Annotated in this window: 52 protein-coding genes and 3 tRNA genes (2 of these 55 cut by a window edge); 34 read left to right on the forward strand and 21 right to left on the reverse strand. The window is 45.3% G+C overall.

The window, feature by feature from the left end; all coding sequences use genetic code 11:
• The 8 genes from ACFO4O_RS01675 to ACFO4O_RS01710 form a co-directional block, all read left to right on the forward strand.
• Positions 1 to 340, forward strand: partial view of a DUF2170 family protein gene (locus tag ACFO4O_RS01675; RefSeq protein ID WP_382405553.1) — the 3' portion only. 56 nt of this gene lie to the left of the window's left edge; only the last 340 of its 396 coding nucleotides appear in the window; the start codon falls outside the window, past its left edge; the stop codon is at positions 338 to 340.
• Positions 341 to 367: 27 nt separating this feature from the next.
• Positions 368 to 1,051, forward strand: a complete 684-nt coding sequence (locus ACFO4O_RS01680) for a PspA/IM30 family protein (RefSeq protein ID WP_382405554.1) — start codon at positions 368 to 370, stop codon at positions 1,049 to 1,051.
• Between the two features lie 105 nt (positions 1,052 to 1,156).
• Positions 1,157 to 1,813: a YjfK family protein gene (locus ACFO4O_RS01685; protein WP_382405555.1), complete on the forward strand. Its 657-nt coding sequence runs from the start codon at positions 1,157 to 1,159 to the stop codon at positions 1,811 to 1,813.
• Positions 1,814 to 1,821: 8 nt separating this feature from the next.
• Positions 1,822 to 2,238, forward strand: coding sequence for a DUF350 domain-containing protein (locus ACFO4O_RS01690; protein WP_382405556.1), 417 nt, complete (start codon positions 1,822 to 1,824; stop codon positions 2,236 to 2,238).
• Between the two features lie 78 nt (positions 2,239 to 2,316).
• Positions 2,317 to 2,937, forward strand: a complete 621-nt coding sequence (locus ACFO4O_RS01695; RefSeq protein ID WP_382408181.1) for a DUF1190 family protein — start codon at positions 2,317 to 2,319, stop codon at positions 2,935 to 2,937.
• Complete coding sequence (locus ACFO4O_RS01700; protein WP_382405557.1) at positions 2,938 to 4,158, forward strand: glutathionylspermidine synthase family protein; 1,221 nt, start codon at positions 2,938 to 2,940, stop codon at positions 4,156 to 4,158.
• 53 nt (positions 4,159 to 4,211) lie between these two features.
• Positions 4,212 to 4,781, forward strand: coding sequence for a rhomboid family intramembrane serine protease (locus tag ACFO4O_RS01705; protein WP_382405559.1), 570 nt, complete (start codon positions 4,212 to 4,214; stop codon positions 4,779 to 4,781).
• A gap of 206 nt (positions 4,782 to 4,987) precedes the next feature.
• The gene (locus ACFO4O_RS01710) at positions 4,988 to 6,346 is read left to right on the forward strand and encodes a M20/M25/M40 family metallo-hydrolase (protein ID WP_382408182.1); all 1,359 of its coding nucleotides are present in this window, start codon (positions 4,988 to 4,990) and stop codon (positions 6,344 to 6,346) included.
• Here ACFO4O_RS01710 and ACFO4O_RS01715 read toward each other — a convergent pair whose 3' ends face one another.
• Positions 6,347 to 7,303 carry a chemotaxis protein CheV gene (locus tag ACFO4O_RS01715; RefSeq protein ID WP_382405561.1) on the reverse strand — a complete coding sequence of 319 codons (957 nt, stop codon included), beginning with the start codon at positions 7,301 to 7,303 and terminating at the stop codon, positions 6,347 to 6,349.
• 327 nt (positions 7,304 to 7,630) lie between these two features.
• Here ACFO4O_RS01715 and ACFO4O_RS01720 point away from each other — a divergent pair, with 327 nt between their 5' ends.
• From ACFO4O_RS01720 to ACFO4O_RS01735, 4 genes are all read left to right on the forward strand, one after another.
• On the forward strand, positions 7,631 to 9,169 hold the full coding sequence (locus ACFO4O_RS01720; protein WP_382405562.1) for an AbgT family transporter: 1,539 nt from the start codon (positions 7,631 to 7,633) through the stop codon (positions 9,167 to 9,169).
• A 273-nt stretch (positions 9,170 to 9,442) separates the two neighbouring features.
• Positions 9,443 to 10,528, forward strand: a complete 1,086-nt coding sequence (locus ACFO4O_RS01725) for a 3-deoxy-7-phosphoheptulonate synthase (protein ID WP_382408184.1) — start codon at positions 9,443 to 9,445, stop codon at positions 10,526 to 10,528.
• 63 nt (positions 10,529 to 10,591) lie between these two features.
• On the forward strand, positions 10,592 to 11,770 hold the full coding sequence (gene tyrA, locus ACFO4O_RS01730) for a bifunctional chorismate mutase/prephenate dehydrogenase (protein WP_382405563.1): 1,179 nt from the start codon (positions 10,592 to 10,594) through the stop codon (positions 11,768 to 11,770).
• 75 nt (positions 11,771 to 11,845) lie between these two features.
• Complete coding sequence (locus ACFO4O_RS01735; RefSeq protein ID WP_382405564.1) at positions 11,846 to 14,167, forward strand: methyl-accepting chemotaxis protein; 2,322 nt, start codon at positions 11,846 to 11,848, stop codon at positions 14,165 to 14,167.
• Between the two features lie 43 nt (positions 14,168 to 14,210).
• Here ACFO4O_RS01735 and pheA read toward each other — a convergent pair whose 3' ends face one another.
• The 3 genes from pheA to yciH all read right to left on the reverse strand — a co-directional run bounded on the left by pheA (position 14,211) and on the right by yciH (position 16,805).
• Complete coding sequence (gene pheA / locus ACFO4O_RS01740) at positions 14,211 to 15,398, reverse strand: prephenate dehydratase (RefSeq protein WP_382405565.1); 1,188 nt, start codon at positions 15,396 to 15,398, stop codon at positions 14,211 to 14,213.
• Positions 15,399 to 15,553: 155 nt separating this feature from the next.
• On the reverse strand, positions 15,554 to 16,354 hold the full coding sequence (locus tag ACFO4O_RS01745; protein ID WP_382405566.1) for a response regulator: 801 nt from the start codon (positions 16,352 to 16,354) through the stop codon (positions 15,554 to 15,556).
• 127 nt (positions 16,355 to 16,481) lie between these two features.
• Positions 16,482 to 16,805, reverse strand: coding sequence for a stress response translation initiation inhibitor YciH (yciH, locus tag ACFO4O_RS01750; RefSeq protein WP_382405567.1), 324 nt, complete (start codon positions 16,803 to 16,805; stop codon positions 16,482 to 16,484).
• A 522-nt stretch (positions 16,806 to 17,327) separates the two neighbouring features.
• Between yciH and ACFO4O_RS01755 the strand changes: the two genes are divergently transcribed.
• The 20 genes from ACFO4O_RS01755 (at position 17,328) to ACFO4O_RS01850 (ending at position 33,914) form a co-directional block, all read left to right on the forward strand.
• Complete coding sequence (locus ACFO4O_RS01755; protein WP_382405568.1) at positions 17,328 to 18,395, forward strand: extracellular solute-binding protein; 1,068 nt, start codon at positions 17,328 to 17,330, stop codon at positions 18,393 to 18,395.
• A gap of 3 nt (positions 18,396 to 18,398) precedes the next feature.
• Complete coding sequence (locus tag ACFO4O_RS01760; RefSeq protein ID WP_382405569.1) at positions 18,399 to 20,021, forward strand: ABC transporter permease; 1,623 nt, start codon at positions 18,399 to 18,401, stop codon at positions 20,019 to 20,021.
• A gap of 1 nt (position 20,022) precedes the next feature.
• Positions 20,023 to 21,096: an ABC transporter ATP-binding protein gene (locus ACFO4O_RS01765; protein WP_382405570.1), complete on the forward strand. Its 1,074-nt coding sequence runs from the start codon at positions 20,023 to 20,025 to the stop codon at positions 21,094 to 21,096.
• 120 nt (positions 21,097 to 21,216) lie between these two features.
• On the forward strand, positions 21,217 to 23,001 hold the full coding sequence (gene aspS, locus ACFO4O_RS01770) for an aspartate--tRNA ligase (RefSeq protein ID WP_382405571.1): 1,785 nt from the start codon (positions 21,217 to 21,219) through the stop codon (positions 22,999 to 23,001).
• Positions 23,002 to 23,466, forward strand: coding sequence for a dihydroneopterin triphosphate diphosphatase (gene nudB, locus ACFO4O_RS01775; RefSeq protein WP_382405572.1), 465 nt, complete (start codon positions 23,002 to 23,004; stop codon positions 23,464 to 23,466).
• Complete coding sequence (ruvC, locus tag ACFO4O_RS01780; RefSeq protein WP_382405573.1) at positions 23,463 to 23,987, forward strand: crossover junction endodeoxyribonuclease RuvC; 525 nt, start codon at positions 23,463 to 23,465, stop codon at positions 23,985 to 23,987. Before nudB ends, ruvC begins: the two co-directional genes overlap by 4 nt.
• An 88-nt stretch (positions 23,988 to 24,075) precedes the next feature.
• Positions 24,076 to 24,699 (forward strand): Holliday junction branch migration protein RuvA, encoded by a 624-nt coding sequence (gene ruvA / locus ACFO4O_RS01785; protein ID WP_382405575.1) that lies wholly within the window; start codon positions 24,076 to 24,078, stop codon positions 24,697 to 24,699.
• A gap of 19 nt (positions 24,700 to 24,718) precedes the next feature.
• On the forward strand, positions 24,719 to 25,729 hold the full coding sequence (gene ruvB / locus ACFO4O_RS01790; protein ID WP_382405576.1) for a Holliday junction branch migration DNA helicase RuvB: 1,011 nt from the start codon (positions 24,719 to 24,721) through the stop codon (positions 25,727 to 25,729).
• Between the two features lie 302 nt (positions 25,730 to 26,031).
• Positions 26,032 to 26,436, forward strand: coding sequence for a tol-pal system-associated acyl-CoA thioesterase (gene ybgC / locus ACFO4O_RS01795; protein WP_382405578.1), 405 nt, complete (start codon positions 26,032 to 26,034; stop codon positions 26,434 to 26,436).
• Positions 26,426 to 27,106 (forward strand): protein TolQ, encoded by a 681-nt coding sequence (gene tolQ, locus ACFO4O_RS01800; protein ID WP_382405580.1) that lies wholly within the window; start codon positions 26,426 to 26,428, stop codon positions 27,104 to 27,106. Before ybgC ends, tolQ begins: the two co-directional genes overlap by 11 nt.
• 4 nt (positions 27,107 to 27,110) lie before the next feature.
• The gene (gene tolR / locus ACFO4O_RS01805) at positions 27,111 to 27,530 is read left to right on the forward strand and encodes a protein TolR (protein WP_382405581.1); all 420 of its coding nucleotides are present in this window, start codon (positions 27,111 to 27,113) and stop codon (positions 27,528 to 27,530) included.
• A 113-nt stretch (positions 27,531 to 27,643) separates the two neighbouring features.
• Positions 27,644 to 28,414: a cell envelope integrity protein TolA gene (tolA, locus tag ACFO4O_RS01810; protein ID WP_382405582.1), complete on the forward strand. Its 771-nt coding sequence runs from the start codon at positions 27,644 to 27,646 to the stop codon at positions 28,412 to 28,414.
• Between the two features lie 8 nt (positions 28,415 to 28,422).
• Positions 28,423 to 29,781: a Tol-Pal system beta propeller repeat protein TolB gene (gene tolB / locus ACFO4O_RS01815; RefSeq protein ID WP_382408186.1), complete on the forward strand. Its 1,359-nt coding sequence runs from the start codon at positions 28,423 to 28,425 to the stop codon at positions 29,779 to 29,781.
• Positions 29,782 to 29,810: 29 nt separating this feature from the next.
• Positions 29,811 to 30,377, forward strand: a complete 567-nt coding sequence (gene pal / locus ACFO4O_RS01820) for a peptidoglycan-associated lipoprotein Pal (RefSeq protein ID WP_382405583.1) — start codon at positions 29,811 to 29,813, stop codon at positions 30,375 to 30,377.
• Between the two features lie 3 nt (positions 30,378 to 30,380).
• A complete protein-coding gene (gene ybgF, locus ACFO4O_RS01825) occupies positions 30,381 to 31,172 on the forward strand; it encodes a tol-pal system protein YbgF (protein WP_382405584.1) in 792 nt (263 codons plus the stop codon).
• 140 nt (positions 31,173 to 31,312) lie between these two features.
• Positions 31,313 to 31,388, forward strand: a tRNA-Lys gene (locus ACFO4O_RS01830).
• 44 nt (positions 31,389 to 31,432) lie between these two features.
• Positions 31,433 to 31,508: transfer RNA gene (locus ACFO4O_RS01835), tRNA-Lys, on the forward strand.
• 107 nt (positions 31,509 to 31,615) lie between these two features.
• Positions 31,616 to 32,653: a quinolinate synthase NadA gene (nadA, locus tag ACFO4O_RS01840; protein ID WP_382405585.1), complete on the forward strand. Its 1,038-nt coding sequence runs from the start codon at positions 31,616 to 31,618 to the stop codon at positions 32,651 to 32,653.
• 85 nt (positions 32,654 to 32,738) lie between these two features.
• Positions 32,739 to 33,758, forward strand: coding sequence for a GGDEF domain-containing protein (locus ACFO4O_RS01845; protein WP_382405586.1), 1,020 nt, complete (start codon positions 32,739 to 32,741; stop codon positions 33,756 to 33,758).
• A 66-nt stretch (positions 33,759 to 33,824) separates the two neighbouring features.
• A tRNA-Ser gene (locus ACFO4O_RS01850) sits at positions 33,825 to 33,914 on the forward strand.
• Between the two features lie 300 nt (positions 33,915 to 34,214).
• Here ACFO4O_RS01850 and ACFO4O_RS01855 read toward each other — a convergent pair.
• From ACFO4O_RS01855 to ACFO4O_RS01920, 14 genes are all read right to left on the reverse strand, one after another.
• Positions 34,215 to 36,047 carry a putative bifunctional diguanylate cyclase/phosphodiesterase gene (locus tag ACFO4O_RS01855; protein ID WP_382405588.1) on the reverse strand — a complete coding sequence of 611 codons (1,833 nt, stop codon included), beginning with the start codon at positions 36,045 to 36,047 and terminating at the stop codon, positions 34,215 to 34,217.
• Between the two features lie 117 nt (positions 36,048 to 36,164).
• Entirely contained in the window at positions 36,165 to 36,914 is a 750-nt protein-coding gene (locus ACFO4O_RS01860) for a response regulator transcription factor (protein WP_382405589.1), read from the reverse strand.
• A gap of 107 nt (positions 36,915 to 37,021) precedes the next feature.
• Entirely contained in the window at positions 37,022 to 39,061 is a 2,040-nt protein-coding gene (locus ACFO4O_RS01865; protein WP_382405590.1) for a histidine kinase dimerization/phosphoacceptor domain -containing protein, read from the reverse strand.
• A gap of 496 nt (positions 39,062 to 39,557) precedes the next feature.
• Positions 39,558 to 40,004: a hypothetical protein gene (locus ACFO4O_RS01870; RefSeq protein WP_382405591.1), complete on the reverse strand. Its 447-nt coding sequence runs from the start codon at positions 40,002 to 40,004 to the stop codon at positions 39,558 to 39,560.
• A gap of 238 nt (positions 40,005 to 40,242) precedes the next feature.
• Complete coding sequence (locus tag ACFO4O_RS01875; protein WP_382405592.1) at positions 40,243 to 42,684, reverse strand: ABC transporter permease; 2,442 nt, start codon at positions 42,682 to 42,684, stop codon at positions 40,243 to 40,245.
• 82 nt (positions 42,685 to 42,766) lie between these two features.
• The gene (locus ACFO4O_RS01880; RefSeq protein WP_382405594.1) at positions 42,767 to 43,471 is read right to left on the reverse strand and encodes an ABC transporter ATP-binding protein; all 705 of its coding nucleotides are present in this window, start codon (positions 43,469 to 43,471) and stop codon (positions 42,767 to 42,769) included.
• 53 nt (positions 43,472 to 43,524) lie between these two features.
• Positions 43,525 to 44,616, reverse strand: a complete 1,092-nt coding sequence (locus ACFO4O_RS01885; protein ID WP_382405595.1) for a hypothetical protein — start codon at positions 44,614 to 44,616, stop codon at positions 43,525 to 43,527.
• A 14-nt stretch (positions 44,617 to 44,630) separates the two neighbouring features.
• Positions 44,631 to 45,128 carry a hypothetical protein gene (locus ACFO4O_RS01890; protein ID WP_382405596.1) on the reverse strand — a complete coding sequence of 166 codons (498 nt, stop codon included), beginning with the start codon at positions 45,126 to 45,128 and terminating at the stop codon, positions 44,631 to 44,633.
• Positions 45,129 to 45,306: 178 nt separating this feature from the next.
• Positions 45,307 to 45,705 carry a Na+/H+ antiporter subunit G gene (locus ACFO4O_RS01895; protein WP_382405597.1) on the reverse strand — a complete coding sequence of 133 codons (399 nt, stop codon included), beginning with the start codon at positions 45,703 to 45,705 and terminating at the stop codon, positions 45,307 to 45,309.
• Positions 45,706 to 45,714: 9 nt separating this feature from the next.
• Entirely contained in the window at positions 45,715 to 45,984 is a 270-nt protein-coding gene (locus tag ACFO4O_RS01900; protein ID WP_382405598.1) for a K+/H+ antiporter subunit F, read from the reverse strand.
• Entirely contained in the window at positions 45,978 to 46,478 is a 501-nt protein-coding gene (locus tag ACFO4O_RS01905) for a Na+/H+ antiporter subunit E (protein ID WP_382405599.1), read from the reverse strand. The genes ACFO4O_RS01900 and ACFO4O_RS01905 overlap by 7 nt, the downstream gene beginning before the upstream one ends.
• The gene (locus ACFO4O_RS01910) at positions 46,475 to 48,001 is read right to left on the reverse strand and encodes a monovalent cation/H+ antiporter subunit D (protein ID WP_382405600.1); all 1,527 of its coding nucleotides are present in this window, start codon (positions 47,999 to 48,001) and stop codon (positions 46,475 to 46,477) included. Before ACFO4O_RS01910 ends, ACFO4O_RS01905 begins: the two co-directional genes overlap by 4 nt.
• A complete protein-coding gene (locus ACFO4O_RS01915) occupies positions 47,998 to 48,363 on the reverse strand; it encodes a Na+/H+ antiporter subunit C (protein WP_382405602.1) in 366 nt (121 codons plus the stop codon). Before ACFO4O_RS01915 ends, ACFO4O_RS01910 begins: the two co-directional genes overlap by 4 nt.
• Positions 48,363 to 51,152 carry a monovalent cation/H+ antiporter subunit A gene (locus ACFO4O_RS01920; protein ID WP_382405604.1) on the reverse strand — a complete coding sequence of 930 codons (2,790 nt, stop codon included), beginning with the start codon at positions 51,150 to 51,152 and terminating at the stop codon, positions 48,363 to 48,365. The genes ACFO4O_RS01915 and ACFO4O_RS01920 overlap by 1 nt, the downstream gene beginning before the upstream one ends.
• A 794-nt stretch (positions 51,153 to 51,946) precedes the next feature.
• Between ACFO4O_RS01920 and ACFO4O_RS01925 the strand changes: the two genes are divergently transcribed.
• On the forward strand, positions 51,947 to 52,102 hold the full coding sequence (locus tag ACFO4O_RS01925) for a hypothetical protein (protein ID WP_382405606.1): 156 nt from the start codon (positions 51,947 to 51,949) through the stop codon (positions 52,100 to 52,102).
• A gap of 604 nt (positions 52,103 to 52,706) precedes the next feature.
• Positions 52,707 to 53,666: a GGDEF domain-containing protein gene (locus tag ACFO4O_RS01930; protein WP_382405607.1), complete on the forward strand. Its 960-nt coding sequence runs from the start codon at positions 52,707 to 52,709 to the stop codon at positions 53,664 to 53,666.
• A 54-nt stretch (positions 53,667 to 53,720) separates the two neighbouring features.
• Here ACFO4O_RS01930 and ACFO4O_RS01935 read toward each other — a convergent pair whose 3' ends face one another.
• The 3 genes from ACFO4O_RS01935 to ACFO4O_RS01945 all read right to left on the reverse strand — a co-directional run.
• A complete protein-coding gene (locus ACFO4O_RS01935; protein WP_382405608.1) occupies positions 53,721 to 54,947 on the reverse strand; it encodes a threonine/serine exporter family protein in 1,227 nt (408 codons plus the stop codon).
• 79 nt (positions 54,948 to 55,026) lie between these two features.
• Positions 55,027 to 56,160, reverse strand: coding sequence for a chemotaxis-specific protein-glutamate methyltransferase CheB (gene cheB / locus ACFO4O_RS01940; RefSeq protein WP_382405610.1), 1,134 nt, complete (start codon positions 56,158 to 56,160; stop codon positions 55,027 to 55,029).
• A gap of 287 nt (positions 56,161 to 56,447) precedes the next feature.
• Positions 56,448 to 57,671: the final stretch of an efflux RND transporter permease subunit gene (locus ACFO4O_RS01945; protein ID WP_382405611.1), read on the reverse strand. The gene runs 1,944 nt beyond the window's last position; the window shows 1,224 of its 3,168 coding nt (coding positions 1,945-3,168); its start codon lies off the right edge, out of view; the stop codon is at positions 56,448 to 56,450.

Raw genomic sequence — 57,671 nt, forward strand, 5'->3', positions numbered from 1 at the left:
GGTAACACACGAAGAAGATTGTTTGCTAATAGCAAATGAAGACGGCATTGATGCTTGGCTTGCTATTAGCGGTGAACAAATACTTGTTGAGTCGCTGCTTTTTTCTATAGATGAGGTGGCTGATGCTGCTGCAATGAATAACGAAATTTTGCGCACGCATATGCTGTTTCCGCTTACTACAATTGGGATTTCAAATGTGGCTGGGGGTGAATATTACACGGCATTTGGCTCGTTGAGCGCACAATCGAAAAAAGAAAGCGTATTAATTGAAATTCAAACGCTATTTCAAAATGTAGAAGCCTTCATTGACGCTTATCAGGGTTTCTTAAAAAGTCACTAATTACATTTGCAAACATCGGAGATTGCCATGTCAGTTTGGAGAAAGTTATTTACCGCCGTAAAGGGCACCGCTACTGAAACCGCACAAGCGGTTGTTGATAGCCAAGCGATTAAAATACTAGAGCAAGAGATTAGAGAGGCAAAAGACGAGTTGAGAAAATCTGACCATGCACGCACGCAAATCTTAGCAAAGTGCAAACTTTCTCAGCAAAAGGTCGACGGTTTAAATAAGTCGATTGCGGAATATGAGGAGCATGCGCGCAAAGCCATCGATACAGACCGTCAGTTAGCCCTAGATTGCGCCGCTCGAGTATCAGAGCTGCGAGGGCAATTGGAGACGGAGCAAACTTATTTGGACCAGTTTACTGCGTCTGAAAAGCAACTTGCGAACAATATTGGTCAGGCAAAAAACAACCTGCGCCGTCTTGAGCAACAAGTGGACATGGTAAAGGCCACCGAATCTGTGCAGCGTGCACAGGTATCGGTATCGTCGAGCCATCTTGGCGCGAACAGTAAAATGAAAACGGCCACTGAGTCTCTCTCACGCATTCAAGAAAAACAGCAGTTGCGAAGTGCCGAGCTTGAGGCGGCTGAAGAGTTAGCGCAGAGCGAATCCACAGACGATCTTGAGAAACGTTTGGCGGGTGCAGGGATTAAGGGTGGTCAAGCAAGCGCTGATGACGAGCTTAGCCGCATCCTTGCAGGCAAGTAACTTTAATGAAACATGCAAACAGCCCGCAAATGTCCTTTGCGGGCGTTTTTATTTTTACAGTTATATCAGCACTTGAATTAAAAGCGATGGCTGTAGGAGCGTACAATGTTTAGTAAGCTATTTGGCAAAAAAGACAAGAAAGCCCATGAAAGCAGGCCGTCGTCTCCTGAAATCATGGGATTATATTTGGGCGGTTCATTTGAACTCGACTCGCTTAAACTGCGCCTTATCGAACCAAAGTTAAAAATTTCTGGCGCTGCCAGCAAACATCTCATCCAAGCGGTGGGTAAAATCGCGCTAGATACTGGTGGCAGTATGTTTCGCTTCTATACCGACGACGACGCTTTTTTGCAAGTTGTTACCGATGGCGGTGAAACAGAAAATCATATTACCGACGTTAAACTTTGGTATTTTTATGACACCACCACAGTGGGCACACAAAGCCAATGGAGTGACCTAATTTCACATGGCATCTCCAAGCCTAGGTTTGAACTCGACGGTGATAGCTATGAGCGTGTATGGAATGCAATAGGTGAAGAATCTCCGCCGGTTGCGATGACAGAAACCACATATGAACAAGACGGTGACGTAAGCACTACCGACCAGTTTATAATGCTGTATGAAAAAGCAATCGGTGATGATAGTGTGGAGGCTTTACTGGTTGCCGGTGAAGAAAAGATTGTGGACAATAATCATGATCGTTGCTTAGTCATCAGCACCGGTTTCGATTTATCACCTGCAGATATAACAATTAACGGTTAAGGAAGCGTATGGACGCCATCATTACATCAATCTCAGGCTTGGCTAACTTTGCCTTGTATTTTCTGATTTCAATTGCTTTATTTTTTGTATTTAAGCTTGTTTACTCTTTTGTGACGCCGCACGACGAATGGAAGTTAGTAAAAGAACATAGAAATACGGCGGCAGCCATCGGGTTTGCTGGCGCAATGATTGGATTTAGTATCGCACTTGCGGGAGCCGTGAGTAATTCAGAGTTTTTACTCGATTATTTAATTTGGGGTGTAGTTGCTTTAATCGCCCAACTTTTTGCATTCGCTCTGCTTCGTTTTACCTTCATGCCAAAAATTGCTGAACGCATTACTAACGACGAGGTATCTGCGGGTATCATGCTCGGTGCAATGTCGGTGGCAGTTGGCCTTTTAAACGCGGCATGCATGACCTACTAAGGAGCATATCTAATGAATGAGCTTAAGGTCGTCAACCAAGTGACTAATGCAGATGCCTTCAAAAACGACAGCATGCAGATGGATACTGCTAGTAATAGCCGAAAACGCACGCGCTTTATTGATTTAAGCGCTATGCGAAAATCGTTTTCGCTTAAACCCTTAACCTTAGGTGTGGCCGGAGTGTTACTCAGCGCATGCTCTTCAGATCGTCAAGAAGCGGTGGTTTATACAGATTTAGAAGACTGTACGCGAGCAAATCCTGATGCCGTTTCGCAATGTGAGGTGGCTTATAAAAGTGCTTTGGAAGAAGCAGCGCGCACTGCGCCAAAATATAGAAGTGCTAGCGACTGTGAATATGAATTTGGACCCAATCAGTGTCAGCAGGTAAGCAGCAGCAACGGTTCGTTTTTTATGCCGTTTATGGCCGGCTACATGGTATCAAGTTTGCTGTCACCGCGTCCGTATTATCAGCCAATGTTCACCTCTTATTCGCGCAATTCGTCTTATCGTTACCGCTGGATTGGCGCCGATGGCTTTGACTACGGTGGTTACAATAAAAAACGTTTTAACGTAAGCAAGCGCGCATTTGAGAAAAAGCCAGCCGTTACCCGTACGATTTCCAGAGGGGGCTTTGGCTCCACGGTGCGTGCAAAATCAAGTTGGGGTAGCAAGAGCAGTTCAAAAGGCTGGGGCGGTTAAATGCTTCGAATGGGCATAACGCCCAGAAAAGATTGGAAAAAAATGGCGCATGAGTATGGATTTCATTTTCATACCATGCACGGCCAACCATACTGGGACGAAAGCGCCTACTATCAGTTTACCTTGAAACAAATTGAACAACATTTAGAGTCGCCCACCGAAGAGCTTCATCAAATGTGTCTGCACATTGTCGACAAGGTAAGTAAAGACGATGAACTGCTCACAAAATTTGCCATTCCACAGGCTTTTTGGCAGCCAATTGCTGATTCATGGAATGCCAGAGAGCCATCATTATATTCGCGTCTTGATTTTGTGTATGACGGCACGCGGCCTGCCAAGCTCTTAGAAAATAACGCCGATACACCCACTAGCCTTTACGAGTCGGGTTTTTGGCAATGGCTTTGGTTAGAGAACAATGTTGATGGCGGTAAGCTGTCGGGTGCATGTGACCAATTTAATTCCCTGCAAGAAAAGCTAGTCAATCAATTTAAAGTCATTGCGCATTATTATGAGCTAAGCTATATGCACTTTGCCTGCTGCAAAGACACCGACGAAGACCGCGGCACCGTGCAATATTTGCAAGACTGTGCAAAAGCCGCCGGCATAGACGATTATTTTGTTTATATGGAAGATATTGGTTTAGGTGAAAACGGCGATTTAAGCGACTTGCAAGACCAAATAATTTCACACTGTTTTAAACTGTATCCTTGGGAGTTTATGCAGCGTGAGGAGTTTGGATTGGCCTCAATAGAGGCAGCGACCGCATGGGTCGAGCCGGTTTGGAAAAGCATCTTATCAAACAAGGCTCTACTACCATCTTTGTGGCAAGCATTTAAAGGACACCCTAATTTGTTGCCTGCCTATTTTGAGGCTGATTTTGCTCGTCACAGCGGCTCAGCTCAAGGCGAGCAAAAGTGGGTCAGAAAGCCCTTGTTTTCGCGAGAAGGCGCGAATATCGATATTGTTGAATTTAAAAACGCCGCGTTGCCAAAACAAAACAAAAAAGACAAACAAGCCAAAAATATACTCTCCACAGACGGTCCATATGGTGAAGAGGGCTATATTTATCAAGCCTATTCACCTCTGCCGAAGTTTGGCCAGTCGCATACTTTAATTGGTTCGTGGTTGGTGGGTGATGAAGCAGCGGGCATTTCAATCAGGGAAGACGAATCTATGATCACGCAAGATTTATCTCGCTATTTGCCACACGTCATTTTGTAAATTCAAATGTTCTGGCATTTTACAATTCGCGCACCTAAAGAGCTCTCTGTACCATGACTAAATACACACTTACTAAGCGTCCTAAATGGCATTATCTTGCGGTTGTGCTGGCGCTACTGATCTGCATCGAACTTGTAAATTTTTTCAGCGGTCGTTGGTTAAACCACTTTGCCATTGTACCTCGCCACCTCGATACTCTTGTTTATATCTTCACTGCCCCGTGGCTTCACGGCTCACTAAGTCATTTCTTTTCAAATATTGTCACGCTTGCTGTCTTGTCGTATTTGCTCATGCAGTTTAGTGTAAAGCGATATTTTTTAGTCAGTATCTTGTTAATTGTGATGACCGGTTTACTGGTGTGGTTATTTGGCCGCGAGGCACGTCACTTAGGTGCAAGCGGTGTTATTTACGGCTACTTTGCTTATTTATTACTCGCCGGCTTTTTGAGTCGTCGGTTTTTTCTCGCTATTATCTCAATTGCCGTTTTGTTTTTTTATGGTGGTATGATTTGGGGCGTGCTACCTAGTCAGCCGTTTATATCGTGGGAATCACACTTATTTGGGTTTATCAGTGGCCTCGTATTGGCTTGGGTGCTTCGTCCGACTGCTCATATCCGCAAGTAAAGTATTCCACCTTTTACTCAAAATGAATCTTATTCTAACAACAATAAAAAAGTGAGTTGCCTGTGTTTACATCATCAAAGAAAGTATTTTCAAGCTTAGCCCTTTGTGCATTTGTGGCAGCATGCTCATCGCACGACGTAAATCAAGGCCAAAGCCTTGCTTCGGAGGCTAAAGTTTCTTTAACCAAGGAAGCGAGCGGTCAGGTAATTGCGCCAGCGAATACCTATGAACTATCGCCGTATGAAGCGTCTCTCGCGCAAATGGACGCCGTTAAAAAGGCGAGTCAAAATAGTGATTTATCTTATGAGGTGGTTAAATCGCTCACAGTTGAGGTAGGTCCTCGTATTCCTGGTTCTGCGGGGGATAAACGCGCAGTTGCATGGGCCGAGGCTAAGCTAAATGAGCTTGGTTTTGACAAAGTCTATAAACAAGCCGTGCGTGTGCGTAACTGGGAGCGTGGTTTTGCAGACGCTCGGGTAGTATCACCCTTTCCGCAAGAATTAGTGATTACCGCGCTAGGAGGTTCCATTGCAACGCCAGAAAAGGGCATTGAAGCACCTGTTGTGATGTTTGCAGATTTAGAATCTCTTACCCAAGCGAGTTCCGCCGAGGTTGCAGGAAAAATTGTCTTTTTAAATACTCGTATGCAGCGCGACCGTGCGGGCAAGTTTTATGGGAGAGTAGTTCCAAACCGCGTAAACGGAGCTGTGCAAGCGGCAAAGTTAGGCGCACAAGCGGTCATTATTCGGTCAGTAGGTACTGATAACTCACGTTTTGCCCACACCGGGGTTATGCGCTACGACGACGATGTTGCTAAAATTCCTGCTGGCGCAATTTCTACCGCAGATGCTGATAATTTAGAGGCGATGTTTGAAACACAGTCCGACATCGTTTTGAGCCTTAATATGCAGGCCAAAGAAGCTGGTTGGCAAACATCTTACAATGTCATTGGCGAATTTACCGGCACTGAAAAGCCAGACGAAATTGTGCTGATTTCAGCGCATTTAGATTCATGGGATGAGGGCACTGGCGCCCTTGATGATGGCGCGGGAGTCGGTATTGTGACCGCTGCGGCTAAACTTGTAAAAGAGACACTGGGTCAACCAAAACGCACGGTACGAGTTGTGTTGTATGCGGCTGAAGAAATAGGCTTGGTGGGCGCATATCAATATGTACGCGACAACAAAGACACGCTAGAGAATATTATTATGGCGGCTGAGTCTGATTTTGGTGCAGGCCAGATTTATCAGCTTGACACACGCTTTGACCCGGCTGCAAGAATGCAGGCTGGCGCGCTCTATCAAGCCTTGGAAGATATGGGCATTACACTTGGGAATAACACCACTAACGGTGGCCCTGATGTGTCTATGTTGCCGGCTCAAGGGGTACCGGTTATTGCATTAAGGCAGGACGGAACCTATTACTTTGATTATCATCATACGGCCAATGATACCCTCGATAAAATCAAACCGGAGGATATTCAGCAGAATCAATCAGTTTGGGCAATGGTGACGGCATTTATGGCTAACACCGATTTTGACCCTAGACCAGCCCCTCAGCTTTAGTCAGTTAGATTGTTTCGAGAGCGCTTCTTGCATGCGCTCTTGAATAACTTCAACGAGAAGATCAGGCTGGAACTTTGAAATTAATCGGTCGCAGCCTACTTTTTTCACCATCGCCTCGTTAAAACTGCCGCTCAGTGAGGTATTAAGTGCGATGTATAAACTGCTCATTCGTTCGTCTTCTCTCACCTCAGCGGTGAGTCGATAACCGTCCATCTCAGGCATTTCGGCATCGGTAAACATCATGAGGATCTCATCGTTGACGTTTTTGCCCTCATCGGCCCATGCTTTTAGACGTTTTAATGCATTCAATCCATTTTTCTCTTCAATCACTTCAATGCCTAAGGGAGTTACCGTCTCACGAATTTGCCAACGCGCTGTTGCTGAATCGTCGACCACCAATATTTTCTTGCCCACGAGATGTTCACTAATGCTTTCATCTAGCACGTCCTCTGAAATAGTGGTGTCATAATGGATGATTTCAGCGAGCACCTTTTCCACATCTATAATTTCAACTAATTCGTGCTCATCGCCGTTTTTAACGTGCGTGATAGCGGTCAAATAATGATTTTTCCCAGCAGTGCTGGGGGGAGGTTGAATATCGCTCCAAGAAGTGTTGACGATATTCATAATTTGGCCAATTAAGAAACCCTGCACAGAGCGATTGTATTCAGTAATAATGACGTTGTTGGCTTCATAGTTATCAGCGTTGCCTCTGAGCTGTATCGCTCGACGTAAATCGATGATGGGAATGGATTTACCGCGGTAGTTAATAACGCCTGTAAGGTGAGAATGCGAGCCTGGCATCTTATTGAGCGTTGGCATTGTCAGCACTTCTCTTACTTTAAACACGTTCAAAGCAAAGGTATGTCTTGAGCCAAGTTTGAACATCAAAATTTCTAAGCGGTTTTCACCCACTAACTTTGTGCGTTGGTCAATTGATGACATCAACTTTGACATGTTCTGCTACCTTTTAAGAATATTAATGACGAAGAGCGGGATTATTCGAACACCTTCTCTTCTTAGCTCTGTTATCGGCGGCGGTTTTCATTTCTTCACTGATTTAATACCGCGAATAAAAGATGGCCCTACGCAAATACCTTCAAATTCTGGTGATGCTTACATGCCGCTTACATGCCTAAAATAGACATTCGCAAAAAGTTATTGATAAAAAGTCGATGCGCGTGGTTGCAATCTGACTGTCTTCTCGCATAATCAAACTCTTGTGTTATGCACATCTACGCTTTTAGAAACTTATACAATAATAAAAACGACGGAGCATTTGCCATGGAGCAAGCTAAATCTACATGGGTCACCCGAGCCCTTGATAAAGTTGAAGTAGTCGGAAATAAACTGCCCGACCCAGCGATGATATTTTTCATTTGTTTAGTATTTATTTGGGCATGTTCTGCCATCTTCTCACAGTTTAGTTTTTCAGCACTCGACCCTCGCACCGGTGAGGCCATTGTGATCAACAACTTACTGACGGGCGAATCTCTCGCTGACTTTCTAAGTAGGATGGTGACAATTTTTACCGGTTTTGCCCCGCTTGGCGTTGTTTTAGTGGCAATGCTCGGGGTTGGTGTGGCTGAGCACTCCGGCTTTATCAGTGCAGGCTTAAAGCGCATGCTCGATTCGACGCCCCGCTTTTTACTAACGCCTATGGTCGTGTTGGTCGCGATTGTAAGCCATACCGCTACCGATGCAGGATATGTGTTAGTGATTCCCTTAGCTGGCGTGATTTTTTACGCTATGGGGCGACACCCTCTCGCCGGCATAGCAGCTGCTTTTGCCGGCGTGAGCGGCGGATTTTCGGCAAACTTTGTGCCCTCAGCCATCGACCCTCTCTTGCAAAGCTTTACCCAGGAAGCGGCGCGCATCATTGACCCTGCGATTATGGTCAATCCGCTGAATAACTGGTTTTTTAATTCTGCGTCTTCGTTATTGGTGATTGGTATTGCATGGTATTTAACCGACAAGGTAATAGAGCCACGCCTTAAAAACGTTAAAGTAGACGGCGACCCCGCTGACATCCCTAAATTTGAGGAGCTCGATCCTAAGCAAACCCGCGCACTGCGTTGGGCAACGGCGACCTTGGTATTGGGAATTGTCGCCTTGGTGCTTGTTTTGTTACCAGAAACCTCACCCATGCGAGACGCTAATGGTGAATTAACATCGTTTGCCGCACCTGTCATGCAGTCGATTGTGCCCATTATATTCTTGTTATTTTTGTTTCCGGGCGTTGTATACGGGTACTTGTCGGGCACTTATCAGTCAACTAAAGACATGATCAACAGCATGACTAAAGCAATGCAGGGAATGAGTTACTACATTGTTATGGCGTTTTTCTGCGCTTTATTTATTGATGCTTTTGGTAAATCAAACTTAGGCGCGCTGCTGGCAATTGAAGGAGCTGAGTTTTTAAAAGCGCTGTCGCTTCCGGCGATGATAACCATTGTTGGCATTATTTTATTGACCGCTTTTGTTAACTTGTTTGTTGGTTCAAGCTCTGCAAAATGGGCGCTGTTAGGTCCTATTTTTGTTCCGATGTTAATGCAGCTTGGAATCTCTCCAGATTTAGCGCAAATCGCCTACAGAGTGGGTGATTCATCGAGTAACATTATTACCCCGCTGTTGCCTTACTTCCCGCTTGTTGTGGTGTATTGCCAGCGCTACGTAAAGTCTACCGGCATTGGCACTTTACTCTCCTTAATGCTGCCGTTCAGTATTACCTTGTTGATTTGCTGGACCGCATTTTTGCTTATTTACTGGTCTATCGGCATTCCTTTGGGTATTCAGGCCAGTTATGTATATCCTGCAATGTAAGGCTTAAAGTAACTGCTAAAAAATGGTCAAATGGCGCTTTATTACCTTTAAAGCGCCATTTTCTTATTTTTAGACCATAAAAGCATTGCTGTTAGTGGCAAGGTTTGTTAAAACGCTAGTAACGGTGACCAACAACAAAAATCCACCGATTCGAAGTAAGGGATGCAAACACATCGACAGAACGCGAATTACCGCGCTATAAAAATTTCTTTACTAACCACCAAAGCGCATCTGTTCGTAATAACAGTGCATTGATTGTGTAAATTAAAAACCATGCAAAAAGACAGTGTTAACAACCTCCATGTTGCCTCCGAGCAAGTATTGATCACCCCTGAACAACTGGCCAAAGAGCAGCCGGTGAGCGACAAGGCTATCGCCTATGTGCAAAATGCCCGCAGCATTATTTCAGATATTATTCATGGCAAAGACCATCGCCTCTTAGTGGTATGCGGACCTTGTTCAATTCATGATGTGAAAGCCGCAAAAGAATATGCTGTAAAGCTCAAAGAGCTGCATGAGTCGTGTAAAGATACGCTATACATCGTAATGCGTATGTATTTTGAAAAGCCCCGCACTACAACGGGCTGGAAAGGCTTAATTAACGACCCACATATTGACGATTCTTTTGACATCGACACCGGCATTCGCCGTGCACGTGACCTTCTAAACTATTTAGCAGAGCTTGAAATCCCGGTTGCGACCGAAGCGCTTGACCCCATTAGTCCGCAGTATTTATCAGAATTTTTCAGTTGGGCGGCCATTGGTGCGCGTACCTCAGAATCGCAAACCCACAGAGAGATGGCAAGCGGTCTGTCAATGCCTGTTGGCTTTAAAAACGGCACCGACGGAAGTTTAGATATTGCAATAAATGCACTTAAATCGGCCGCGTCTGGTCATAGTTTCATGGGCATCAATAAACAAGGCCAAGTCAGTATTATCAAAACCGAAGGTAATCCCGACGGTCATGTGATTTTGCGCGGTGGAAAGCAACCTAATTATGATTCAGTATGTGTAGCCCAGTGCGAAGATGAGCTCAAAGCCGCCAATGTAAAAGCGTCGCTTGTGGTTGATTGTAGTCATGCTAATTCTGCCAAAGACTACCGCCGTCAGCCCTTAGTTGCTGAAAATGTGGTTAATCAAATATTAGAGGGCAATCAATCCATTATTGGTATTATGTTAGAAAGCCACTTAGTTGAGGGCAACCAAGGAACCAAAGGTAAGACAGCAAGCGAGCTAACCTATGGATTATCAATCACCGACGGCTGTATTAGTTGGGAACAGACTCATAAGACTATTTTGGCAGCGCGTGAAAAACTCATTACAGTACTGCCCATGCGCCTGCAAAAGCGCCAAGCTTAAGCTTTAGTACTATATGGGTGTAATGCATCAGCACCGCCACCTGAACGGCCAAAGCGAGATAGTGTGAATAACGACGAATCAGATAATCAAGGCAAGCACAGTGCCAAGGTACCCGATGCACTATCTCGGCTTCGTGCACAAATAGATGAGGTTGACAGTGAGTTAGTCAAGCTCTTGCAAAAGCGCAGCAGTATTACTACGCGCATCGGTCAATACAAAAGCGAGCAGGGCCAGCCCATTTATGTGCCTGAGCGCGAGCGAGCGCTTATTGATGCGCGCCGGTCAGAAGCCTCAGCCCTTGGGGTGTCACCAGACTTGATTGAAGATATTTTGCGTCGGTTAATGCGAGATTCCTATCATTCCCAGCATGCTAAGTATGCCTGCATTAATCCCGACATTAAAAAAGTGGTGGTTGTAGGCGGCGAGGGAGCCTTAGGCAAAGTATTTGTGGCGCTCTTCAAACAAAGTGCATACCAAGTTGAGGTGCTTGAAAAGACAAACTGGCATGAGCGTGAAGCAACTCTAGTTGATGCAGATATGGTGCTAATGGCGGTGCCAATCAACTCGACTTGCGACATTATTGCTCAGCTACCTAAGCTCAAAGACTCCTGCGTACTGGCGGATGTAACCAGTATTAAAGAAGCGCCTCTGCGCGCTATGCTAGCGGCCCACAGCGGTCCTGTTGTGGGTCTGCACCCTATGTTCGGGCCAGATGCACCGGGCATGATTAAACAAGTGGTTGTGGTGTGCGAGGGCCGTTTACCCGAGCAATACGAATGGTTACTTGCGCAAATGCGGCTGTGGGGAGGGGCACTGTATGAGTCAAGCGCAGCGGAACACGATCAAGCCATGGCTTACATTCAGGTAATGCGCCACTTTAGTACCTTCGTTTATGGGCAACATCTACAGCAAGAAAACCCAAAGCTAAGCGAGTTGATTGCGTTTAGCTCTCCTATCTATCGGCTTGAGCTTGCAATGGTGGGGCGTCTGTTTGCTCAAGCTCCCGAACTTTATGCCGATATCATCTTCAGTAATCAAGACAGTGTCGCGCTTCTTAAACGCTTCAGTGCCCGATTTGAGAGCGCTATAGAACTCTTACAAGCCGGCGATAAAACGCGTTTTATAGAGCAATTTAGAGACGCGTCACGTTGGTTCGGTGACTACGCACAGATGTGCCTAGTCGATAGCAAAAAAATGCTATTGAAAGCCGATGATAGTCATTTACTAAGAAAAATCGAATAAAGGTGCCGCCGCTACTTAATGAGCACCTTGTATTCATTGTTTGTGTTCGTTAAAGCTAGCTAGAGACACCTTATTATGACGTTAAAACTTAGACTCATGTTGTCGATGATAGTCATCGCGCTTACTTGCATTCTTTTGCTGTCGGCATCTTCATTAACCGTACTGGTAAATGTATCGACTCATGCGCTTACTGAGTCTGCAAGAGACAACTTAACGTCTAAGTTAGTCAATACCACCCAAGCGGTTGAAACCTACATCGACACGCTAGAATCGCAACTTCGAGTAAAATCGCAGGAGCCAGCTTGGGTAGAGGCCATGCAGGCATTTGTGCCAGCGTTTAATAAATATTCGGCGCAACGTACGTCGCTGACTCAATCGGAAGTCGCTAGCCTGGAGCAATATTATACTCGCGATTTTTCAGCACTTTACGAATCGCGCAACGACAAGAAGTTGTCACAAACTGACCGTTTATACAAAAATTTAAGCGCTAATTCTTTAGCTTTGCAGCACGACTTTATTGCTTCTTCATCTTTTGATATTGGCAGTAAAGACGGCTTGGTTCGGCTTCCTAATGCCACCGACTATGCAAATTTGCACGCGCAATTTCACCCATCGGCTAGGCGTTTCCTGAAAGAGTTTGGCTACTACGATATTTTTCTTGTAGACGCGCCTACCGGACACGTTGTTTACAGCGTATTCAAAGAGCTAGACTACGCCACCAGCATTAAGACTGGCCCCTATGCGAATACCGGTATTGCTGAGGCCTACAAGCTTGCGCTTGAGGCGACATCTAGCGATGAGGTGTTTTTTAGTAATCTCAATACCTATTTGCCGTCTTATGACGCTATGGCTGGCTTTTTGTCATCGGCGATTTTTGATGGTGACCGAGTGATTGGTGTGCTTATTTTCCAAATTCCACTAGACCGACTCAATACTGTTCTTACTCGCAACAGCGACTGGATTGATCAAGGCTATGGTCTGAGTGGCGAGACTTACATGGTGGGTAATAACAAAAAAATTATCACTGAAAGTCGGTTTTTCTTGGAAAATCCGACAGCCTACTATGAAGCCTTGTCGCAAAAATCGCCCCAAGTGGCAAAAAACGTGAAATCAGCTGGCACCACGGTAGGTATTCAACCGGTTAACACGGAAACGGTTCAGGCGGCCCTTAACGGTCAAGCGGGCTTTACGGAAATTACCGACTACCGAGGCGTTCCAGTGTTTTCAGCCTACGCGCCCATTTCAATTGGCAATTATGACTACGCGGTCATTGCGGAAATGGACGTGGAGGAAGCGCTTGCTTTAGCCTCAGACATTCAGTCTTCGTTTATATACACCGTGCTTATTGTTGGGCTTGTCGTCTTACTAATCGCTGGATGTATCTCAGTATACCTAATTGTGCGAATCACGAAGCCGCTGCATTTTGTTGGAAAAATGTGCCACGACTTAAGTGCCGGTACGGGCGATTTAACCATTCGCTTACGCGAGTGCGGTATTCCTGAAATAGATCGTTTATTGGTATCATTTAACACTTTTATTATTCAAGTACACGACATCGTATCTACGATAAGAGAAAATTCTCACGCACTAGCATCGGCGTCTGAGGAGCTCTCTGCCATTACGGTTGAGAGCCAGCGCAATGCAAGTGAGCAACGCACACAAACTGACTCGGTATCCGAAGCTGTTGAAGAACTCTCGCAGTCAATCAGCTCTATTTCCGATACAGTACAGAACAACCTAGCTCAAAGCGAAGCGGCTAAAGAAACCTTAGCAAACAACATGGACAAAACAGACATTGCAGCTAACAACATTCGCAATCTTGTTATGCTGATTAAAGAGTCGAGCAATGTCATTGCCTCACTGCGCGGGGAAGTAAGTCAAGTAACAGAATTTTTGGAGGTCATTACCAGTATTGCTGACCAAACCAATTTGCTGGCGCTGAATGCAGCGATAGAGGCAGCGAGGGCAGGAGATGCAGGGCGGGGATTCTCAGTCGTTGCAGATGAGGTAAGAACTCTTGCTACGCGCTCGCAGGAAAACACTGAAAAAATATCATTAATTGTAGATAAGATGACTAAATCGTCAGACGACAGTGTAACTGCAATGGATAAGGCGGTTAGCGCGGCTGATAAGGGGATAGACTTGGTTGAGACGGTGACCAATGCGCTTAATACGCTAGCGCGGACGCTTGAAGAAAATCAGGCGCTTGCCAATACGGTCGCCCACGCCACAGCACAGCAACAGCAGTCGTCTGGCCAAGTCGCACACAGTGTATCGCGCATCAGCGATGCAGCCCATGATGCTGAAACAGGAGCCTCGCAGACCAATCAGGCAGCGCAAGAGCTGGCGTCGATTGCGGCTAAAACCATGGATATGGTGAGTCGATTTAAGGTTTAGGGCTTATCTTAAGCCTGTGCCTGAGCCTTAACCCTATTAGCCCTTAGCTGCCTTTTGTGAGGGCATTTACCGCAGCTACTTTGGTTGGAGAGACTTCTTCTACCGGATAGCAACCCAATACTTTGAAATAGCGGGTCATGCCACGAAGCGTATCAATCGCTTTTTGCAGAGGCCCGTCTTCTATATTGCCCTGCATATCTAAGTAGAACATTTCTTCCCACGGATTGCCGTTAATCGGTCGCGACTCGAGCTTGGTCATATTGATGTTATTTTCTTTGAGTACCAACAGTGCATCAACTAATGCACCCGGTGTTTGCACGGTTGACATAATCACCGTTGTTTTAGCGGGAACCTGTAAAGGAACTTTTATCGGTTGACTTGCTACCACAATAAAACGGCTGTGATTCTCTTTTTGATTGGCTAAATTAGACTTGATTGCGCGCAGATTATACAGTTTGCCACCGGCTTGCGAGCCGATTGCCGCAACGGTGTCGCTCTGTAATTCGTTTACAATCAACATCGCTGCCGACGTGCTGTCGCACGGTTTTACTTCAACGTTGCCCAAATCTGCTAAAAAATGACTGCACTGTGCAAATACCTGAGGATGTGCGTAGAGCGTCTGAATTTTACCCGGCTCAATATCGTTGTGTACCAGCAGAGCGTGATTAATAGGGTGAGTTAGCTCACCGACAATATTTAAACGGGTGTGTTGAAGCTGGTCATACACTTCATTAATACTTCCCGACGAGGTGTTTTCAATGGGCAGCACCGCAAAATCCGCTTCGTTACTTTCAACTTTTTGAATTATTTCCGCAAAGCTCTGACAACCGATCTCCATTAGTTCGCCGCTTCTGCGCGCAAAATATTTTTGCGTTGCAAGGTAGCTGTAGGAGCCTTTTTCACCCAAAAATGCGACGCGATTAAGCGGCAGTTGAGCGCCGGGGTTTGCCCATTGGGCAAGCATTGATTGCTGGTTGAGTACCGAGTCTTCAATAATGACGTGAAATAGTTTGGTGACAAAATGAGGATCGAGGCCCACCGCTTGCCCTTGTTTTATCAGGCGAACTAAAAGTTGCTCTTCTCGCACTTGGTCGCGCACCGGGATATGATGTTTTACTTTTGTTTGTGCAACTTGCATAGTGAGCTTTTGTCGCCCAGCGATAATGTTGAGGAGCTGATTGTCGGTGTCGGTAATTGCTTTACGCAGTTCTTCTAATTCGTTAGTGGCCAAATGCTTTCCCTGTGTCGCCTCAAAGCGGCGCTGAATCTGTTTCGCTTAGTGGGAATGTATGCAAGGCGGCAAGCTATGTCAATGCTGATAATGTGGGAATTGCGACAATTGTTGCCGTAGTGGGTATAAATGCGCTGAATAACTCTTTTGCTTAGTTATCGGTCAAGCAGTCTAGCAAGCAATCCACGCACTTCATCTGATTCAAAGGGTTTATCGCAAAGTGCATTCACACCCGTTTGCTGAATGTTGGTCATATGCGTGCTGCTAGTCGACTCCGAAGTCACCATGATGATAGGAATGTGGGTTGTTTCGGGATTAAAGCGAATAAACTCTGATAATTCACGCCCGTCCATTTCAGGCATGTTGTAGTCGGTCACCACAAGATCAAACTCCTGATCTTTAAGAAAAGTAAGTGCGTGCGCTCCGTTCTCTGCCTCGGTGATTAGCTCAATCCCCATATTCATCAGGACACGCTTGATATGATTACGGGCCAAGCGGCTGTCGTCGACCAACAAAACGCGGACGCTTTTAATGTCAAACAATGATAGGTCGAGCTCTTCTGTGTTAAGCAGTTGCAAGCTTGCGTTTAATCCGCGCTGCAAATGAATAGGTTGAAACGGCTTAGGTAAAATGGCTGCTACACCTGACTGCTTAAATTTATCAAGCTTTGCAAAACTAGTTTCGCTTGAAACCAACATAAAAGGAATGTTGCTGGTCGCTTCTTCATTTTTTAGAAACTGCAAAATATCCAGACCACTGCCGTCAGCTAAATACATCGCGCTTACCACAACATCGACATTATGTTTTTGAATTTCATGCTTTGCTTGCGTCACATTTTTGACGATATCTACCCCGTGCACGTCAGCAGAGGTCAACAAACCTTTGATAATTTTAGCCTGCGTGTCAGAGGGTTCAATCAGTAATATATGTAAATCAGAAATCGACAAATTTTGCATTAAAGTTTCTCGTTAATGAATTCAAAATAGCTGAATTCGTGGTTAACTATTATTCGGTTTACAGTATGAGAGAGCCTATATCTCTGGGCTAACGGTTTTTGTCATATTGATTTACAAGCGCGTGTCTTTAGCCACCCGCTAGCTTGACCTTCATACCTTTACTTTCCAATATCTCTTTGAGCTTTTCTCTTACATCGCCCTGTATTTCTATGGTGTAGTCTTTTACAGCACCGCCACATCCGCATTGTTTTTTCAGCGTAGAACAAAGTGTTTTTAGCTCGTCTTTGTTCATGCCAAGGCCTTCAATACTGCTAACCCCTTTACCTTTTTTACCCTTCGTAATGCGCTTAATACGCACAATACCGTCACCGCTAGGAAGGATTTCTTTCGCATCTTCTTTTGTACTGATGCGCCCACTGTCGGTGGAGTATACAAGCCGTGAGTTGTTCATTTTCTTATCCCTGTTCACAGTTTAATCATTCAATAATAATGCCAAGTATTATCACAAACGCTTTTAATTTATCTTCAGTTGCACTTTATTCAGACGCGTTGTAAACGCCGAATCAAGCTTATCAAGCTCTTATTTTGAATAATAGCGGTGCAAACGTCGAGCGCTGCGATAAATATTAGTGAGAATCAGAAGCGAATAATGTCACCGAGGCATTAAGCTAGAGTGCTTACACAGAAAAAGTGATCGACCGCGCTATAAAAGTTGTAATTGAGAAGTATTATCATTTAAACTCTTGGGGTATTATCGCTATGCAGCGCAACGAAACGCTTCTCCGTGCCGAGCATTGCTTCGTAATACTGTTTTATACCGTTGTTCCGTAATGGTGTTTCGCAACATTATTTCGTAAGGCTATGGCGCATTAGTTTTAATGCTAGCTTTGCGCAATGCATAAAAATGAAGAAAGGCCTTGTGCGGTAAAAGACAAATTAATTCACAACCACTTACTTTTAATGTTAGGAGCTTATGATTAATAATCTAACGAGTAACAAATCAACGATTTATGCAAACACGCCAAGCCGTTTTATTTTGGCCGCTGCGCTTATATTTATGGCTTGCTTTAACGCATCCTCAGCCATGGCTGAGCAGGTAAATGTGTACTCAGGTCGTCAGGAGGCGCTAATCAAGCCTCTATTGGATGACTTTACAGAGCGAACTGGTATTAAAGTGAATTTAGTGACCGGCAGCGGTGATGCGCTTATCAGCCGCATGCAGGCTGAGGGTGAGTTATCACCTGCCGATGTTATTATTATGGCCGACGCTGGACGCTTGGTCAGAGCAAACCAACTTGGATTGCTACAAGCCATTACAAGCGATGTGATTGCCCAACGTGTACCTGAGCAGTTACGGGCCGACAACCAAGCTTGGATTGCTTTAACCACGCGTGCGCGACCCATCATGTATGTAGAAGGTGAGTTTGAGCCAAGCAGCATTCAGTCTATGGCCGACTTGGGGCTGGAGCGCTTTGAAGAACAAATTTGTATTCGCTCTTCTAGCAATATTTACAATCAGTCGATGGTGGCCTCGTTAATGATATTGCAAGGTGAGGAGCAAACTCTTGAGTGGGCAAAACGCGTTGTAAGCAACTTCGCACGTGCCCCTAAAGGTGGCGACCGCGACCAAATCAAAGCCCTTGTAGCTGGCGAATGCTCTCTTGCGGTGGCAAATACCTATTATTTGGGCGGTATGCTTGCGTCTGACGACCCACAAACCAGAGACATTGCGAATAAAGTGGGCGTAATCTGGCCCGACCAAGATACGAGCGGCACCCATGTAAATGTGTCAGGTGCAGGGATTGCAAAGCATGCGCAGCACAAAAAACAAGCCGAGGCTTTATTGAGCTTTATGCTGGAGCGCGATTCCCAGCAGTGGTACGCACAAGTAAATCATGAGTATCCAATTATCGACGGCGTTAAATGGAGCGATGAACTCATTGGATTAGGTACGTTCAAGGCACAAAACGTTGACCTAGAAAAGATGGGTGAACTCAACGATGAAGCGCTTCGCTTGATGGATAAAGCAGGCTGGCGTTAAACTTTGAAAAATGCGCGATGGTTAGTAGGGAGTTGTTTAGGGATATCGGCATTTGTTGTACTCCCTCTATGCATCGTTGCGTTTAGTGTTTTTTCATTTGATGTGGCTTTATGGCGGCATTTAGCCACGACCGTGTTGTCAGAATATGTTTTAAATAGCCTCATCCTTGCTGTTGGCGTTGGCATAGGCACTATTGTAGTTGGCAGCACCTTGGCTTACCTAATGGTAAACTTCGACTTTATGGGCAAATCGGTGCTGTCTTGGATGGTACTGCTGCCGCTTGCCATGCCCGCCTATATTATCGCGTACACCTACACCGGCATTTTGGACTTTGCAGGACCGCTTCAAACTTACCTTCGCAGCAGCTTTGACTGGCAGCGGGGTGACTATTGGTTTTGGGATGTTCGTTCTTTAAGCGGTGCCATTGTAATGATGATTCTGGTGCTCTACCCATATGTATACATTTTGGCGCGCACCGCCTTTGTTGAGCAGTCTTATAGTTTTGTGAAGGTTAGCAAATTAGCAGGTTACAGCCGCTGGCATCACTTTAAGCGAGTGTCATTGCCCTTAGCTAGGCCCGCTATTCTTACCGGTGCTTCTCTTGCGATGATGGAAGCACTGGCCGACTACGGAACGGTTGCGTACTTTGGCGTCAGTACGTTTACCACCGGCATATTCAGAACTTGGTTCGGGATGGGTAATATACAAGGGGCAGCGCAGCTTTCAACCTTATTATGCATGTTTGTGTTAGTGCTCCTCGTGCTTGAAAAACATTCACGAAAAGACGCATCAAAATATCAATCGCGTCATCTTTCTCAATTTTCAGTAAACAAACTGCACGGTATTCATTCGCTGGTCGTTATGCTGGTGTGCTTATTGCCTGCGTTGTTAGGCTTTGTAGTGCCGTTTACTCAGCTTCTTACTTGGAGTGCTCAGTTTGCTGAAGTTGGCGACCTATCGTCCTTTTTGGCTTTAGTAAAAAACTCACTGGTACTGGCCAGCGTTGGCGCTTTGGTAATTGTTGGCTTAGCTGTGTTGGTGTCTTACAGTAAACGTCTGGCCAACAAAAGAGTGGTAAATACTGCAGAGCAAGCGCTTAGTTTAGGCTATGCGGTGCCGGGGATAGTGATTGCGGTGGGTGTGCTTATTATGGCGGGTTTTATCGACCGACACTTAAATCAGTTGACGATTGCTTGGTTCGATTATCGTCCCGGATTGGTGTTTTCAGGCACCATTGCAGTATTGGTGTTTGCATACACCGTTCGTTTTTTGAGCGTTGCCCTACAAAATACAGAAACCGGTTTGCAGCGCTTACCCAAACGACTCGATAATGCAGCGCTTAGTTTGAATGGAAGTGTATTTAGGATGCTTCGTAAAATACATGTACCGCTGTTATCTGGCAGCGTGATCAGCGCGCTACTGTTAGTGTTTGTCGATATACTAAAAGAGCTACCGGCAACGCTGGTGCTAAGACCGTTTAACTTTAATACACTGGCGGTGCGTGCATACGAACTGGCGTCTGACGAACGTCTATTAGATGCGGCATTACCGGCCATATCAATTGTATTAGCAGGCCTTCTACCCGTGGTGTTGCTAACGCGCCAACTAAATAAAACGAGCGTATAAAATGTTGAGTATCGATAACTTAAACTTAGCCTATGGCGATACACAAGTGCTCAACGACGTTTGCATAGCGCTGGGCTCAGGTGAAATTGGCTGTATTTTAGGGCCCTCTGGCTGTGGTAAAACTACTTTGCTGCAGGCTATCGCTGGATTTCACCAGGTTCAGGCCGGCAAAATATTCATCAAAGATGCTTGCGTTGCCAGTGAAAACCTCCACCTATCGCCCGACAAACGAGGTATTGGTCTTGTGTTCCAAGATTTTGCCTTATTCCCTCATATGAGCGTGTTAGACAACGTAAGCTACGGTTTGCATCATTTGCCAAAGTCCGAGCGAAAGCTCGTTGCGCTCGAGAATATAGAAAGGGTAGGGCTGGGCGAGTATGCAGATAAGTTTCCAGGCTCGCTTTCGGGCGGTCAGCAGCAACGCGTCGCAATTGCTCGTGCGATTGCGCCTAACCCTCAGCTCATGCTACTAGACGAGCCGTTTTCAAGCCTTGACCCTGAGCTTAGGGAGAAAGTTGCAGTAGAGGTGCGGGAACTTATCAAGCGTTTGGGTATCACCGCTTTATTGGTTACGCACGACCAGCAAGAGGCCTTCGCTTTTGCTGATAAAATAGCGATTTTAGCTGAGCATAAATGTCAGCAGTGGGACACGCCTTATCAGCTTTATCATGAACCTAGCTCTCGTTTTGTAGCAAATTTCATTGGTGAGAGCACCTTTATTTCCGGTGAGGTGATGCCGCAAGAAGCAGGCTCTGCATCGGTTTATGTGAACACTCAATTGGGACGCTTTGCACTGTCAGGCCCTCAGGCCGATAAAAACGAAGGGGATAAACTTGATGTGCTGGTGCGCCCTGACGATATTGTGCATGAAGATAGCAGCCCGCTAAAAGCCACGGTTGTCGACCGCCGTTTTCGCGGTGCTCACATTATGTATCGACTACAGTTGCCTAACTTCTCTGAGCATGTGCTTTGCCTTGCGCCAAGTCATCATGACCATAGCATCGGCGAATCATTTGGTATTCGTATGAGCATAGACCATGTAATTTGTTTTCCCGCAACGATTTCTCGAAACTAAATAACGCCCTAATAAATTCCTCTTCTCTCGTTTTGCATTGAGGCTGTTTGGTTTATACTACGGCGCTTGAATAACTTGGCTTGATGCCAGTCCCGCAAAGATACAAATAAAGGCAATTAAATGCGCACTGATTACTGTGGAAGAATCGATAAAAAATACATTGGACAAACCGTTACCCTCAAAGGTTGGGTAAACAAGCGTCGCGATTTAGGCGGCGTAATTTTTATTGATTTGCGTGATCGTGAGGGCATTCTTCAGGTGGTTATCGACCCTGACACAGAGGCGGCCTTTGCAACAGCGTCGGAGCTGCGTAATGAATTTTGTGTTGATATTGTTGGTATTGTGCGTGCGCGTCCAGACAGCCAAGTGAATAAAGACATGAGCACAGGCGAGGTTGAGCTTTTAGGTAAAGAGGTGAGCATCATCAATCGTGCGCCTGCATTACCGCTTGACTGGAATCAAGAGAACAGCGAAGAGCAACGTCTGAAATACCGATATCTCGACTTACGCAGACCGCTGATGACTGAGCGTTTGGTATTTAGAAGCAAAGTGACCGGCGCGGTGCGTCGTTATTTAGAAGACAATGAGTTTTTAGATATCGAAACGCCTATTCTTACCGCAGCCACCCCAGAGGGTGCTCGCGATTATCTTGTGCCGAGCCGTACGCACAAAGGCGAGTTTTTTGCCTTGCCGCAGTCACCACAGCTTTTTAAACAATTGCTCATGATGAGCGGAATGGATAAATATTATCAAATCGTAAAGTGTTTTCGTGACGAAGACTTACGTGCAGATCGCCAGCCAGAATTTACCCAAATTGATATCGAAACATCATTTTTAGACGCAGATGGCGTTATGTCGATTACCGAAGGCCTCATTCGTGATTTGTTTCAAAAAATGCTCAACGTTGATTTAGGTGACTTCCCTCGCATGACTTACGCTGAGGCCATGCAGCGCTACGGCAGCGATAAACCAGATTTGCGCAATCCGCTAGAGATTGTAGATGTGGCGGAAATTGTAAAAGATATCGAGTTCAAAGTATTTAGCGCGCCGGCTAATGATGCAAAAGGCAGAGTTGCCGCCATTTGCGTGCCCGGCGGAGCCAGTCTGTCGCGTAAACAGCTTGACCAATACGCCGAGTTTGCTGGCATTTACGGGGCAAAAGGCCTTGCATGGATGAAGGTGAACGAAGCGAGTAAAGGAATTGAGGGCATTCAATCGCCAGTATTAAAATTCTTTACTGAGCAGAGTATCACGGCGCTTCTTGCAAAAACGAAGGCAAAGGACGGCGACATTCTTTTATTCGGTGCTGATAGTTATCAGGTAGTAACAGAGGCGCTTGGTGCCTTGCGCCTGAAGTTAGGCAAAGATTTTGACCTGCTACAGGGTGAGTGGAAGCCATTGTGGGTAGTCGATTTCCCTATGTTCGAAGAGGTGGATGGGCAGCTTCATGCACTTCATCACCCGTTCACCGCGCCTAGAAATAGCGACTTGGACGCGTTAAAAGCAGCGCCTGCCACCGCCTTGTCTAATGCGTATGATATGGTGTTGAATGGCGTTGAGCTTGGTGGTGGTTCGGTGCGTATTCACAGTATGGATATGCAGGCCTTGGTCTTTGAACTATTAGGTATTGGTGAGCAAGAAGCGCAGGAGAAATTTGGCTTCCTGCTTGAAGCCTTGAAGTATGGCACGCCGCCCCATGCAGGTTTAGCGTTTGGCTTAGACCGCTTGGTTATGCTGATGTTAGGGGCTGAGTCGATTCGAGATGTTATGGCCTTTCCGAAAACAACAACCGCCGCTTGTCCGCTTACGGGTGCGCCAGGTAAAGCTAACCCGCAGCAGCTTGAAGAGTTAGCCATTATGTCTATTGCAAAACCTGCATCTAGCGACTCGACACCTAAGCAATAGATGTCTTTAAAACGCCCGGAGTCAGTGCTGGTAGTGCTTTACTCAGAGCAGTCGAATGTACTGCTTTTGCAGCGCGATGACGACGCTGACTTTTGGCAGTCTGTAACAGGTACAATAGAGGTAGGTGAGAGCCCAATCCAAACCGCATATCGAGAGGTTGAAGAGGAAACCGGGCTGAAACTCTCGTTTGATTCACACGATATTGTAGACTGCCGTCATGTTAATCAGTACCGTATTCGACAGGCCTGGCTGCACCGATATCCAAAGGGAACTCAGTATAACAATGAGCATGTGTTTTGCGCGCAAATCGCGCAAACCCATGAGATTACCCTGACCGAGCATCTGAGTTTTAAATGGCTAAGCAAGGCGCAAGCAATCGAAAAAGCATGGTCTGAATCAAATCGTATTGCCATCAAAAAATTTGTGCCAGAAAGTTTAATTGCCGTGCATAAAGGGTCTCCATGAAGATAATTCTCGGCATCGACCCAGGTTCTCGCATTACCGGTTACGGCATTATTCGTGTTAGCGGAAATAAAACCGAATACGTAGGCAGTGGATGCATTCGGGTGCAAGATGAAAATTTAGCGTCACGCCTGCACAATGTTTATACCGGCGTAAAGGAAATTATTCGGCAGTTTCAACCCACTGAGTTTGCAATTGAGCAGGTATTTATGGCAAAGAATGCAGATTCGGCGCTGAAGTTAGGACAAGCGCGAGGTGCCGCCATTGTTGCCGCTACCGGTAATGCCCTTCCCGTTTTTGAGTACTCTGCACGCCAAATTAAACAGTCGGTAGTGGGTACCGGTGGCGCCGACAAAACGCAAGTGCAGCATATGGTAACGCACTTGCTCAAATTAGGTAAAACGCCACAGGCCGACGCCGCAGACGCCCTTGCAGTTGCATTGTGTCACTTGCATACTGAGCAGAGCATGATTCGGATGTCGGGGCAGGCGAGTAAAACAGTGCGCGGCAGATTGCGCAAATGAAGTTTCATCGCTCTCAATCAAGCTTAACGACTATATAGTAAGCGAAACATCTCACATAATGACCTAGGGTAAATGGAGCACAGTACATATGATAGGAAGGCTACAAGGTACTATTGTTGAAAAACTCCCGCCAGATATCGTGCTGGACGTTGGCGGTGTGGGCTATGAAATTCAGCTACCGATGACAAGTTTCTATCAACTGCCAGAGGTGCAAGGTAGCGTACTTTTGTATACGCATTTTGTAGTGCGAGAAGATGCTCAGCTTTTATTCGGATTTATTGACCGTCAAGAGCGAAGCCTGTTTCGTATATTAATAAAAGCAAATGGCGTAGGGCCAAAACTGGCCTGTACTATTTTGTCGGGGATGTCTGCCAAGCAGTTTATGCAGGCGGTCATGCATGAAGATATTACCGCGCTGGTTAAAATGCCGGGTGTAGGGAAAAAGACAGCAGAACGCCTTGTTGTAGAATTAAAAGATAAGCTGAAAGACATAGAGGCTCCGCTGCATAGTTACGTGCCAGAGGGTAATATTGAGCCGGTAGACGTGGCACCGATTTTAGCGCCGGTGGCGTCCTCGAAAGATGAAGCAATCAGCGCGCTCGTTGCACTCGGTTACAAGCGAGCACAGGCAGAAAACGCTATTAATAAGGTGTTGACCGACGATGCAAGCAGTGAACAGTTAATTCGCGACGCGCTTAAGTCGATGGTGTGAATCTTAATGGGAAAACAAAATGATTGAAGCTGACCGTATTATTCAGCCCCATGCGCAAGGTGAAGACGAAGCGGTAGACCGCGCCATTCGCCCTAAAATGCTTAGTGATTATGCCGGGCAAGATCATGTTTGCGAGCAAATGGAGATTTTTATTCAGGCGGCACGCAAACGAGAAGATGCACTGGATCATTTGTTAATATTTGGACCGCCCGGATTAGGCAAAACGACCTTGGCAAACATCGTCGCCAATGAAATGGGAGTTAATATCAAAACGACCTCAGGGCCAGTGCTTGAAAAAGCCGGTGACTTAGCCGCGCTGCTTACCAATCTTGAAGAAAATGACGTTTTGTTTATAGACGAAATACATCGATTGAGCCCCGTAGTAGAAGAAGTGCTTTACCCTGCAATGGAGGACTATCAGCTAGACATCATGATAGGTGAGGGGCCGGCTGCTCGTTCGATAAAGCTAGAATTGCCGCCATTTACGCTCATTGGCGCAACTACTCGTGCAGGTTCACTTACCTCTCCACTTAGAGACCGTTTTGGTATTGTGCAACGCTTAGAATTTTACAATGTGCCAGACCTAACAAACATCGTGGCTCGCAGTGCGGCTTACTTAAATTTAAATATGCATGAGCAAGGCGCCGTTGAGATTGCAAAGCGCAGCCGAGGCACGCCTCGCATTGCGAACCGCCTGTTGCGAAGGGTCAGGGACTATGCAGAGATAAAGGCTAATGGTGAAATAAGCGCTGATGTTGCTGCCAGTGCTCTCAACATGCTCGATGTAGACAAGCAAGGCTTTGACTTTATGGACAGAAAGCTGCTGTTGGCGATTATTGAGAAGTTTTCTGGCGGTCCGGTAGGGCTTGATAATGTGGCTGCCGCCATCGGTGAAGAAAAAGAAACGATAGAGGATGTTATTGAGCCGTTTCTGATTCAGCAAGGGTTTTTACAACGCACGCCACGTGGGCGTATTGCCACAGACCATGCATATCTGCATTTAGGCTTTAAAATCAAAAAAAGCGAATAGAGGTGAGTCAGACTGTTGTGCTAAGTGGTGCATAAAAAAAAGCCCGCACAGAGTGCGGGCAAAAAATGATCAACGGAAGGGATTTCCATGAAAACACGAACAAACAAAAACCTGCTCACTTCGTACTTGCTGCGTATATTAAGGATTTTTTGATGGCAAACAACTGAATTAATTTCGACTCTCGGATTAAAAAATCTAATCAGTTTGCACAAGTGCAAAATACATTCTTCAGTAGTAGCGCAATAAATATGCGCTTTTTAGCAAATAATTAACAATTTACTTATATTTATTAGCATTCAACCATGAAAAATTTTGATATCACCGTAAGGGTTTACTTCGAAGACACCGATGCTGGTGGCATTGTCTATCACGCCAATTATTTGCGCTACTTTGAACGGGCTCGAACCGACTGGCTTAGAGCTTTAGGTGGCGAACAAAAAAAATTGTTGGAACAATCCATTGCTTTTGTCGTCAAAGATATCAATATTAATTATCGTAAAAGCGCTGTGTTGGATGATGTCTTAACAGTAAGCTGTGAGCCAGTTACAATAAAGCGTGTTAGTCTGTTGTTTAAACAGGCTGTATATAATAATAAAAATGAATGTTTGGTTGAAGCATTGGTGAAAGTCGGCTGCATAAATGCGGACTTAAAAACGCCATGCAAGATTCCAGATGCTATTTTAAGGGAAATGCGCAGTGACCAGTGATATGTCTATCGCCAGTTTAGTACTGGAAGCAAGTTTTGTTGTGCAGCTTATTATGCTGCTTTTATTAGGTATGTCGATTACCAGCTGGGCGTTTATTTTCCAGCGCAACACGGCGTTAAAATCGGCACAGGCTGAATTACGCGAGTTTGAAGATACCTTTTGGTCGGGCGCTGACCTCAATACCCTTTACACCGAACTTTCTCAACGCGACAACGTGTTCGGAAGCTCACTCATTTTTTGTTCAGGCTTTAAAGAATACGTACGCCTTCGCAAGACTAGCGGAATTGCACCTGAAGCAATCACCGACGGCGCATATCGTGCCATGCGTGTGGCGATGTCTCGAGAAGTCGATGAGCTTGAAACACGCCTTCCTTTTTTAGCCACCGTTGGTTCTATTTCTCCCTACATTGGTTTGCTCGGAACGGTATACGGCATTATGACAGCGTTTATTGCACTCGGCCAAGTTAAGCAGGCCACTTTGCAAATGGTTGCGCCGGGCATTGCCGAAGCACTTATTGCAACAGCAATAGGCCTGTTTGCCGCAATCCCAGCATACGTTGCTTACAACCGTTTCTCGACCAAGGTCGAAAAGCTTGAAAATGCGTATGGAAACTTCATGGAAGAGTTCTCGGCAATACTGAATCGCCAAAGTCTAGCAAGCAGAGGGTAAGTTTATGTATCAACGACGCAGGCGGCGGCCGGTTTCTGAAATGAACGTCGTGCCCTACATCGACGTGATGTTAGTTTTGCTGATCATATTTATGGCGACCGCGTCGGTGATTGCACAAGGCGTGAAGGTAGACCTGCCAAAAGCGCAGGCGCAAACCCTTGAGACCGACGAAGAAACAATCATGATAGTGTCGATAGACGAGCAGGGCTTGTATTATTTAAACGTGGGCGATAATCCTGAATCGCCGATGCAGGCTGCCGATATTGCCGCGATAGTAAAAACACGCTTAGGTGTCGACCCAAGTATACCGGTCGTGGTAAATGGTGACAGAACCATTAGCTACGAAAAAGTAATTGATATGATGGTGCTCTTACAGAGCTCTGGTGCGCCTTCTGTGGGGCTAATGACTGACCCTAACTCCTAAGGCAAGGCGCTTGTTGGTGGCAAAGAAGAACAAGATGTTTAAAAAATTGATGCGCAAGATATTCAAATGGCAAATCACTGTTGGGATAAGTTATTAAAAGTAAACGTGCAGCGATGAAACAGAAAAAGGCCTTAATTGTATCGTTTGGACTGCATGCTATTGTTGTAGTGCTTTTGCTTGTGTCGGTTAATTTTAATCCAAAACCCACAGTTAGCTTTGCCGCGCAGTCTCAGCCCATACAAGCGGTGTTTATCGACGCCCAAGCAATCGCCGAGCAAAAGCGGCAGCGCGATCAGGCCGAGGCTCAGGCTAAACAGCGAGAGTTAGAAAAGCGTCAAGCGCAAGAGCGCCGAGCTCAGGCCGAGCGCGAGAAGAAGCGTAAGGCAGAAGCGGATGCCAAGAAAAAACGCGAAGCTGAACAAGCCCGCCAGCAGAAGCAAAAAGAACAAGAGCGTCAGCGCACGCTTGAAGAGCAAAGAAAGCGAGAGCAAGAAATGCAGCGCAAGCTCGAAGAGCAGAACAAGCGCAAGGCGCAGTTGGAAAAAGAGTTAGCTGAACAGCTAGCACAAGAACAACAGGCTTTGTCGGCGGCGAACTCGCGCCGAGTAATGAGCGAGGTTGAAAAGTATCAGGCCTTGATCCAACAAACGATTGTGCAAAACCTTTTTGATATAGAGTCGTTTGTGGGGCGAAGCTGCCGATTGAAAGTTCGTTTAGCGCCAAGCGGTTTAGTGATTGAGGTAAAGATATTGGAAGGCGATGCCGCATTATGCCGAGCGTCACAAAATGCGGTGTTAAGGCCAAGCACTCTGCCGGTGTCTGAAGACCCAGCGGTATTTGCCGAACTCAAAAATATAAATATTACAGTCAGCCCGGAGATATAATGAAGCGAATGCGCACGTTTAGATGTTGGATTACCCTTGTTTTTGTTAGCTGCGCTTCTTTTGTAACGCATGCCCAGCTAGAGATAATGATCACTGAGGGAGTGAATAACGCGCGGCCCATAGGTGTGGTGCCGTTTCGGTGGAATGGCGATACCGTGCTACCAGAAAATATTTCAGACGTGATCACCAATAACCTGCTTAGAAGCGGCAAGTTTAACCCTATTCCTATGTCGCAAATGCCACAGTTTCCAACACGAGATGATGAAGTTGACTATGACGCGTGGGCGTCGAAGGGCATCGATACAGTATTGGTGGGCAACATTGAAGAGCGCGGAAATGGACAATATCAGGTGTCTTTTGAGCTGATAGACGTGTTACGTGCACAAATTACTGGCGGTGAGGCTAAGTCGTTGCAGGGTGGACAATTGGTTTTGAGCAAAGACCATATTGTTGAGGCGCGAGAAAAGTTAATAAACACCAATGACTTTCGCCAGTACGCGCACATCATTAGCGACATTGTGTATGAGGCCCTTACCGGTGAGAGAGGGGCGTTTTTAACCCGCATAGCCTATGTCATTGTGCGCGACCGAAGCACTGAGCCCTTGCCGTATCAATTAGTTATTGCAGATTACGATGGCGCGAATGAAACACGCTTGCTGTCGTCGCCAGAGCCTTTAATGTCGCCCTCGTGGTCACCCGATGGCAATAAGTTGGCGTATGTGTCATTTGAAAATAAAAAGTCACAGATATTTATTCAGGATATTTACACCACGCAGCGCACGCTAGTAACAGATTTTCCCGGCATTAATGGGTCGCCGGTGTTTTCACCAGACGGCAAAAAGCTCGCCATGGTGCTGTCTAAAGACGGCAACCCAGAAATTTATGTGATGGAGCTTGCCAGCCGCAGGCTCGACCGAATTACCCGAAATCGTGCCATTGATACGGAGCCAAGTTGGGCACCAGATGGCAAAAGCTTGATATTTAGTTCTGAACGGGGTGGAAAACCTCAGATTTATCAAGTAAATTTAGATACTAAGCGACCAAAAAGGCTTACATTCGAAGGGGAAATGAATCTTGGTGCCTCTATTACGCCAGATAACACAAATTTAGTTGTCGTAAATAGGACCCAAGGCGATTATCATATTGCGCGGCAGAATCTGCAAAATGGTAATATGTTGGTGTTAACAAAGACCTTTTTAGATGAGTCTCCAAGTATTGCGCCAAATGGTAGTATGATTATCTACAGCACAATGCATGAAGGCGAACAAGTGTTGTCACTTGTATCACTAGATGGTCGTTTTAAAGCGCTATTGCCAGCTGCAAACGGGCAGGTAAAATCGCCAAGTTGGTCACCATTTTTATTATAAAAAAATAGATTAAACAATAAGGACTTAGCATGCTTACTAACAAAAAATTAAGAACGCTTCTAATTGCGCTTCCTGCTATCACTTTGATGGCGTGTTCATCAGGCCCTAGCGATGAAGAATTAGAAGCTGAACGCAACCGTGTTGCTGCAGAACAGCAAGCGCAAGCAGATCGTCAAGCTGCTGAGGCTAAAGCACAAGCAGAGGCTGCTGCAGCAGAGCAAATGCAGCGTGCTAAAGAAATGCTGGCGCAAGAAAAAGCCGCGTTAGAATCACAGCAAACCGTGTATTTTGATTTTGACCGCTCTACTATCAAATCTGAGTTCTTCCCAGTGCTTAGAAAACACGCAGAGTTTTTGGTTAAAAACCAAGACCAAACGGTTGTGATTGAAGGTCATACAGATAGCCGTGGTACGCCAGAGTACAACATTGCATTGGGCGAGCGTCGTGCTAAAGCAGTTGAAACCTTCTTACAAAACGAAGGTGTTCGTGGGTCACAAATCTCAGTTGTGTCTTACGGCGAAGAGAAGCCAGCGGTAATGGGTAGCTCTGAGTATGCCTTTGCACAAAACCGTCGTGCCGTTGTGGTGTATCAATAAACGATGAAGGTACACTTAATCAGTGCACTTGGATTAACCTTAGTAGCTGGTGCTTGCCTTGCGCAAGCGCCAGTTGTTGACGTTAATCAAAGCAGTACCCAAACATCAACAGGCACAGTGCTAAGTTCAAGCGACTTAGAAACGCGTCTAGCAGTAATCGAACGGATTGTTGAATCTCGCTCAGAGAATCAGCAGAGAATGCAGCAGCAGCTCGACATGCTGCAGGCTGATGTTGACAACATTACCGGTTCGATAGAGTTACATAACCATCAGCTTGAAAAAATTCTTGAGCGCCAAAGAGAGCTTTTTTTAGAGCTTGATAAACGTTTTGAGAATTTACAGCAGCAAAGCGCAAGCCTTGCAAGCAATATCAACACCGTTGGTGCGGTGACACCTCCTGTCAATGCGCCTGTGGCAAACCAAAGCGAACAAGATGCGTATCAGGATGCAGTAAACCTGATTTTAAAAGAACGTGACTATGAGCGCGCAGTGCCGGCGTTTCAGGCTTTCTTAGCGCAGTATCCGGGTTCTGATTTAACTGACAATGCACACTATTGGCTAGGTCAGCTCTTGTACAATAATCAAGATTGGGATGGGGCAAAAGAGCAATTTGTGCAGGTGGTTGATAAGTTTACCAGTTCGCCAAAACGCGCTGACTCACTGCTCAAGCTTGGCATGATTGCAAAAAATGCAGGTAACACGAGTTTAGCCAATCAATATTTTGAACAGGTGCTTGCAGAGTACCCAAACAGCACCTCAGCTCGTTTGTCTTCGGAGCAGTTGGCCAAAGGGTAAGCGAACATCTAGGTGCTTTGTTTACTTTGTGTGCACTTGGGTAATTAAATCGGAAAAATCTCATTAAAAGGTTGCACGAGGTTTCGATTTAAGTATTATATGCCGCCGTTGCCGCAGATACTGTCAACGGTAAGCATAGAGGGTCGTTAGCTCAGTTGGTAGAGCAGTTGACTTTTAATCAATTGGTCGCTGGTTCGAATCCAGCACGACCCACCATCTATGTATAATCTCGACAAGGTACAATCGCCAAAAAAAATTGTGGGTCGTTAGCTCAGTTGGTAGAGCAGTTGACTTTTAATCAATTGGTCGCTGGTTCGAATCCAGCACGACCCACCACTTTTCAAATACATCCCAGAACTAGCGTCCAAGATTTTCAACAATTGCATGAACTTTTTACTTGCCATGCGTATAATACCCAAACGTTTTTAAAAGACTCCATTACTATGACACTAGCCGAACGCGTCGCGCCTATCGCTTTTCCGTTTCCAGAAAAACCTAAAAAATTAAGTGCTGATCGCACCGAACAATTGCAAGCACAAATTAAAGCCCTGCTTGTTGAGCAAGATGCCGCTCTTGTTGCTCATTATTACACCGACCCGGTGATCCAAGCCTTGGCTGAAGAAACAGGTGGATGCGTGTCTGATTCTTTAGAGATGGCGCGTTTTGGGCGCGATCACAGCGCACAAAAACTCGTAGTTGCTGGCGTTAAATTTATGGGCGAAACCGCTAAAATTTTAAGCCCAGAAAAAACCGTTATTATGCCCACCTTGGAGGCGACTTGTTCGCTAGATTTAGGGTGTCCTGAAGAAGAGTTTACCAAGTTTTGTGACGCCCATCCTGACAGAGTGGTTGTGGTGTATGCAAATACCTCAGCGGCGGTAAAGGCGCGCGCAGATTGGGTGGTTACCTCGTCGATTGCGCTAGAAATTGTTGAGCATCTCGACAGTGAAGGTAAAAAGATAATTTGGGGCCCAGACCGTCATTTAGGGGCATATATTCAAAAGCAAACTGGCGCCGATATGCTGATGTGGAACGGCGAGTGTATTGTACACGACGAATTCTCAGCTCAGGCTCTTATTAAGGCCAAGCAACTGTATCCAAACGCCGCAGTGCTAGTGCATCCGGAGTCACCGGCAAGCGTAGTAGATATGGCAGACGCTGTTGGCAGCACGTCGCAGCTTATTAAAGCCGCTCAGAGCATGCCTAACGATACTTTTATTGTAGCCACAGACAAGGGCATCTTTTACAAGATGCAGCAGCTAGCGCCGGGTAAGACGCTAATAGAAGCACCTACTGCTGGCAATGGTGCAACGTGTAAAAGCTGCGCGCATTGTCCGTGGATGGCAATGAATGGTTTAGAGGCGATGCACAACGCTTTACTAAAGAGCGCAGGCAGAGAAATCTTTGTTGATGAAGCGCTCAGACAAAAAGCCATGATACCCCTCGAACGTATGTTAACGTTTGCCGCGAGTTTGCGCTAAACACTTAAACTCCTTATGTGCTTGCGCGTTCTGCCGTTATCTTAGACTAAGCGGAAATTTCTGCGTCTATGGTAGAGCACAAAGCATGCAAAAAGTAATCGACCGATTTGATGGTGATAAGCGCCTCACACTCACATTTTATTTGAGTTGTTTTGGCGCATCAGTGCTATTTATTTTTGGCACCTTGAGTGTGATAACGGGTAATACGCCCACCGGTATTGCTTTGCTCTGCGCCATGATGCTCGGCTTAATTAACCTCTTCGTGCTATTTTCAGGCTATCGTCGTTACGCTCGGCGAGCCTTAGCCCTGATTGTTTTTCTCATTAGTATCAGCTTGATAGTGTTTGGCGGAAAAGCAGAGACAGGACATCTTTGGACCTATCCGAACATCGCGATTGCAATAGCCGTATTATCTTATAAAGAGGGCGTATGGTTTTCGATGTTTTATATGCCTATTAAAGCGGTTTTGATGCTTAATTCTCACAATATTCCTTTTAGCGTTGAATACGAGGCTATGTTTACCGCGCGTTATCTAGCAAGCGGTATTGCTTTGGCCGCCATCTGTTTAGTGTTGGTAAAGGCTCAGGAAGAGGTGAGTGCCCTGTTGCAAAAACGCACGGTTACTGACGAACTCACCGGTTTGTACAACCGCGGTGTGGTGGCCAGTAAACTTAATAAAGCGAATATGCGACAACCTACAGGCATTAGCTATTTGCTGTTATTAGACATAGACCATTTTAAACAGATTAATGATAAGTTTGGGCATGACGTGGGTGATAAAACTCTTGTGTTAATCGCAAATCTGTTGCGCAAACACGTTCGCGATACAGATTTGGTAATCCGTTGGGGCGGAGAGGAGTTTTTGATTATTTTAAGAGATGCGAGCGCCGAAGGTGCGGTGAAAAAAGCGGAACAAATACGCGCTGCATATGAGGCTGACGAAGAGACCATCGCTCTGCTGATGCGCCCCGCTTCGGTAAGTATAGGTGTGAGCCGATTATCGGAAGACGAAGACCTACATACATCACTTATTAAAACCGATAAAAATTTATATTTGGCAAAGCAGCAAGGCCGCAACAGGGTGGTGGCAAGTCATTTAGACTAAGCGGCAATTTTATAAATGAATACTTGAATCAGAACGCGCTATTACCTAATATACGCGCTCAAATTTGGAGAGGTGGCTGAGTGGCTGAAGGCGCACGCCTGGAAAGTGTGTTTGGGGTTAAATCCAACGAGGGTTCGAATCCCTCTCTCTCCGCCAAATACGCAAGAACCCGCTAAAAGCGGGTTTTTGCGTATTTGAAGGAGAGTTTGGTTTGAGAATACTCCCGGTTCGACAAGTTGCGATTAAGCAACTTGAAACGAGCGCGCAAGCGCGAAGCCCGAAGGGTCAAAAATGCAAAAGCATTTTTGATTCATCCCTCTCTGCGCCAAATACGCAAGAACCCGCTAAAAGCTGTTTTTTGCGTATTTGAAGGAGAGTTTGGTTTGAGAATACTCACGGTTTTTCTTGTGTAAAGTGACCAAAACCAACGACATGCAGAAAAGATTGTCCGCACATCTAAGCATACAAACTCACAAAGCTTGAGAACATCTTCGGCGCACAGTGCAGGTAGCCTTGCGAGTAATCACATCCAGCATCTACTAGCCAGTTTAACTGCGCTCTACTTTCAACTCCCTCGGCCACGCACGACAAATTAAGGGATTGGCTCAATTGACATATGGCCGCGTATATTTTTTCTTGTTTGCTGTCTATCAACAGATTTCGTGTAAAGGTTTGGTCAATTTTAACCTCATCTACCGGTAAGTCTTTTAAATACGACAGTGATGAATAACAGGTGCCAAAGTCATCTATTGAAATACTTACACCGAGCGCTTTTAAGCGGCCTAAATTGGCTCTTACTACATCAATATCTTCGGCAAAAGTGCTTTCCGTTAACTCACACACTAACTGATGACAAATATCTTTATTCTCGCAGAGAATATGAATTAACTTATCAAAAAACAGAGGCTTGCGCAGGTCGTGAATGGTCGCATTAAAAGACAAAATAAAACGCTTTGAAGATATCGCGTTCAGTTTGCGTATATGCGCGAGTGTTTCTTGTAAAACAAAAGCTGTAATCGTATTTATTAGGCCACTTTTTTCAGCAATGGGAATAAACTCATTGGGCATAACCTCGCCTAGGGCTTTGCAATCCCAGCGCAGCAATACTTCTGCGCGATTGCATTCTTCAGTGCTGCAGTTAATTTGTGGCATAAACGCCAGCCACAACTCGTTTCTGCTAATTGCTTGGTTCAAATGTCGTTCAATAAGTGCACTACGATTGCTAGTTTCAAGCATTGACTTAGCAAATACTAAAAAGGTTCCTCGCGCATATTGCTTAGCATTTTTAAGCGCAATATTACTGCGATTTAACAAATTAACAGCGCTGTTTGCGTGCTGTGGATAACGTGCCACTCCCATTGATGTGCTGATATCAATTTGCGACCCTTGAATATCAAAGGGTATTTGTAAGGCATCTATCACTTCTGCTGCTATACTCTGCGCACTTTCGTCAGATTCATCTGGTAGTAGAATTAAAAACTCATCGCTGCTCAAACGAAAAATAGTATTTTGCTCACCCAAAACATTACTCAAGCGCACCACAATAGCTTTCAATAATGCATTGCCAATTTCGTGCCCGTGAGAATTATTGACTAATTTGAAAAAATCGATATTCAACAAAAATACAGTAAACGGCGATGTTGGCTGTGCATCAATCAATGAAGTGACGCTCGCCATGTAGAGGGCTCTATTGCCGCAACCTGTGAGCTGATCAAAAAACGCCAAATTAGACAGCTTGGTTGTTTGTGCTATTTGCTTTGAAACGTCTTTGAACATAGCAATAAAGTATTCAGGCTCAGTGGCTTCTCTGGGATAGGCTTTAATACTCATTGCCTGACTGTATATTTCACCATTTTTTCGGGTACTGTTTATTTCACCTTCCCAAAACCCAAAGTGTAAGAGCTCGTTCCATATTTGGGTGTAAAAGCCTTTGTCGTGCGCGTTTGAGCATAAAAAACTCGCATTTACGCCAATCACGTCGTCTTCTTGATAGCCCGTAATTTGTTCGAAGGCGCGATTGATTTGAATAATGTGTCTATCGCCGTTCACTACCACCAGTGCATGCTGGCTTTGCTCTAACAACTGCTCTAGCATTTCATTTTTAACATCAGGGTGTATGGCTTGTGTTTGGCTATTACGCGACGCTTTGTATCTTAGGTTGGCGCTTTTCTTGCCATTTTGCGTATTGGCAGAAAATAAGTCCACAGCCTGGCGAGGCTGCGTTAGTTGTGTAACGCAGGTGCCGAGTTCGGAATATGTATTTTCAATTTCACAAAGGTGAGAAAACATGCGCGTATGTGTCCGTTTACTGAATACTAGAGGCATATCTTAACGAGTGAGGTCAGCTCGGTATTTCAAATTCGTGGTTCGTTTTTATAGATTCCTGCTTTTACGCTTGTTGATTTTTTATACTTTACGATACTTAAGCGGCGTGATCCCAACGGTTTTTTTAAACACCGAATTAAAATGCGCCTGACTCGAAAAGCCCACCATATCTGCAATGTCAGACAAACTATAGTGTGTATTACGTAATAAGCGTTTAGCTTCATTTATACGCTCATTTAATACGTACTGATAAGGACTGAGCCCATAGCTTGATTTAAATTTTCGCGAAAAATGACTTTCGCTCATATTGGCAAGGTCTGCGAGCTCTTTTAGGCTAATGTCTCGGTTAAGCTGCTTTTGAATGTAGTTTTCTAAGCTCGAAATCGTTTCGTAGTCTAGTTTATTTGCCTGCTCACTTGCTTTAACTAAACTGCTTTGCCCGCTGCCAGCCTCCGGCAATTGCCTATCATCGGCAAGTGCAAGCGTGAGCGCAGTATAAATCGAGTCTTCGGTAAACGGCTTGAGGATAAATCCGTTAGGTTTAACGGAGGATACTCGTTCAATGGTAGGGCTGTCAGTTTGAGACGTAACAAACACGATTTTAAGTAGAGGATTAATTTCTCGTAAAAAGTACGCCAACGACACGCCGTCTTTTTCACCATCTATCCGAATATCTACAAAAGCGATATCAACATCTTCATCTTCGAGCAAGGTTTCGGCGCGCGTTGAGTTGTTAGCAATGCCAACCACCTCATGATTTAAATGCACTAAAATTGCCTGCAAGTCACGCGCAATAATAATGTTATCTTCAATGATGAGCGCTCGCGCCATATCTCAGTAACTCCGATGCCTTTTGTTGTTGAAATCTTCGTTGTTGTACAGCTATTACTAGGGTGCAATGCGCAATAACGTAAATACAAGAGTAAACGCTTGCTCGCTCATTTAACAGGAATACCGATGATTCGCCAGATAGTGCCGCTTTTGCTGGAGTCACATATCAATTCGGCCTCTAATTGCGTAACGAGGTCATTCACAAGTTCGAGTCCAATAGAATCGCTTGTTTTTCCTTCGCTATTAGACTCAAAACCAGAGCTAGATTTAAAACCAGAACCATCATCAGAAATGGTGAGTGTTAGTCGCGTGCCCTCTAGATAGCTCGCAATCTTAATCATGCCAGTGTTGCCAGCAAATGCATGCTTATAAGCATTTGTAATGAGTTCGCATAGAATAAGTCCGAGTGAGGTGAGCCTATCAAGCTCTAGGTTTACAGCAACTAAATCGGTTTCAATATGAATATCTTCTTGCCCAAAGCTATCGCTTAAAAGCGCCACGAGATCTTGAATATACTTATCACTGCTTAGGCTTTTTGCGTTCTGATCTTTATACAGATGTTCGTGCACCAAGGCCATCGAACGTGCTCTATTTGCGGCATCGCTCACTGAGTGACTTGAACTTTTATTCAAGCTTGAACGGCGAAAATCTATGTTCAATAGGCTTACTAATATTTGTAGGTTATTTTTAGTGCGATGATGTATTTCAGCCAAAAATGTCTCGCGGTTAGCTGCAAGCGTCTTTTGTGTGGAGTACAAGCGCCAAATCAAAAGTGAAACAGCTAACAAAGCAATAGCACCGCCAATCAGCAAGATTATTTGTAAACGCGAACGTTCAAGTTGTGTTTCAGTAATCAAACTATTTTGCTCAAGGAGTTGCATTTGAGTATCTTGTTCTCGTAATGCAAAAAGCACATCGGTGTTTGCGACTGCTCTCAGCTTGTCCGCATCGTAACGCGCTTGGCTTATTTGAAAGGCTGCTTCAGAGTAAGCTAGGGCTTGTTCATGGGCGTTAAGCGCCGTAAGCAGTTTTACCTGGCTTTGTGCATACAGAAGGCTTAAATATTGGTTGTTCGAGTTTTCGGCCAACTTTTCTGGAGTGCTGTTTTGCTCACCCATTAACTCCTGCGCCTTTGCAAGTGTTAATCGAGCTTGTTCGATTTTATTGTCTTCTACATAGCGCTGAGCAAGCCAACTAGAGGCAAGCGCTGCTTGTGAGGAGTCACCTTGACTCACATTTAGTGGGATTGATTGCTCTACCAGTGCAACAGCATTGTCTTTATTTCCTAGCTCAAATTGTGCAACACCTCTCCCATAGAGAATCGGTCCGGTATAAATGTCACTTTTAAGCTTGTCGTTGTGCACTGACGCAAGGGCGTATAATGTGATGGCTTGCTCAAAGTCGCCTTCGTTTCGGTAGACTGTGGCTAAGTTTAAGTACGCGAGGGCCAAGCGGTTATCAATCTTTGAGGGGCTCGACAAGCGCTGATAGATGTCGATAGACTTTTTATAAAACTCTATAGCGCGCTGAAGGTCTCCGAGGTTTACATAAATACCGGCTAAGTTAGTAAAGACAACGCCCTCTCTATCGTCACCTTCTTCTTTATTGATGCCGTCTAATACAAGCAGAATGTCGGAATAAAAGTTTGCCGCCTCTCCAAGGTCGCCACGCAATCTAGCCGATATAGCGAGTAAATTTGTATTACTTACAATCATGCGTTCGTTTGCTAGTTTTTCAGATAAAGCAAGAGACTCGGTAGCATACTGGCTTACATCATTGGCCTTGCCCGCGCGGCTGCTTTCTTTCGCTAGTTGATGAAGAAGGGTGGCTATGACCATAGAATCATTAGACTCTCGTGCCTGTATAAGTAGGCCAAGCATCTGCTCTTGACGCTCTTCAATGGTTAATGAATGAAAGTTTGGCAGCATCAATACACGCATCAAAAAGCGAGTAGTTGGGCCCATCTGCTTCGCAATCTCTTGCGCCTCGAAGTCGGCAGGAATGAGCAATACCCGCTCCATCATTTTGTTAAGTACTTTGATTTGCTGTACTTCTGCTAATTGGGGAAACTCAGCGATGCACTGAGCAACAAAGGAATTTACTTGCGATTGAGACTCAGTGAATATTTTTGCACACATCGGAGTCATGTTATTCCCAAAGGAAAGTCCCGAACTTGCTATCCATATTGCAAGCGTAATGCTCATTTTTAACAAAAACGTTTGTATGACTCGCATGCAGTAAAAGCGTAATGGCACATTAAACCTAAAATTACGCTAATTTCCTTAAGTTAATGCCGAATCGAATAACACTATCATTTTTTAAAATGATATGTCTATTACCACAAGCACTTATGTGTCTCTAGTTGTAAATATAGCTGCAATAAAATATCGAAAGGCATCTTAGTTTATGCTCAATGGCATCGCTGTAGGATATGTTATGAGACCTTTTTAAGCGTAGTCTCACTTACTCGGCTTTGAATCAGCAGAATAAGCTTCAGAACTACTGGCATCAAAAAATACATGCATATAACAAACAAAACTACCGCTAAATCGAACAATAGATATAAAACAAGCGCTTGTGCAGTACCCATTATAAACCCTTACTCATTACGAATCCTTTTTAGTATGAGGCAACACAAGCGAGCTAATGCAACGCCACGTGTTGTTGCGATGCTGCACATGGCATTTTAGACGCGATATGATTGTGTTGCATTGCTTGCTCTAAACAGGCAATACAGTGCTGGTATCTGCATGTTTGAGATAACCATGCTTGATTGAGTATGCGCTGCTTAACGTGATCAAGTGTTTGTTCAGCTTTGATAGGGCAGCCCAAAGAGTAATAGCCCTTCGCCAGCAAAATCGCTAACGACGTATACATTGTGGTGATTTGCCCTGATTCAGGCGCTTGAGTGAAAAGAATGTCGGCTGTTTCGTAGGCGCTGCCAATATGGGGGAGGGCGTTATCCCAACCTTTATCTTTTACTATGTTTGCTGCATCTTTAGACATGGGCACAAAAAACTTAAAAGCGCACAAGGGATTATCTTTTGCCCATTGCTGATGAAATTTACAGATAAATTGATATTGATACATACAACAACCCTTCGTAAATGATAATGATTAGCATTTACATTAAGGCTGTTTTAGGGATGTGTCAAGCTAGCGATTAAAAAATCGCTAACAATTTAGTGCTTCGTTTATCGAGTTCTTTATGCGCGGGCTACTGCGAAACATGCTGGGATGTAACAATAGCGACGAAGCTACTGCTTGGTCCTTGATGGCTGGTGCTTTGGGCGTAAACGTTAAAAAGGGCGTTTGCATCTGTGCCATTTCACGCCGCCTCTTTTAATAATTGTGCCGGCTGAATATTAAGACGCTGGAACAAATACAGGGCGCCTAAGCTAAATACAAGCAGCGAAGACGCAATCGCAAGCCCTGCGCCGGCCCAGTAAATATCCCATGCATATATTTTTAGCTGTAGGCGTAAAACTATTGCCGCAATGCTAAGCCCTAACAATATTGAAAAGGCACTGACGACTAGCGCTAGCAAGCCATACTCAATCGCGATTGCCTTTCGTATATATGAAATTCGTGCGCCCATGCAAAACAAAATAATGGCATGGTAGCTCTGTTTGTTTCTGCCCGCTGCCATGACGCTTGCTAGCACCATCAAACTAACGACTAAACTAATCGATGATATTACGCTTAAACCATTTGTGCCCTTGTCTAGCAGTTGACTGGCCGAATCAATAAGGTCTTTGGTGCGCACAGTAATAATATTTGGATAAGAGCGTGCCAGCTCGCTTTGCAAGGCAAGCGCTTCTTCGTCGTCCATATATACCGTGCCGACATAAGCATTAATAAAATCATCAAGCGCACCGTCTGAAAATATAGCCTCAAACCAGAAGCGTGTTTGAATGCCTTGTTGGCTGTAGATACCGCTTAACAATCCTGTTCGCTCTTGCCCCACCAAGGTAAACTGCACGCTGTCGCCTGGCTTTAGCTGCATTTGTGCCGCTTCGCGGTCTTCCATAATAAAAGCAAAGTCAAAGTCATCATTTGGCGTAAAATTAGCGTCCCAAATTGCGCCATCAACTATTTTTATGCCGTCGATATTGCCTGATAAATAGCTTAGTTTATGTTCATCGCGCGCCATATCTTGCCAATTTATGTCACGGCTCGATAAATCGCGTATGGTCGTGTTGTTAATCGCCGAAACTCTTCCTCGCACCATGGGCGATAGCGTAAGCTTGCTTACTGAATCAAAGCCTTGGGCAATACTGTTTACGCTATTTTTTTGCTCAGCTAACACGTCGTACAACACCAGCGCTGGCGACTCCTCTGGGATAGTAGTTTGTACAAGGCGCAGCAGGGCAAGCACAATCACCGTGCAAGCAACCAAAAGCGTTAGCGCAGTGCCCAATGAGAGCAGGGTGATACGAAGCGGTGTACCTGGCCTATGCATATTTGCCAATGCCAAGCGCGTAGCAGCATGGCTTGCTAACCACGGGCGTTTTTCCATCGCGCGGGAGAGTCTGCGTAAGCCATACACAACCAGCTCAAAAAATATTAAACATAGCGCGACGGTTACCAAAAAGGCAAAACCAAAGAGTATGTTTGGTATGACTAGCATCACAAGAGACGCTAATGTAACCACACACATGTAGCCCGCTAAGCGCCAGTGTATCGATGTCTTATTGCCACTTGTATTGCCACTGATATCGCTGGCTCTAAAGAGGTGTGCGACATCGACCTGTAGTGCCCGTCCAAGAGCCGGTAGAGCAAAGGTAAATGCCGTGATGATACCGAAAAACCAAGCGAGAAGTGCGGATTTGGCGACATCTGCAGTTTGAAGCGTCAACGCTAGGTCTTGTGCCAATACTTGGCTGCCCAAAAGAGCCATTGCTGCTCCGATGATGACACCGAGCAAACCTGATAGGGCCGCTAACACTAAGATTTGTATTACAAACACCTGCCCAATGCGCGCGTCTCTGAGGCCACAAGCCTTTAATGTGGCAATCGTCTCACGCTTACTTTGTAGATACACCGAAATACTATTGAACACGCCAAGCCCACCAATAAAGAGCGTGCTAAACGCTACTATCAGTAACCCTGATGCAATTTGAGACAAACGCTCGGCGATGCGAGCACTTCTATCTTCAAAGGTTTGTATTTCCCAATCTGTGTCCGGAAATTGCGCAATAAAGCTTTCTTCCCACGCATCGGCGGCTTGCTCAGTGCGTACTCGGTATTCATATTCTACGCGGCTACCCGGGCGGATTAATCCAGAGGCGTCCATTGCCTGTTCAGCAATTAACACTGGTGCGCCTCGCCAATTCGCGTTCAGTCTCCGGTCGGGTTGTTCTATCACTATAGCCCGAATTTCCAGCTCAAGTTCACCGATGTAGACTATATCTGAAACGGCCAGATTTTTACGCTCAGCCAGAACAGGGTCAATGGCTACGCCCCATTGTCCATCTATGTACGCCAATGCGCTGCTCAAACCCTGTTCAGGTGAGAGTTTAAGTTCACCATAGAGCGGGTAGGCGGCATCGGTACTTAATAGCTCCACTAATGCAAATTGGTCATCTTTGGTGCTCATCATGGTGTCTAGTTCACGGGTAAGTGATATATCACCGGTGTTGGCTATCCAATCTAAAACATCTTGTTGTATTGCTTGGTTTGACTCTATTTCAACATCGCCGCCCATAAGTGCTCGCGTGTCTGATAACAGCACACGATCGAGCATTTGATACAGGCTAGCGGCTGCCATGACCAGACACACCCCGAGCACCAAGCATGCGCAAAATAACCACAGACGCTTTACACTCTGAAGCAGGTCGTGCCAGGCGAATTTAAGCTGAAAGTTCATGGTTTTCTTCTACCCTGAGTGTCCCTGATTCGAGCCAAAACAAGCGTTTGCAGCGTTTAGCTAACCTCATATCGTGAGTCACTAATACGAGAGTAGACTGCGACTGAGCATGCAGATTAAACAGCATGTTTGCCACGCGTTCTCCGGTCTTTTCATCTAAATTACCAGTTGGTTCATCAGCTAAAATAAGTGTTGGCTCATGTACTAAGGCACGCGCGATAGCAACGCGCTGTTGTTCACCACCAGAAAGCTGTTGTGGGTAGTGGGTCGCTCTGTCTTTTAACCCCACTCGTTCAAGCATCTCACGCGCTTTATCTGAGGCATCTGCCCGACCTGCAATATCCAGCGGTAATGCGGCATTAGCTAAGGCGGTTAAGCTATCAATCAAATGAAATGATTGAAATACAATACCCATGTTATCGCGCCGAAAATCAGCGAGCTGGTCGGGTGATAAATCAGAAAGTTTTTGTTTGTTTAACGCAATATGACCATGGGTAGGTTGCTCTAGCGCCGCCAGCAATTGCAGTAATGTTGTTTTGCCAGAACCAGACGGTCCTACAATAGCGACAGTGTCGCCGCGCTTCATGCTAAAACTAATATCATCTAATACAACAAGGGGCGTGCTTTGTTGCCCAAACTGCATGGAAAGATTAGAAACTTGTATCAAGGAACCCTCCTGATGGCGCATGCGCGTTATTTGATTCTATCAAGCATACGGCGAAAGAGGGCGTGCAGACCAGTTCAGTTAGATGAGTGTTTTATTGTTAGCTTGCGCTGTTTGATGATGAGCGCTGTGGCAATAATCGCCACGCCTACGCTCAACGCAAAGCTGCTGTTGCCGCCGAGTAAAAAGCCTATTGAATAGGCTGGCGTGCACAAGGCAAGGGTCCATAAGTATAGAGACTTAAATTGACCGAGTAGTAAATACAGTGGAAATACCAAGCTGTAAAAAAACAAAAACGTTTTATATATCGTTTCTTCCAGCGCAATCTCTACCCATTGAGTGATGACGTTGTTTGCAAAAAACACGATGCCGGCAGCCACAAGCGTAATGGCGGCAAGGCTTGTCATCATCGTGACAGGTTTTGACAGTTGGCTAAGGCGAAGTTGGCTTACATGTGCGCTGATAGTAAACGCCGTTTGCATCATCAAAAAAGCAACGACCGGATAAATAATCTGAGCAGGTATCGCTTGTTTAAAGAATACCTCGCCTAAACTACCCGCATAAAAAAACACAAATATGAGCAGACTTAAGAACATGACGCCGAAGCCCAACATAAAGCTCGCGCGCGGGTGGGTGCTGTTTTTGTAAGCCTTATGAAAGCTTATGTCTAGGTAGGGTGATAAAATAAAGCCAATCGCCAAAGGAAGTAATGCGTGAGGCCAATATGCTTTGGCGGCAATGTCTACGGCCGGCCAATCGCGGCCAAAAAAATCAACAAACAACACAATTGAGACAACATAAATAGCCACCGCCCATGCCGTAATTGCGCCTTTGCTTATGTAAAACAGGCTTGCAAGCGCGAACATGCCAGCAATTATCCAAGGTTGCCCAATTACTGCGCTTAGCCACGTTATGAAGAAGACTTGATAGGCAATTGTGACAAATGAAAACCATTTAATCGCGTGCTTATGGCTTTGTTCAAATTCGCTTTGCTGGCTTCGGTGTTTAAAATAAAACCCCATTGCCATGGCCCCGCCCACGTTAAAAATAGTAAAGGCAAGTAAGGCGGGCCACCCGTAGTCGCGAGCTAATATTAAGGGCAAAAATCCGCCAAGACACCAAAGCCATGAGCATGCTAAGTATGCGGCATTGCTGAGCGTATTACCCATAGTGGTATGTCAACTTAGTTGCCTATTGGCCACATATGAAAACTAATCGTGCCAGCGCCTATGCGCCGCGTTGCTTTTTCTTTGTTGGTTCTGAACACTTTAATGGTCATGTCTATATTGAACTTACCGCCGGCTTGGATTTTTTTACGAAGCTCGTCTACATCCACAAAAGCTTTATACATAATCGCGTCGAGACTCGGCAGCAAAAATCGATAATTAAGCGAGGTGCATACCATGCGATACTCTCCTTTGCTTAACATAAACAGGTAAGAGCCCGCGGCGAGTTCAGAGTTGCCCAAAATTGCACCGCCCGCCATGGTACCGTACCAATTTTGGTTCATGCGCCGTTTGGGTAAAATTGCGTAATAGTCATCTTCAACAAAGTTTAGTTTAAGGCCGCTCTTGTGAACAAAGGGCATAAAAAAGAAACTAAGCAACTTGTTGAAAAAACGACTCTTTATCGATAAACGATTAAAGTACTTTTCTAACTTGGGTGTTAAGGGTATTGCCATCGAAAACCTAAATACTAAACAACATCAGTAAAAAACAAGAACAAAAACTATGAATCAAATTAAGAAAAAATTTGCGGCGCGAAGTGTAACAGAACCCAGCGCATAAGTAGAGCATGTATACACGTTGTTGGTAGGGTATTGGCACACGGCAAACACCTGCGCTGAACTGCATACAAGCTCATCGATTTTTATTTTGACTGGTATCGCTGTCACCCTCTGCCGCAGGCGGCATTTGTATGCGCGCGGTTTCAATTAAATGTTGGTTACGGGTGCGCTCCATGACTTTAACTCGATGATGAATAGCTACCTTTGCCAAGACATGTGCCGTTACCGGCGCGGTAATGACTAAAAACAGGGTAATGAGTAGCTCATTTACACTGAAGTGTCCTCGATTAAAGTACATGTACACCATAGAGCCAAGAAGGATACCGCCAAGACCAAGAGTGGTGGCTTTAGTCGGTGCGTGTAAACGCACATAGAGGTCTTGTAAACGCAGCAGCCCGATAGAGCCTACCAATACAAACACACCGCCTATTAATAGGAGCGCAGATATAGCCAATTCAACGGAAAAACTCATGTCGTGCTCCTATTCTATAATGTCGCCGCGCAGCAAATACTTGCCAAACGCTACACTACTAACAAAACCAAGCATGGCAATGAGCAGCGCCGCCTCAAAGTACAAGGGAGTCTCACTGTGAATGCCATATATCAAGATGAGCGCAATGCTATTTATATACATCGTGTCGAGCGCTAAAATGCGGTCTACCACATGAGGGCCTATGAGCAGTCGCCATAAATTCAATACCAAGGCTATACAAATCATGGCTGCAACAATCGTTACCGTCGTGTCTAACATCCGAAAATCTCCTTAACACGCGACTCGTAGCGCTGTTTAATTAAGTCAATCACCTCTTGCTCATCGTCTGGCATGTTGAGCACGTGCACGTATAACCATTTATAATCGCTCGATACTTCTGTGCTAACAGTGCCCGGTGTCATGGTTACCGTGCTGGCTAAAATCGTAATAGGCAGTACGTCTGTTAAATCAAGCGGTACGGCAACAAAGCCTGGTTTTATTCGCTTCATTGGGCCAACCACCAAAACAGCGACTTCAATATTGGCCACCACAATATCTTTCAACACGATTAAGGTGTAGGTAATAAGCTTTAGCGGCTTTTTAAACTTTGCATGCGGTTTGCGAAGTGGCGCGCAAATAATCGGTATGACAATGGCGAGGACTGAGCCGAGAATAATGTGCCCTAAGCTCATAGTGGTATTAAGCATCAGCCATACAATTAACAGCAACAAGCTATGCATTGGCATAGGGAATAAGCGAGTGATCATGCTCATTTTGCGCCCTCTTTTAACTGCAATATGTTGATCAAATAGTCGATATTGTGCATCTGCTCGGCAGCTTGGTTTGTGTAATTGAGGATGCTTGCGCCAAACAAAGCGAGCATTGGCGAGGCAATCAGGAGCAGTAAGGCACCAGAGAGCTGCCACTTAGACACGTTTTTTGTATCGTCGTTATCTTGCCCTGGCGGCGAGCGCCAAAACAAGGTAGTACCCGCTCGCGATAGCGCGATAATCGTCATTAAGCTCGATAACAATATCAACGACCATACCCACAATCTGTGGTCGCCAGCAGCCGCCGATTGCAATATAACAAGCTTGCCTAAAAATCCAGAAAACGGGGGCAGGCCGGCAATTGCCATGGCCACAACAATAAACAAAATGCCCATTAAGGTTTGTTGCTTAATTTTACGCGCAATAACAAAGTAGTCGAGGGCTTTACCGCGTTGCTCACCAATCATATCGGCAATTAAAAACAGCGCGGCACTCACTAAAGTACTGTGAATCAAGTAATAGAAGCCTGCGGCGCTTGCCTCGGGTGTTCTTATCGCAAATGCAATAAGCAATGTGCCTACCGATACAATAACTAAGTTGCCTGCTAGTGCGCGAAGATTGGGGCTGGCAAGTGCGCCAATGGTGCCGGCAACAATCGATAAAATCGCAAGTGGCCATATCCATGGCTCAATCATGCCTGCGAGATCGCCTGCGCTCTCGCCATATATCACCGTGTAAACACGGAAAATGCAGTAAACGCCGACTTTGGTCATTATGGCAAAGAGCGCTGCCACTGGTGCGGTGGCAGCAGCGTAGGTTTGCGGTAACCAAAAGTGCAGTGGGAGCATGGCCGATTTAAGACCAAACACAATTAGCATCAGCGAGCCACCGGCTTGTGCAATGAGCTTATCGCCGGCTGATAGTTCAGGGATTCGAAGCGCCATATCGCCAATATTTAAGGTGCCGGTGATGCCATAAAGCGTGCCTAGCGCAAATAAGAATATGCTTGAGCCAATGAGGTTTAAAATGACGTAGTGCACGCTTGCAGCTGTTTTTTGTTTGCCGCCGCCATGAATAAGCAGGGCGTATGATGCAATGAGCAACACTTCAAAAAACACAAACAGGTTAAACAAGTCGTTCGTTAAAAACGCGCCATAGATGCCCAAAAGCTGAAACTGAATCAGCGGATGAAAATACTTTCCGCCTCGGTCTGCGCCTGCAAAGGAATACATGGTTACGCATACGCCCAAAAAGCTTGTGAGTGCAATCAGCATTGCGGCGAGTTGGTCAACATACAAAATAATGCCGTACGGGGGTTGCCAGTCGCCCACCGCGTACATTAAGGCGCCGTTTTGTAATACGCTCGCTATAAGCGCTGCCGAACAAACAAGCTGCAAGAGCGTTAATATTAAAGCTGCTGCTCGTCGACGCTGAAATCGGTCTGGTCCAGCGAAAGGCGGCAAAAGCATCATTAACCCGCCCAACATCGGAATTAAAATAGGAAGTATGGCTAAGTGAACAATCATGCTTTGCCACCTTTAGGTTTTACGCGCTTACTAGTATCGGGTGGATCTCTGCCGTCTACTAAATCATTGCCTAGGTCTGCTCGGGCACGAATAGCCAAAATAACTACGAACGCTATCATTGCAAAGCCAATCACGATGGCGGTAAGCGTCAGTGCTTGCGGCAGAGGATCGGCATAAGTATCTGCCATGCCGAGTATAGCAGCGCCATCAAGACTGAGTCTGCCCGACGAAAACAAGAACAAATTCACGGCGTATGAGAGCATAGTTAAGCCCACAACTATTGAGAACGTGCGTCCACGTAAACACAAAAACACGCCGCAAAAGGTCAAAACACCTACACAAATTACGTATACCGTTTCCATTATTCCTCCGGAGTCGGGCGGTGAACTGAAGTAAGCTTACCCAGATTCGCCAAAATGAGTAAGGTTGCACCTACTACGGTTAGATACACGCCTAAATCAAATATTAAGGCGCTAGCAAGTTCAATTTCGCCAATAAACGGAATGTCAAAATAATCAAACCATGTTGTCATAAACGGCCGGTCAAAGAACCAACTGCCAATGCCGGTGAGGGTTGCAATAAGCACGCCCAGCGCAATCAAAGTTTGATAGTCAACCTTGATGCGTGGTTTTACCCAATCAACACCATGCGCGATATATTGTTGGATAAGTGCCACAGAGGTAATCAAGCCTGCAATAAATCCACCGCCAGGCATGTTGTGGCCGCGTAAAAAGATATAAAAAGATACTAATAGGGCCAAGGGCAGTAAGCTCTGAGAAATCATGCCCAAAATTGGCGGGTGGCGGTCTTGCGACCAAGCCAATCCGTTTTCATTTGCCGATGGCATCGACAGGCGAACCCGAGCAAGGAGTTTAAAGATACCTAACGCAGCAATACCTAGAACCAAAATTTCGCCAAGGGTATCAAAGCCCCTGAAATCAACCAAAATAACGTTAACGGCGTTTGTACCGCCCCCGCCAGTTTTACTATTGGCCAAGTAAAAATCTGAAATGCTATTGAGGGGCTGCGTGATAAATGCGTAGTTAATCGTGGCGACTATTCCGCCCACTGCCGCGGCAATCCCCAAGTCTCTTACCACGCGAGAGGGAGCCGATTCAGGCGCCGTTTTTTGTGGCAAAAAGAACAAGGCCAGCATCAACAAAATAACTGTGACAACTTCAACAGCCAGTTGCGTTAGCGCTAGGTCGGGTGCTGAAAAACGCGCAAAAGCCACTGACACTATCAAACCTACCACTGAAATAGATATCAGCGCTATCATCCGCTTACGATGATAAATCATGGTAGCAAGTGCGCTTAAGCACAAAATAACGGCTGCGGTAATCTCAACACCGCTTATCGCCTGATTCGGTAAGTGCAGTGCCGCCGTATGCAGATTTAACAAGGGCAGGGCAGTTATAACAATAGTGAAAATTAAAAGCACGGCGACATAGCGCTGTAAAGAACCATTGCTAAAGTACTCATGAACCTTGCCTGCGCTTGCCACTAGTGCTTGAATTGCACCCTCAAAAATGAGTTTTTCGTCTGGCTCTCTAAACTGCGCTTGAAAGCGATACAAATGACTTCGATACGCATAGACAATTAATCCGCCACCAATGGCGATTGCGCTCATCAATAGAGGCAGATTAAAACCATGCCAAATAGACAGGCTATAGTAAGGGAGTTCGGTCATCAGCACTGACGATGAGGCGCTGGCGAGCAAATCGCCAACCATCACATTCGGAAAAATACCCACGAGTAAACACAGGGCTACTAAAATTTCGATGGGCACCTTCATGTAACGAGGTGGCTCATGAGGCGTTTTGGGCAAATCTATAGGGTCTCCATTGAAGAACACATCGTGAATAAACCGCATGGAATAGGCTACTGCAAAAATGCCGGCCAGCGTGGCGAGCACCGGGATCATCCACGATAAAAATCCAAGCGCGGAAGAATGCAATGTTTCCGCTAAAAACATTTCTTTTGATAAAAAGCCATTGAACAATGGGACGCCAGCCATAGACGCTGCGGCGACCATCGCGAGGGTGGCTGTGTAGGGCATAAAGCGCCACAGGCCATTGAGTTTGCGCATGTCTCTGGAGCCTGATTCATGGTCGATGATACCAGCGGCCATAAATAACGACGCTTTGAATACAGCATGATTCATTATATGGAACAGCGCTGCAACGGCTGCAAGCTTGGTATCGAGCCCCAGGAGCAAGGTTATTAAACCAAGGTGACTAATGGTGGAGTAAGCCAGTAAGCCTTTAAGGTCGTGTTTAAACAAGGCTATGTACGCACCAATCAGCAGGGTGATTAAGCCTGTCATACTGACAATTAAGAACCACATTTCAGTACCTGAAAGCACAGGGTACATGCGGGCCAGTAAGAAAATACCTGCTTTAACCATGGTGGCTGAATGCAGATAAGCACTTACAGGAGTGGGTGCCGCCATTGCGTGAGGTAACCAAAAATGGAAAGGAAACTGTGCTGATTTGGTGAATGCGCCGAGTAAAATTAAAATCAAGGCTACCGGATAAAGCGCGTGCTCCCTTATTAAGTCGCCACTCGCTAAAATGGTGCTAAGTTCGTAACTGCCAACCATATCTGCTACCAGCAACAATCCGGCTAACAGTGCTAAACCACCAGCGCCAGTAACGGTCAGGGCCATGCGCGCGCCTTTGCGCGACTCCGATTTGCTCGACCAAAAGCTAATCAATAAAAAGGAGCTGATGCTGGTGACTTCCCACGCCATCCACATTTGCAGTACGTTGTTTGATAGCACAATCGACAGCATCGCTGTCATAAACAGAATCAAATACGCGAAGAATCGTCCTACGGCTTCTTTTTCAGATAGATAGTAGCGAGCGTATAGAATAATAAGCAGGCCAATGCCCAATATGAGCAAAGAAAACATGAGCGACAGACCGTCTAAGCGCATGGACAGCGTGAGCCCGATAGACGGGATCCATTCTAAATATTCGGTGACCGTACCCCCAGCCAATACGCTAGGGACAAGCGTTATGATGTAAATGAGTGCGACGGCGGGGGCCAGCATAGTACATAGAGTGTTCGCAGTGCGTCCGAAACGTTCGGTCATCACTGGAACTAACACACCAATCAGTAAGATTGCTGTAATCCAAAATAAGCTCATGTTTTACTGTGCTCCAATTCTTTTTTTACGCTTTTCAAGCACTTTGCGGTGACCTAGACCTTAATGAAAATCGCGAGGTAAAGTCCAGTATTTATTTCAATTTTTGCCGCAACTTAACGCTACTTTAACAGGTTTTTTCTTCGCTATTACTAGTTATCGTACAAAAACCTAAAAAGCATAGACTTAAGCCAAGTTTTTGATCAAGTTGACAAAATTATAGTCTAGTTCATTTATTCACGCCGTAGTAAATCTCGTCGAAAAGACTCAGTTTTTTCTACATTCAATGTTGTGATCTTTTTTGGGCGAAGCATCACGTCTAGAGGGTTTCGTCGGCAAATTTTAATCCCTCTTTGCAAGGTAGAGTCAAAGCTAATCTTGCTTTTACTTTTGCTTTAAATAATTGATCAATCTTATTCATTGCATGATTTAACAAGTTCTCTACCGAAGAACAGTTATATCGCGGGTGCGTCTTCGATAATATGACCTGGCTCTCACAAAACGCCTATAGATTATTAAGCGTGCAGGCGAGATGCTAATTGGCTATGTTTTCATCAAGTGTTGTTTAACACCAAAAGTTCAGCACTAATAAATAACAATTTAGCTTTGTGGATAATTTGACTAACAGGAAACTTCGTTTGAAAGCGTCAAAATCATGGATGATTTTGTCGAGTGCCCATGGATGGGCTCACAGCCTTTTCAAACGAAGTCTCCTGCTGGTTAATACAAAGTTTTGTTAGACAACACTTGATGGGAACATAGCCGTACTATTAAAACGATTTTTATTGGAGAACATCATGGATGAATTAAAACTTTCTCAAACTGAACAGGTAAGCGGTGGCCGAACTTTCTTTAAACCAGAAATACTGTTGACGCATGTCTTTATCGAGACCCCAAGTTTTGAGTATAAAGGTTATGCCGAGCCAGTGCCCGAGCCAATCCACCTGCGTTAATGTGTGCATAAACACAAACTTGCATAAACAAATAGAGCGCATCTCGGTGCGCTTTACTTGTTCAATACCTAATCATATCTACTGTAAATATGCTTAATTAGGTATGTTTTTTGATATCAAAGTACATAAAATTGCACAGCTTTTAACCTTTCGCTTTTGCTCAGCAAAGAGTAAACTTAACAGAGTCGGTTGACCTATGCTGTATGAATTTTGCTCACTCCATGTACATTATTTATGCTGCATCGACGTTATTTTATGTAGATGACTACACTTCATAACGATTCTTTGCCTAAATAGCGTACAAACTGCCGCAAAATCATACAGCAAAGGTCAACAGACCCTAATACATAGGCGACCGATGATAATAATAAAGCCCTATTAATGACATCTCATAGCAACACCCTTGCTTGCTCTTGATTTCATTTTTAAAACTCAGGTTGTTAGATTTATGTAACTCGCCATGTAGTTTTTTATTAGTAATGTCCATAATAAAAACGCTGATTTAAAAGGTGTTCAGCACTTTAGGATATAGCAAAAATTACCATACATAGGGTGAGTTAAGATTAAACAGCTATCACTAATTAATAGAAGTCCAGACAATGCAGTGCTGTTAGTGATTAGTGGCGGCATCACGCTCGGCATTTTACCTTTCGCAATTTTGCGCATGATGCAGCAAGATTGGGCGATTGCTGCGATGAATTTAGGTATCGTTTTGGGTACCTCATTTGTTTTTATTCATTTACTCATCACCAAGAACGCTAAGGTCGCAAGAGGCACAATTGCGGTGTTAACAATTTTAGCGATGAGCACCACAATCTTCCTGAAGGGTGCTGAAAATGTACACTGGGTATATCCAGCGCTAACTACAACCTTCTTTTTATTATCGCCCAAGCGAGCTGCATGGCTCACTTCCGTCTTTTTGCTGTTGGTTATTGGCATGATATGGACGCAGGTCGACTTTTTATATTTGCTAACCTTTACAATTTCCGCTGGGGCAACGTTTCTTTTTTCCTTCGCATTTTCAAAGCGTATGCACAAACAAGCCATATTTTTAGAACACCTAGCCACCACTGACGCACTTACCGGCGTTGGCAATAGACGCCGCTTAGAAGAAAAATTATTAGAAATTACCCGTAAGATAAGACGATACCCTCAGCAAACATGTTCTTTAGTCTTTTTTGATTTAGACTACTTTAAGCGCATCAACGATACCCATGGTCACGGCTGTGGCGATTTAGTTTTGCAGCGATTTGCTGAGGTGATGACAAGCAATATTCGAGATGTAGATAGTTTTTACCGTTTAGGCGGAGAAGAGTTTGTCTTGGTGCTTGAAAATACAGACTTATTTGCTGCAAAAGCCCTAGCAAAAAAATTGGGGGCTCAAGTCGAAAGGACGAAGTGGCATTTAGACGAATTGAAAATTACCACTTCCGCCGGTATCGCTCAATACGATCCAAAAGAGAGCTCATACGACTGGATGCAGCGTGCCGACGAGGCTTTATACAGAGCTAAAGATGCAGGGCGCAATCGCTTTATTACCAGCAACGACTATTCTACGTCTTAACTATTTTACGTCTTAAGTATATTACGTCTTAAGAACAGTCTGCGCACTTTCGCTTTACAGCGCCTTTTTAGTAGGCATGATCACATTAGCAAAAATTAAACCTGCCACCAGCGACATAAATATCACGAAGGTTTCCTGACCAATATGGTCGGTCTTCATAAAGTCTTGTCCCGATACAAAGGAGTTCAAGCTGATATAAGTTTTAGACCCTGGCACCAGTACAATTAAACCTTGCATTAAAACAATGGTGGCGGGCGCATTAGCAAGCCTTGTAAACAAATTGGCAAACACGCCTACTGCGAAAGCGCCCACAAAAGTGCCTAAGCCAAACTCTAAATATTTCGATGCCCAGTATGTGCCAAAGTAACCAATGAAGCCGCACATGATGGCCCAAGGGGCATGTTTTATGCGCAATTTAAAAATTACGACCAAGGCTGAACACAAGGTAAGAACGGCTATCCATACCGCCCATTTAGGCGCAGCTTCGGTGGGGACTAGGGCTACCTCACTAAATAACCAAAAACCAATTGCAATACCTAGAAATGCGCCAAAATAGAGTTTGAAAAGTTGCATCAAGGCGTCCATCACCCGAGCTGTACCAGACACTAAATTACGGGAAGAGAGTTCTGCTAATCCAATTGTTAAGGCCAGGCCGGGTATGAAGATAATAATAGATGATAAGACAACAAGCCTAATGTTGATGTCGGGGTCAAACAAGCTGCTGATTGCGCATGCACATATACCGGCAACCAAGGCAACGGCGGGTTCCAGCATAAGCGATACCCGCTTACTCTTGGTTGACCAAAAGTAAATAAGATGCATCACCAGACCAATGCATCCCGCAGCAACGGCATCATCAAAACTAGAGCCCATTACTAGCGCAAACGAGCCGGTTGAAATGCCGTAGGCAAAAAACTCCACAATAGGATGATAAAAGCCGGGTAGCGCATCTATTCGAGACAGCTCTTTATCGGCCTCTTCAAGGCTTAAGGAGCCCGTAAGCAAGCGGTTAACGAGCTCATCGGTACGTGAGAGTGACCCGAGGTCAATATCGCCGGGCTGCACGCGAGCAGCATGATTGTATTCGTCTTCATGCTTGTCGCTCCAAATGACAAAGGTCAGCGACGTGGGCGTTGATATAAAGCCAGCGTTTACACCAAGATATGTCGCAACCTCAGATAAGTGCGCTTCGAGTCTAAATGCAGGTGTACCGTACTTATGCAACATTTTGCCAAGCTTTACGATGAACTTGCGTATTTGAATAAATTCTTGCTTTTCCACAGTTGCCCTAAAAATTACAACGCCGATAATGTGGCGATAGATGTTACGCGATAATACATCTTGATGAATAAGTGCGCGATTATAGAGACATCAAGGCCTGAGCGATATCATAATTTGCAAGGATTTTACTGGCGCCGTTTAATTTGACTAAAGCCTTAGGCATACCGTAGACAACGCAGGTTTCTTCCGACTCAGCAATGGTAGTGGCACCTGCTGTATGCGCTTTAGCCATTGATTCGGCTCCGTCATTGCCCATGCCGGTGAGCTGCACATAACAAACGCCCGTTGGCTGAATGCTCTTTATTGCCGACTCAACTAACAAGGTAATGCTCGGCTTCCATATATGATGTGATTCGTCAGCGTTAGGGCGTCCGTATAAATACCCTGATTTTCGATATACCTGAACATTTGCATCGCCTTGAGCAACATAGGCGTGACCGGGCTGTAGACGCGTATCGGTGCTTAGCTCTTCAACTTTAAGTTGAGACAGTTTGTTAAGCCTTGCAGCAAACACTTTGGTGAAGCGCGAGGGCATATGTTGAGCGATGACGATGGGGTAGGGGTAATTAGCTGGCAGTTTAGGAATAATTTCTTGTAGGCTACCAGGCCCACCCGTAGACACACCAACCACAATCAACTCAATAGATGCTTTTGCCGACGAAGCGCCTCCCTGCAAAGTACTTTTGGCCATAGAACTGACCTGCGAAGATGCTAAGTTCTGCTTGATAGTACTTGTAGTTTGTATTTTTGCAGCGGCTACAGCGCTTGGCTGCTTGCTTTTGGTGGACAGCTTTTTTAAACGCCGTACATCGATTTTACTGGCGTTAACGACTTTACTCACTAGCATATATTTAGTGCGATTTAAGGTAAGCGATACAGAGCCGTGGGGCTTAGCAACGTAATCAACGGCGCCTAAATCAAGGGCTTTTAGCGTTTCAGATGCATTTTTTTGTGTTAACGACGACACCATCACCACGGGCAGGGGGTGAGTCTTCATAATTTGCGCTAGGCACTCAAGTCCGTCCATCACCGGCATATTAATATCTAGCGTAATCACATCGGGTTGAAACCGGGCTATTTTTTCTAAGCATTCAACGCCGTTAGCTGCAGTATCTGTAATGATCCCATGCTCTACCAAGGCGGCGCAGATATGACTTCGCATCAGCGAAGAGTCGTCTACCACTAATGCTTTTATTTTGGGCTTGTTGAGCATGATGTCCTTGTATTTATTTGCCTATATGTAAGTAATCGGTTGAATGCGCCAAACTATGAGTTAAATCGCTTTATAATTGTATACATAGATAAATACACATAAATGTAAGAGGACTCAGTAGCGAAGAATGAAACGTACAGAATATGATAAAAACGCAATAAAAAAGGCGCCTATTCTATCGCTAGAGTAAGCGCCATTTTTGCTTTGTCTGCCAGGGTTTTTAAATTAGCACTCCTGCGAGTCACAATGGCAAGAATGCATTTTTCAAAAGCCTTAAGGTAAGCCCCTTAAGCACTGCCCATGGCTTTATTTCTGCGTGTAAACAAACCTGCAATAAATTTGCCTATCATGCGGAAAAACCAGCCAATATCCGACAATATTAAGTATAAACATGGAACCAAAATTAAGGTAACAAGGGTTGCATACATCACGGCGAATCCTAGTGAGACTGCCATCGGGATAACAAACCCCGCCTGCAGACTCGTTTCAAACATAATAGGCAGCACGCCAGCAAAGGTTGTGATTGAGGTCAGCGTAATGGCTCTAAAGCGAGAGCAACCGGCATCTATAACCGCATCTCTAATGCTAAAGCCTTGTGCTCTTCTTTGATTCACAAAATCTGTCATAACCAGTGAATCGTTTATCACCACGCCGGCTGCCGCAATAAGACCAAAGCTTGAGAACATGCTGATGTCCATGCCAAAGAAGAAGTGCCCCCATATTGCGCCGGTAAAACTAAAGGGGATCACCGACATTATAATAAGCGGTTGCGCATAACTTTTAAGCGGAACAGCTAACAATATATAAACCATGATCATGCCTGCGGCAAAAAACATCATCTGCTCAGATTGCTGTGCCTGTTGTTCTTCAATTTGTCCACCTAGTTCAGTTTTCACTGAAGGGAAAGCCTCTTTCAACGCGGGCAGAATATTATCTTTAATGTTCTCAACCACTTCGTTTGGTTCAATGACCTGCTCGTCAATTGAGCCCCAAATGTACACACTGCGGTAACCTCCTTCGCGGCGAATGTAACTTATTCCTGGTGCTTCATATAAGTTAACGACATCACCTAACATGACTTCTTGACCAGTAGGGGTGCTAATGACCGCATATTTTAAATCGGCAAAGCGTTCGCGAGTGAGCTTTGGATAACGCACCATCACGCGCACCTCTTCACCGTCACGCAATATACGCTGCGCTTCGCCACCGTAAAAACTGGCGCCCACTTGCGCCGCAATGGTGGTCAAATCGAGACCTAAATCGTAAGCAACAGGTTTTAATTCCATCTGTACTTCTTTGCTGTCAGGGTCGATGGTTGAGCTCACATCGAAAATGCCTTTTTCACTTTGCAGGCGATCAATCATCATGCGCCCAGCGGCGTTTAAGGTGGCAATGTCAGAGCCAAACAACATGTAGCCAAACTCTCCGTCATCACCGCCGCCATTGACATCGTCTTGGATAGTAAACGATTTCATGCCGGCAATCTCTGGCATGGCCTCACGCCATCTGCG

It is taken from the genome of Glaciecola siphonariae, from assembly GCF_042652645.1.
GTDB classification, from domain to species: Bacteria; Pseudomonadota; Gammaproteobacteria; order Enterobacterales; family Alteromonadaceae; genus Glaciecola; species Glaciecola siphonariae.

Excerpts from the sequence above, each read along its gene's own strand:
- ACFO4O_RS01680 (WP_382405554.1), top strand. The coding sequence starts at position 368 with ATGTCAGTTTGGAGAAAGTTATTTACCGCCGTAAAGGGCACCGCTACT.
- ACFO4O_RS01685 (WP_382405555.1), top strand. The coding sequence starts at position 1,157 with ATGTTTAGTAAGCTATTTGGCAAAAAAGACAAGAAAGCCCATGAAAGC.
- ACFO4O_RS01690 (WP_382405556.1), top strand. The coding sequence starts at position 1,822 with ATGGACGCCATCATTACATCAATCTCAGGCTTGGCTAACTTTGCCTTG.
- ACFO4O_RS01695 (WP_382408181.1), top strand. The coding sequence starts at position 2,317 with ATGGATACTGCTAGTAATAGCCGAAAACGCACGCGCTTTATTGATTTA.
- ACFO4O_RS01700 (WP_382405557.1), top strand. The coding sequence starts at position 2,938 with ATGCTTCGAATGGGCATAACGCCCAGAAAAGATTGGAAAAAAATGGCG.
- ACFO4O_RS01705 (WP_382405559.1), top strand. The coding sequence starts at position 4,212 with ATGACTAAATACACACTTACTAAGCGTCCTAAATGGCATTATCTTGCG.
- ACFO4O_RS01715 (WP_382405561.1), bottom strand. The coding sequence starts at position 7,303 with ATGTCAAAGTTGATGTCATCAATTGACCAACGCACAAAGTTAGTGGGT.
- ACFO4O_RS01720 (WP_382405562.1), top strand. The coding sequence starts at position 7,631 with ATGGAGCAAGCTAAATCTACATGGGTCACCCGAGCCCTTGATAAAGTT.
- ACFO4O_RS01725 (WP_382408184.1), top strand. The coding sequence starts at position 9,443 with ATGCAAAAAGACAGTGTTAACAACCTCCATGTTGCCTCCGAGCAAGTA.
- ACFO4O_RS01735 (WP_382405564.1), top strand. The coding sequence starts at position 11,846 with ATGACGTTAAAACTTAGACTCATGTTGTCGATGATAGTCATCGCGCTT.
- ACFO4O_RS01745 (WP_382405566.1), bottom strand. The coding sequence starts at position 16,354 with ATGCAAAATTTGTCGATTTCTGATTTACATATATTACTGATTGAACCC.
- yciH (WP_382405567.1), bottom strand. The coding sequence starts at position 16,805 with ATGAACAACTCACGGCTTGTATACTCCACCGACAGTGGGCGCATCAGT.
- ACFO4O_RS01755 (WP_382405568.1), top strand. The coding sequence starts at position 17,328 with ATGATTAATAATCTAACGAGTAACAAATCAACGATTTATGCAAACACG.
- ACFO4O_RS01765 (WP_382405570.1), top strand. The coding sequence starts at position 20,023 with ATGTTGAGTATCGATAACTTAAACTTAGCCTATGGCGATACACAAGTG.
- aspS (WP_382405571.1), top strand. The coding sequence starts at position 21,217 with ATGCGCACTGATTACTGTGGAAGAATCGATAAAAAATACATTGGACAA.
- nudB (WP_382405572.1), top strand. The coding sequence starts at position 23,002 with ATGTCTTTAAAACGCCCGGAGTCAGTGCTGGTAGTGCTTTACTCAGAG.
- ruvC (WP_382405573.1), top strand. The coding sequence starts at position 23,463 with ATGAAGATAATTCTCGGCATCGACCCAGGTTCTCGCATTACCGGTTAC.
- ruvA (WP_382405575.1), top strand. The coding sequence starts at position 24,076 with ATGATAGGAAGGCTACAAGGTACTATTGTTGAAAAACTCCCGCCAGAT.
- ruvB (WP_382405576.1), top strand. The coding sequence starts at position 24,719 with ATGATTGAAGCTGACCGTATTATTCAGCCCCATGCGCAAGGTGAAGAC.
- ybgC (WP_382405578.1), top strand. The coding sequence starts at position 26,032 with ATGAAAAATTTTGATATCACCGTAAGGGTTTACTTCGAAGACACCGAT.
- tolR (WP_382405581.1), top strand. The coding sequence starts at position 27,111 with ATGTATCAACGACGCAGGCGGCGGCCGGTTTCTGAAATGAACGTCGTG.
- tolA (WP_382405582.1), top strand. The coding sequence starts at position 27,644 with ATGAAACAGAAAAAGGCCTTAATTGTATCGTTTGGACTGCATGCTATT.
- tolB (WP_382408186.1), top strand. The coding sequence starts at position 28,423 with ATGCGCACGTTTAGATGTTGGATTACCCTTGTTTTTGTTAGCTGCGCT.
- pal (WP_382405583.1), top strand. The coding sequence starts at position 29,811 with ATGCTTACTAACAAAAAATTAAGAACGCTTCTAATTGCGCTTCCTGCT.
- ybgF (WP_382405584.1), top strand. The coding sequence starts at position 30,381 with ATGAAGGTACACTTAATCAGTGCACTTGGATTAACCTTAGTAGCTGGT.
- nadA (WP_382405585.1), top strand. The coding sequence starts at position 31,616 with ATGACACTAGCCGAACGCGTCGCGCCTATCGCTTTTCCGTTTCCAGAA.
- ACFO4O_RS01845 (WP_382405586.1), top strand. The coding sequence starts at position 32,739 with ATGCAAAAAGTAATCGACCGATTTGATGGTGATAAGCGCCTCACACTC.
- ACFO4O_RS01855 (WP_382405588.1), bottom strand. The coding sequence starts at position 36,047 with ATGTTTTCTCACCTTTGTGAAATTGAAAATACATATTCCGAACTCGGC.
- ACFO4O_RS01860 (WP_382405589.1), bottom strand. The coding sequence starts at position 36,914 with ATGGCGCGAGCGCTCATCATTGAAGATAACATTATTATTGCGCGTGAC.
- ACFO4O_RS01865 (WP_382405590.1), bottom strand. The coding sequence starts at position 39,061 with ATGACTCCGATGTGTGCAAAAATATTCACTGAGTCTCAATCGCAAGTA.
- ACFO4O_RS01870 (WP_382405591.1), bottom strand. The coding sequence starts at position 40,004 with ATGTATCAATATCAATTTATCTGTAAATTTCATCAGCAATGGGCAAAA.
- ACFO4O_RS01875 (WP_382405592.1), bottom strand. The coding sequence starts at position 42,684 with ATGGCAGCCGCTAGCCTGTATCAAATGCTCGATCGTGTGCTGTTATCA.
- ACFO4O_RS01880 (WP_382405594.1), bottom strand. The coding sequence starts at position 43,471 with ATGCGCCATCAGGAGGGTTCCTTGATACAAGTTTCTAATCTTTCCATG.
- ACFO4O_RS01885 (WP_382405595.1), bottom strand. The coding sequence starts at position 44,616 with ATGGGTAATACGCTCAGCAATGCCGCATACTTAGCATGCTCATGGCTT.
- ACFO4O_RS01890 (WP_382405596.1), bottom strand. The coding sequence starts at position 45,128 with ATGGCAATACCCTTAACACCCAAGTTAGAAAAGTACTTTAATCGTTTA.
- ACFO4O_RS01895 (WP_382405597.1), bottom strand. The coding sequence starts at position 45,705 with ATGAGTTTTTCCGTTGAATTGGCTATATCTGCGCTCCTATTAATAGGC.
- ACFO4O_RS01900 (WP_382405598.1), bottom strand. The coding sequence starts at position 45,984 with ATGTTAGACACGACGGTAACGATTGTTGCAGCCATGATTTGTATAGCC.
- ACFO4O_RS01905 (WP_382405599.1), bottom strand. The coding sequence starts at position 46,478 with ATGAGCATGATCACTCGCTTATTCCCTATGCCAATGCATAGCTTGTTG.
- ACFO4O_RS01910 (WP_382405600.1), bottom strand. The coding sequence starts at position 48,001 with ATGATTGTTCACTTAGCCATACTTCCTATTTTAATTCCGATGTTGGGC.
- ACFO4O_RS01915 (WP_382405602.1), bottom strand. The coding sequence starts at position 48,363 with ATGGAAACGGTATACGTAATTTGTGTAGGTGTTTTGACCTTTTGCGGC.
- ACFO4O_RS01920 (WP_382405604.1), bottom strand. The coding sequence starts at position 51,152 with ATGAGCTTATTTTGGATTACAGCAATCTTACTGATTGGTGTGTTAGTT.
- ACFO4O_RS01925 (WP_382405606.1), top strand. The coding sequence starts at position 51,947 with ATGGATGAATTAAAACTTTCTCAAACTGAACAGGTAAGCGGTGGCCGA.
- cheB (WP_382405610.1), bottom strand. The coding sequence starts at position 56,160 with ATGCTCAACAAGCCCAAAATAAAAGCATTAGTGGTAGACGACTCTTCG.